At 69.7% G+C, this 55535-nt stretch carries 55 protein-coding genes, 1 tRNA gene and 4 pseudogenes (2 of these 60 cut by a window edge); 33 read left to right on the top strand and 27 right to left on the bottom strand.

Features of this window, described 5'->3' with window-relative positions:
* From SALPAC3_RS0116655 to SALPAC3_RS0116640, 4 genes are all read right to left on the bottom strand, one after another.
* A protein-coding gene (locus SALPAC3_RS0116655) for an alpha/beta hydrolase (protein ID WP_018222342.1) crosses the window boundary here: on the bottom strand, positions 1–484 show its start. It extends 515 nt beyond the left edge of the window; the window shows 484 of its 999 coding nt (coding positions 1–484); it begins with the start codon at positions 482–484; its stop codon lies off the left edge, out of view.
* Positions 485–547: 63 nt separating this feature from the next.
* On the bottom strand, positions 548–1567 hold the full coding sequence (locus SALPAC3_RS0116650) for an LGFP repeat-containing protein (protein ID WP_026185650.1): 1020 nt from the start codon (positions 1565–1567) through the stop codon (positions 548–550).
* Positions 1568–1706: 139 nt separating this feature from the next.
* Positions 1707–2786 carry an alpha/beta hydrolase gene (locus SALPAC3_RS0116645; RefSeq protein ID WP_018222340.1) on the bottom strand — a complete coding sequence of 360 codons (1080 nt, stop codon included), beginning with the start codon at positions 2784–2786 and terminating at the stop codon, positions 1707–1709.
* A 228-nt stretch (positions 2787–3014) separates the two neighbouring features.
* Positions 3015–4130, bottom strand: a complete 1116-nt coding sequence (locus tag SALPAC3_RS0116640) for a glycoside hydrolase family 183 protein (protein ID WP_026185649.1) — start codon at positions 4128–4130, stop codon at positions 3015–3017.
* Positions 4131–4313: 183 nt separating this feature from the next.
* Here SALPAC3_RS0116640 and SALPAC3_RS0116635 point away from each other — a divergent pair, with 183 nt between their 5' ends.
* The 5 genes from SALPAC3_RS0116635 to SALPAC3_RS0116615 all read left to right on the top strand — a co-directional run bounded on the left by SALPAC3_RS0116635 (position 4314) and on the right by SALPAC3_RS0116615 (position 9340).
* Positions 4314–5837, top strand: coding sequence for a peptidoglycan DD-metalloendopeptidase family protein (locus tag SALPAC3_RS0116635; protein WP_026185648.1), 1524 nt, complete (start codon positions 4314–4316; stop codon positions 5835–5837).
* A gap of 298 nt (positions 5838–6135) precedes the next feature.
* Entirely contained in the window at positions 6136–7020 is an 885-nt protein-coding gene (locus SALPAC3_RS0116630; protein ID WP_026185647.1) for a fructosamine kinase family protein, read from the top strand.
* Positions 7021–7151: 131 nt separating this feature from the next.
* Positions 7152–7691 (top strand): hypothetical protein, encoded by a 540-nt coding sequence (locus tag SALPAC3_RS0116625; protein ID WP_018222337.1) that lies wholly within the window; start codon positions 7152–7154, stop codon positions 7689–7691.
* A gap of 377 nt (positions 7692–8068) precedes the next feature.
* Complete coding sequence (locus SALPAC3_RS0116620; protein ID WP_018222336.1) at positions 8069–8824, top strand: VOC family protein; 756 nt, start codon at positions 8069–8071, stop codon at positions 8822–8824.
* Positions 8825–8956: 132 nt separating this feature from the next.
* Positions 8957–9340 carry a VOC family protein gene (locus tag SALPAC3_RS0116615; protein WP_018222335.1) on the top strand — a complete coding sequence of 128 codons (384 nt, stop codon included), beginning with the start codon at positions 8957–8959 and terminating at the stop codon, positions 9338–9340.
* A 255-nt stretch (positions 9341–9595) separates the two neighbouring features.
* Here the strand turns inward: SALPAC3_RS0116615 and rsgA are convergent, their stop codons facing one another.
* Both rsgA and SALPAC3_RS0116605 read right to left on the bottom strand, forming a co-directional pair.
* A complete protein-coding gene (rsgA, locus tag SALPAC3_RS0116610) occupies positions 9596–10588 on the bottom strand; it encodes a ribosome small subunit-dependent GTPase A (protein ID WP_018222334.1) in 993 nt (330 codons plus the stop codon).
* 245 nt (positions 10589–10833) lie between these two features.
* On the bottom strand, positions 10834–12099 hold the full coding sequence (locus SALPAC3_RS0116605; RefSeq protein WP_018222333.1) for a CobW family GTP-binding protein: 1266 nt from the start codon (positions 12097–12099) through the stop codon (positions 10834–10836).
* Between the two features lie 140 nt (positions 12100–12239).
* On the opposite strand from SALPAC3_RS0116605, the pseudogene SALPAC3_RS29230 reads away from it, so the two are divergent.
* A pseudogene (locus tag SALPAC3_RS29230) lies at positions 12240–12323 on the top strand (50S ribosomal protein L28); the annotation flags it as partial.
* Between the two features lie 112 nt (positions 12324–12435).
* Here the strand turns inward: SALPAC3_RS29230 and SALPAC3_RS25895 are convergent.
* Positions 12436–12631: pseudogene (locus SALPAC3_RS25895) on the bottom strand (GNAT family N-acetyltransferase); the annotation flags it as partial.
* A gap of 183 nt (positions 12632–12814) precedes the next feature.
* On the opposite strand from SALPAC3_RS25895, the gene SALPAC3_RS0116595 reads away from it, so the two are divergent.
* From SALPAC3_RS0116595 to SALPAC3_RS0116575, 5 genes are all read left to right on the top strand, one after another.
* Entirely contained in the window at positions 12815–13654 is an 840-nt protein-coding gene (locus tag SALPAC3_RS0116595) for an SAM-dependent methyltransferase (protein WP_026185646.1), read from the top strand.
* A 186-nt stretch (positions 13655–13840) separates the two neighbouring features.
* Entirely contained in the window at positions 13841–14335 is a 495-nt protein-coding gene (locus SALPAC3_RS0116590; protein WP_018222331.1) for a hypothetical protein, read from the top strand.
* Positions 14336–14550: 215 nt separating this feature from the next.
* Entirely contained in the window at positions 14551–14916 is a 366-nt protein-coding gene (locus tag SALPAC3_RS0116585; RefSeq protein WP_018810296.1) for a M48 family metalloprotease, read from the top strand.
* A gap of 6 nt (positions 14917–14922) precedes the next feature.
* On the top strand, positions 14923–16161 hold the full coding sequence (locus SALPAC3_RS0116580; RefSeq protein WP_018222329.1) for an MAB_1171c family putative transporter: 1239 nt from the start codon (positions 14923–14925) through the stop codon (positions 16159–16161).
* On the top strand, positions 16158–17045 hold the full coding sequence (locus SALPAC3_RS0116575; protein ID WP_018222328.1) for an oxygenase MpaB family protein: 888 nt from the start codon (positions 16158–16160) through the stop codon (positions 17043–17045). Before SALPAC3_RS0116580 ends, SALPAC3_RS0116575 begins: the two co-directional genes overlap by 4 nt.
* Before the next feature lie 57 nt (positions 17046–17102).
* Here the strand turns inward: SALPAC3_RS0116575 and SALPAC3_RS0116570 are convergent, their stop codons facing one another.
* On the bottom strand, positions 17103–18536 hold the full coding sequence (locus tag SALPAC3_RS0116570; RefSeq protein WP_026185644.1) for a DEAD/DEAH box helicase: 1434 nt from the start codon (positions 18534–18536) through the stop codon (positions 17103–17105).
* Positions 18537–18785: 249 nt separating this feature from the next.
* Here SALPAC3_RS0116570 and SALPAC3_RS0116565 point away from each other — a divergent pair, with 249 nt between their 5' ends.
* The 3 genes from SALPAC3_RS0116565 (at position 18786) to SALPAC3_RS0116555 (ending at position 21438) form a co-directional block, all read left to right on the top strand.
* Complete coding sequence (locus SALPAC3_RS0116565) at positions 18786–19634, top strand: hypothetical protein (protein ID WP_026185643.1); 849 nt, start codon at positions 18786–18788, stop codon at positions 19632–19634.
* Positions 19635–19951: 317 nt separating this feature from the next.
* Positions 19952–20785, top strand: coding sequence for a DUF4397 domain-containing protein (locus tag SALPAC3_RS0116560; RefSeq protein WP_018222325.1), 834 nt, complete (start codon positions 19952–19954; stop codon positions 20783–20785).
* Positions 20782–21438: a class F sortase gene (locus SALPAC3_RS0116555; protein WP_018222324.1), complete on the top strand. Its 657-nt coding sequence runs from the start codon at positions 20782–20784 to the stop codon at positions 21436–21438. The genes SALPAC3_RS0116560 and SALPAC3_RS0116555 overlap by 4 nt, the downstream gene beginning before the upstream one ends.
* Here the strand turns inward: SALPAC3_RS0116555 and SALPAC3_RS0116550 are convergent.
* From SALPAC3_RS0116550 to SALPAC3_RS0116540, 3 genes and pseudogenes are all read right to left on the bottom strand, one after another.
* Positions 21419–21976: a NifU family protein gene (locus tag SALPAC3_RS0116550; protein ID WP_018222323.1), complete on the bottom strand. Its 558-nt coding sequence runs from the start codon at positions 21974–21976 to the stop codon at positions 21419–21421. The two genes, SALPAC3_RS0116555 and SALPAC3_RS0116550, sit on opposite strands and share 20 nt — an antisense overlap.
* Positions 21977–21981: 5 nt before the next feature.
* A pseudogene (locus SALPAC3_RS25890) lies at positions 21982–22992 on the bottom strand (nucleoside recognition domain-containing protein); the annotation flags it as partial.
* Between the two features lie 177 nt (positions 22993–23169).
* Positions 23170–23769, bottom strand: coding sequence for a biotin transporter BioY (locus SALPAC3_RS0116540; RefSeq protein WP_018222321.1), 600 nt, complete (start codon positions 23767–23769; stop codon positions 23170–23172).
* A 373-nt stretch (positions 23770–24142) separates the two neighbouring features.
* Between SALPAC3_RS0116540 and SALPAC3_RS0116530 the strand changes: the two genes are divergently transcribed.
* Positions 24143–24682 carry a GNAT family N-acetyltransferase gene (locus SALPAC3_RS0116530; RefSeq protein WP_018222319.1) on the top strand — a complete coding sequence of 180 codons (540 nt, stop codon included), beginning with the start codon at positions 24143–24145 and terminating at the stop codon, positions 24680–24682.
* A gap of 36 nt (positions 24683–24718) precedes the next feature.
* Here SALPAC3_RS0116530 and SALPAC3_RS0116525 read toward each other — a convergent pair whose 3' ends face one another.
* Entirely contained in the window at positions 24719–24976 is a 258-nt protein-coding gene (locus SALPAC3_RS0116525) for a DUF5999 family protein (RefSeq protein ID WP_018222318.1), read from the bottom strand.
* A gap of 218 nt (positions 24977–25194) precedes the next feature.
* Positions 25195–26202, bottom strand: a complete 1008-nt coding sequence (locus tag SALPAC3_RS0116520) for an ADP-ribosylglycohydrolase family protein (protein WP_018222317.1) — start codon at positions 26200–26202, stop codon at positions 25195–25197.
* 85 nt (positions 26203–26287) lie between these two features.
* On the opposite strand from SALPAC3_RS0116520, the gene SALPAC3_RS0116515 reads away from it, so the two are divergent.
* The 3 genes and pseudogenes from SALPAC3_RS0116515 to SALPAC3_RS0116505 form a co-directional block, all read left to right on the top strand.
* Complete coding sequence (locus SALPAC3_RS0116515) at positions 26288–26695, top strand: nitroreductase family deazaflavin-dependent oxidoreductase (RefSeq protein ID WP_018222316.1); 408 nt, start codon at positions 26288–26290, stop codon at positions 26693–26695.
* Positions 26696–26748: 53 nt separating this feature from the next.
* Positions 26749–27405: an MOSC domain-containing protein gene (locus tag SALPAC3_RS0116510; RefSeq protein WP_018222315.1), complete on the top strand. Its 657-nt coding sequence runs from the start codon at positions 26749–26751 to the stop codon at positions 27403–27405.
* A 6-nt stretch (positions 27406–27411) separates the two neighbouring features.
* Positions 27412–28521 (top strand): annotated as a pseudogene (locus SALPAC3_RS0116505) (MFS transporter); the annotation flags it as partial.
* Here the strand turns inward: SALPAC3_RS0116505 and SALPAC3_RS0116500 are convergent.
* Both SALPAC3_RS0116500 and SALPAC3_RS0116495 read right to left on the bottom strand, forming a co-directional pair.
* Entirely contained in the window at positions 28425–29006 is a 582-nt protein-coding gene (locus tag SALPAC3_RS0116500) for a GNAT family N-acetyltransferase (protein ID WP_026185642.1), read from the bottom strand. The pseudogene SALPAC3_RS0116505 and the gene SALPAC3_RS0116500 sit on opposite strands and share 97 nt — an antisense overlap.
* 38 nt (positions 29007–29044) lie before the next feature.
* Positions 29045–29749: an HAD family hydrolase gene (locus SALPAC3_RS0116495; RefSeq protein ID WP_018222313.1), complete on the bottom strand. Its 705-nt coding sequence runs from the start codon at positions 29747–29749 to the stop codon at positions 29045–29047.
* Positions 29750–29982: 233 nt separating this feature from the next.
* On the opposite strand from SALPAC3_RS0116495, the gene SALPAC3_RS0116490 reads away from it, so the two are divergent.
* Entirely contained in the window at positions 29983–30963 is a 981-nt protein-coding gene (locus SALPAC3_RS0116490; RefSeq protein ID WP_018222312.1) for a calcium/sodium antiporter, read from the top strand.
* Between the two features lie 53 nt (positions 30964–31016).
* Here the strand turns inward: SALPAC3_RS0116490 and SALPAC3_RS0116485 are convergent, their stop codons facing one another.
* Complete coding sequence (locus SALPAC3_RS0116485; protein ID WP_018222311.1) at positions 31017–32183, bottom strand: RNA polymerase sigma factor; 1167 nt, start codon at positions 32181–32183, stop codon at positions 31017–31019.
* 83 nt (positions 32184–32266) lie between these two features.
* Entirely contained in the window at positions 32267–32623 is a 357-nt protein-coding gene (locus tag SALPAC3_RS0116480; RefSeq protein WP_018222310.1) for a YciI family protein, read from the bottom strand.
* A 470-nt stretch (positions 32624–33093) separates the two neighbouring features.
* Here SALPAC3_RS0116480 and SALPAC3_RS0116475 point away from each other — a divergent pair, with 470 nt between their 5' ends.
* Positions 33094–34722, top strand: coding sequence for an RCC1 domain-containing protein (locus SALPAC3_RS0116475; RefSeq protein ID WP_018222309.1), 1629 nt, complete (start codon positions 33094–33096; stop codon positions 34720–34722).
* A gap of 267 nt (positions 34723–34989) precedes the next feature.
* Here the strand turns inward: SALPAC3_RS0116475 and SALPAC3_RS0116465 are convergent.
* Positions 34990–35066 (bottom strand) — tRNA-Thr (locus SALPAC3_RS0116465).
* A gap of 308 nt (positions 35067–35374) precedes the next feature.
* On the opposite strand from SALPAC3_RS0116465, the gene SALPAC3_RS0116460 reads away from it, so the two are divergent.
* Complete coding sequence (locus tag SALPAC3_RS0116460; protein ID WP_018222308.1) at positions 35375–36472, top strand: ABC transporter ATP-binding protein; 1098 nt, start codon at positions 35375–35377, stop codon at positions 36470–36472.
* A gap of 72 nt (positions 36473–36544) precedes the next feature.
* On the opposite strand, the gene rlmB is transcribed toward SALPAC3_RS0116460, so the two are convergent.
* Together rlmB and cysS are read right to left on the bottom strand one after the other, a co-directional pair.
* Positions 36545–37690, bottom strand: a complete 1146-nt coding sequence (gene rlmB / locus SALPAC3_RS0116455) for a 23S rRNA (guanosine(2251)-2'-O)-methyltransferase RlmB (RefSeq protein WP_018222307.1) — start codon at positions 37688–37690, stop codon at positions 36545–36547.
* Complete coding sequence (gene cysS, locus SALPAC3_RS0116450; RefSeq protein ID WP_018222306.1) at positions 37690–39105, bottom strand: cysteine--tRNA ligase; 1416 nt, start codon at positions 39103–39105, stop codon at positions 37690–37692. Before cysS ends, rlmB begins: the two co-directional genes overlap by 1 nt.
* Positions 39106–39167: 62 nt before the next feature.
* On the opposite strand from cysS, the gene SALPAC3_RS0116445 reads away from it, so the two are divergent.
* Positions 39168–39839, top strand: coding sequence for an IclR family transcriptional regulator (locus tag SALPAC3_RS0116445; protein WP_018222305.1), 672 nt, complete (start codon positions 39168–39170; stop codon positions 39837–39839).
* Between the two features lie 123 nt (positions 39840–39962).
* On the opposite strand, the gene SALPAC3_RS0116440 is transcribed toward SALPAC3_RS0116445, so the two are convergent.
* From SALPAC3_RS0116440 to SALPAC3_RS0116430, 3 genes are read right to left on the bottom strand one after another with little or no spacing between them, the layout of a single operon-like run.
* Positions 39963–41666 carry a S8 family serine peptidase gene (locus SALPAC3_RS0116440; RefSeq protein ID WP_018222304.1) on the bottom strand — a complete coding sequence of 568 codons (1704 nt, stop codon included), beginning with the start codon at positions 41664–41666 and terminating at the stop codon, positions 39963–39965.
* Between the two features lie 53 nt (positions 41667–41719).
* Positions 41720–42439, bottom strand: a complete 720-nt coding sequence (locus SALPAC3_RS0116435) for an HAD family hydrolase (RefSeq protein WP_026185641.1) — start codon at positions 42437–42439, stop codon at positions 41720–41722.
* Positions 42440–42458: 19 nt separating this feature from the next.
* Positions 42459–43421 (bottom strand): EamA family transporter, encoded by a 963-nt coding sequence (locus SALPAC3_RS0116430; RefSeq protein ID WP_018222302.1) that lies wholly within the window; start codon positions 43419–43421, stop codon positions 42459–42461.
* A gap of 83 nt (positions 43422–43504) precedes the next feature.
* On the opposite strand from SALPAC3_RS0116430, the gene SALPAC3_RS0116425 reads away from it, so the two are divergent.
* From SALPAC3_RS0116425 to SALPAC3_RS0116390, 8 genes are all read left to right on the top strand, one after another.
* Entirely contained in the window at positions 43505–44050 is a 546-nt protein-coding gene (locus SALPAC3_RS0116425) for a CGNR zinc finger domain-containing protein (protein ID WP_026185640.1), read from the top strand.
* A 123-nt stretch (positions 44051–44173) separates the two neighbouring features.
* A complete protein-coding gene (locus tag SALPAC3_RS0116420) occupies positions 44174–45622 on the top strand; it encodes a dihydrolipoyl dehydrogenase family protein (RefSeq protein ID WP_018222300.1) in 1449 nt (482 codons plus the stop codon).
* Entirely contained in the window at positions 45619–46338 is a 720-nt protein-coding gene (locus tag SALPAC3_RS0116415) for a TVP38/TMEM64 family protein (protein WP_018222299.1), read from the top strand. Before SALPAC3_RS0116420 ends, SALPAC3_RS0116415 begins: the two co-directional genes overlap by 4 nt.
* Positions 46338–46961, top strand: coding sequence for a CDP-alcohol phosphatidyltransferase family protein (locus SALPAC3_RS0116410; RefSeq protein WP_018222298.1), 624 nt, complete (start codon positions 46338–46340; stop codon positions 46959–46961). Before SALPAC3_RS0116415 ends, SALPAC3_RS0116410 begins: the two co-directional genes overlap by 1 nt.
* 17 nt (positions 46962–46978) lie before the next feature.
* On the top strand, positions 46979–48190 hold the full coding sequence (locus SALPAC3_RS0116405; RefSeq protein ID WP_018222297.1) for an ABC transporter substrate-binding protein: 1212 nt from the start codon (positions 46979–46981) through the stop codon (positions 48188–48190).
* Positions 48187–49044, top strand: a complete 858-nt coding sequence (locus SALPAC3_RS0116400) for an ABC transporter permease (protein WP_018222296.1) — start codon at positions 48187–48189, stop codon at positions 49042–49044. Before SALPAC3_RS0116405 ends, SALPAC3_RS0116400 begins: the two co-directional genes overlap by 4 nt.
* Positions 49041–49877 carry an ABC transporter permease gene (locus tag SALPAC3_RS0116395; protein ID WP_018222295.1) on the top strand — a complete coding sequence of 279 codons (837 nt, stop codon included), beginning with the start codon at positions 49041–49043 and terminating at the stop codon, positions 49875–49877. Before SALPAC3_RS0116400 ends, SALPAC3_RS0116395 begins: the two co-directional genes overlap by 4 nt.
* Positions 49874–50911, top strand: a complete 1038-nt coding sequence (locus tag SALPAC3_RS0116390; protein WP_018222294.1) for an ABC transporter ATP-binding protein — start codon at positions 49874–49876, stop codon at positions 50909–50911. The genes SALPAC3_RS0116395 and SALPAC3_RS0116390 overlap by 4 nt, the downstream gene beginning before the upstream one ends.
* 24 nt (positions 50912–50935) lie before the next feature.
* Here the strand turns inward: SALPAC3_RS0116390 and SALPAC3_RS0116385 are convergent, their stop codons facing one another.
* From SALPAC3_RS0116385 to SALPAC3_RS0116370, 4 genes are all read right to left on the bottom strand, one after another.
* Positions 50936–51124 (bottom strand): DUF397 domain-containing protein, encoded by a 189-nt coding sequence (locus tag SALPAC3_RS0116385; RefSeq protein WP_018222293.1) that lies wholly within the window; start codon positions 51122–51124, stop codon positions 50936–50938.
* Between the two features lie 252 nt (positions 51125–51376).
* Positions 51377–52408: an NsdA family TPR-like regulatory protein gene (locus tag SALPAC3_RS0116380; protein ID WP_018222292.1), complete on the bottom strand. Its 1032-nt coding sequence runs from the start codon at positions 52406–52408 to the stop codon at positions 51377–51379.
* Positions 52409–52638: 230 nt separating this feature from the next.
* Positions 52639–52821 carry a DUF397 domain-containing protein gene (locus tag SALPAC3_RS0116375; RefSeq protein WP_026185639.1) on the bottom strand — a complete coding sequence of 61 codons (183 nt, stop codon included), beginning with the start codon at positions 52819–52821 and terminating at the stop codon, positions 52639–52641.
* Positions 52812–53624: a helix-turn-helix domain-containing protein gene (locus SALPAC3_RS0116370; RefSeq protein ID WP_026185638.1), complete on the bottom strand. Its 813-nt coding sequence runs from the start codon at positions 53622–53624 to the stop codon at positions 52812–52814. Before SALPAC3_RS0116370 ends, SALPAC3_RS0116375 begins: the two co-directional genes overlap by 10 nt.
* Positions 53625–54172: 548 nt before the next feature.
* Between SALPAC3_RS0116370 and SALPAC3_RS0116365 the strand changes: the two genes are divergently transcribed.
* The 3 genes from SALPAC3_RS0116365 to SALPAC3_RS0116355 form a co-directional block, all read left to right on the top strand.
* Entirely contained in the window at positions 54173–54472 is a 300-nt protein-coding gene (locus SALPAC3_RS0116365) for a hypothetical protein (protein ID WP_026185637.1), read from the top strand.
* Positions 54473–54648: 176 nt separating this feature from the next.
* Entirely contained in the window at positions 54649–55191 is a 543-nt protein-coding gene (locus SALPAC3_RS0116360; protein WP_269744924.1) for a dihydrofolate reductase family protein, read from the top strand.
* Positions 55192–55402: 211 nt separating this feature from the next.
* Positions 55403–55535: the start of a putative quinol monooxygenase gene (locus SALPAC3_RS0116355; RefSeq protein ID WP_018222288.1), read on the top strand. The gene runs 158 nt beyond the window's last position; 133 of the gene's 291 nt are visible here — the first part of the coding sequence; it begins with the start codon at positions 55403–55405; the stop codon falls past the right edge of the window.

Here is a 55535-nt window from a genome sequence, read left to right as displayed (position 1 = left end):
CATCGATCCACGGCACCAGCTGGTGAATATGAAAGTTTTCCCAGTTTCGCGGGCCCACGAAGGTGCTGACCGGGTTGCAGTACCAGCCAGCGGCGCCACCGTCGGGCATGACCACGATGATCTCCCGGCCGGCGGTCAGATTCATGATGTTCTCGTGCATGTGGAACTGACGGAAGTCCTGCTGGCCACCGTGCAGCAGGTACAGCACCGGGTAGCGTTTGCCGCTGGTGTGGTAGCCGTCGGGCAGCAGGACATTGACGGCAGGGTCCCATTCGATCTCATTGGTGGCGAAGCGGAAGTACTGCAGCCGTCCGGTGTGGTTGTTGGGCGGGCTGACGATACGGAGGCCGAACCCGTCACCGACGGCGTGCGCCGGATTCGGTATGAGGGCGGGGCCGCCGAACGCCCCGACGGCGGCTGCGGCTGCCGTGCCGGTGAGGAGGCGGCGGCGGCTCAGCGGGGTCGGCTGCGATTGCGGGGTCATGGTTGCTCCCTGCGGTAGGTGACTTACCTCTGGATTGGAGGACTGTGAGCTGGTGATGCCTGCTCAGGTAGGGGTGATCCAGGTGCCCTGGTCGGGGTGCCAGTGGATGGTGGCTTCTTGGAAGCGCTGGTACTTACCGTCACCTTCGTCGAGCTCATCGGTGCGGGGGTAGCCCAGCACGGCTTCGCTACCGGCGTCGTGGAATGCGTCGTAGATAGCGCCGTGAACGGTGTGGGTTCCGGTTTCTGGTGACCAGAGAAACAGGCCGTGCTCGAAGAACTGGAAACGTCCGCGAGTGCCGTCGGGCGCTTGGGCGGCGTCCGCCTCGTCCATGGTGGGGAAGCCCCAGCGTCGCTCGGCATCGGTGGCCCAGAAGGCGGTGAGGATGTCGCCGTAGATCGCATGGGCGATGTCCGGCCGCCACAGGATGATTCCGTTTTGGAACTGCTGGAACCGCCCACCCAGCGAGGCGTCCTCTTCGGCACGGATCGGCCAACCGAGCGGGCCGCCCGGCCCGCCCATGCTGTGATACTTCACCCCGATCGTGCCGTACGGCTGGAACGCCTCCTCCCGCAGCGCTCGGGCGATCTCCTCCGCCTCGTCGTACCGCGACGGGAACGCGGAACGCTGCACGGCCTGAGCGAGTTGACCGGCGGTGCTGCCCTCCATCCCAGGCTCCATCTGCTGGGCCACCTCGAAGAACTTGTTCGCCGTGTAGTCGACGTCGAGACACTGGGCGGGCTGGCACCAGCCCTGGGAGGGGCGCTGCTGGAACACCCCGAGCGAGTCCCGGTCCCCGCAGTTCAGGTTGTTCATCCGGGACTCGACCCAGCCCGCCTCGAAGCCCGCCAGCATGACCTTGTCCGACACACCTCGGCGTTGGCCCACCTCATAGACCTTGCGGGTGACCACGATGTCCCGCTCTGGGGGGATGAAACAGAATGTCGAGACCGGGTCCGGCTCCGAGCTCTCAGGCCTCTGGGCCTGGGCCGGGCTGCTCAGGGCAATGACGGCGGTCAGGGTCGTCACCGCCAGCAACACCATCGTTGCCGGTCTCCTCGGAGATGAGCCGGTGCCGCGCATGGGAACCTCCTCTGCTCGGGCAAGTCGAACGGACCGCATCTCTGCGGGTGGGGCTGGGTGCCACGCCGGCAACGGCCGACGTTTTGGTCGCACTGGCCGACGTTCTGGCCGCAATGGCCGACGTGCTGGCTGGCCAGTGTCAGCTGGCCGAGTCGAACGACGCTTCGAGCCGCGGAAGGTAGTCGGCGATCGCCGGGGCCCAGCAGCCATAGTTGTGACCGCCGTTGCACGTGGGGGCCAAGGTGGAGCCGTCTTCGTAGTTGACGGTGTGGTGGGGGATACCGAGGTCGTTGAGGCGGTCCCGGACTGTCGCGGTGGCGATGGCGGTGAAAAAGTCCACGGCGCCCTGGTCGCCGGTGTAGAGCGCGATGGTGGTGTCAGCCAACTTGGCGAGGTTGGTCGGTGCGGCCGGGTCGACTTCGTTCCAGATCCGGTCGGCGTTGAAGATGGGGTAGGGGGAGCCGAAAATAGCGTCGCTGTCGACGTACGGGCCGTAGTCGGGGCATGGGCCGGCCGGAATAGAGCTGCATGGCAGGCCGGGAAGGTTTAGCTCCGTGGCCAGGACGACCGCGCGGATCTCCGCCATGCCGAAGTCGATCCCGCCGGACAACGAGGCGACGTGACCGAACAGGTCGGGGCGGGCCTGCGCGTAGTGCAGCGATCCGAAGCCGCCCATCGACAGACCGATGACGGCCCGGTGGTTCCGGTCGGTGCGGGTACGCAGGTTGGCGTCGATGAAAGGCACGACCTGTTCGGTGTGGAAGGTCTCCCAGTTGGCCGTGCCGAGGGCGGTGTCCTGCATGACCCAGTCGGCGTACCAACCCTTGAGCCCGCCGTTCGGAGCCACCGTGATCATCGAGTTTGAGCGCAGGGCCGGGACGGCCGCCACGTCGTGCGGGCCGCCGGCCCCACCGTGCAGGAAGTACCCGACCGGCCAGCGCTTGTCGGGTTCGGTGGCGTAGTCGGCGGGAAGGAACACGCGGATCTGGTGTTGGCCGGACAACTGCGCGGTGGTCACGGTGAGAGTGAGGTCGGTGCTGGAGTGGGCCTCGGTGTCGACGAGGGTCAGACCGTGGCCGTCGGTAAAGCTCGGGATCTCGACGGGTTGGGCCTGCGCCGCCGATCCGACGACCGCGACCGCCGCCACCACCGCGGCCACGGTGGCGGCGGCGGGAAGCCGCAGGAACGACCGGGTCCGGTCGGAGAACCGGGTTCTCATCGGGTGTGGTCCCTTCCTCGAGACGGTCACCGGCCTCGGTTGCTGGCAGTCGGCCACCAGCAACGCCGAGCGGTCGGTGGACGCGTCGATTCCTCGTTCGGGCACCCCTGATGGTGGTATTCGGGCAGGTGCGGAGGACAGGCCACAACACCGGCCATCCGTGACCGGTCATCCGTGACCGGCTGGAACCACGACAACACCCGCCCTCGCCGACGAACCCGGTGCGGTTCAGACCGTGCCGACGAACTGGCTGACGTGGTAGGCGGTGGTCCTGCGGTCGGGTGTCCTGGTCCAGGTCGAGACCAGTAGGTGCAGGCCGTTGACGTGCCGGCTGGACCACGGGTGGATGAACCCGCCGTAGAGCCCGGGCTCCTGCCACGGGAAGATCTGCACCTTCTCCGCCGTCCAGGCTTGGTCCGGACCGGCAGCCGTACGGGTGACGATGCAACCGGTGACGCAGTTGAGGTACGACATCACCCAGGTGCCGTCGGCGAGCCGCCGGACCGATGGCTCCCCGAACGAGCCGGTCAGGATCGGCGTGCAGGGCCTGCCCCAGCCCCAGTCGCTGCCGTTCCAACCCCACCCCTCGTATGACTCGGGGTAGAAGAGCTGGTCCCAGAAGACCCGACGAAGCATCATCGGGCCGTCCTGGCGCCCCGGGCGCACGGAGAAGACGTACACCCAGTCGCCGTCGCGCTGCATCGTCCACATCTGGTACGGGTCGGTGTTGGTGCCGTCGTTCCACCACTTCAGCGGGGTACGGACGAACTCGTTGCCGTTGTCGCTGAAGGCCAGTCCGGCGTAGCGCGATCGCCAGTGGGGTCCGGGTTGCCCGGGTTCCTTCCAGTACTCGATGCTCATGTACGAGATCACCTGCCGGCCGGTCTCCGGGAAGCTGATGCCGTCGTTGGGGATGACGGTCACCTCCCAGAGGCCATCGATGCCAATTCCCCGGTGGCCGTTGTGCATCAGCTCTGGGGCCCGTCCGTCGCCGGCGACTCCAGCCGCGCTGTCGAAGATCACACCATCGGGAGCACCCGGGTGGGCGTTGGAGCGCAGCATCACCGGCGAGCGCCAGTCGTTCGACAGCGGCGGGCCCTCCGGCCACGGGGTGTTGAAGGTGTCTCCGAAGAGGTATCCGATGGAACCGTTCTCCAACACGTAGGGGATGCCGAGGTCAGTCCCGGCGACCTGCCACCGGTGGTTGGTGTCCAGGTCGGCGCCGGTGAGGCGTTTCTTCCAGGAGGCGGCCCGGGCCGAGTCGGGGGCGAGCAGCCCACCGGCCGCGACAGCGGTGCCGACCAGGGCGACCCGACCAAGCAGGGTGCGACGATTGATAGTCATCATGGTATGGAAAACGGCAGCCACGACAGTGGTCAAGCGGGCATCGGGTGACCCGGAATCCTCCCGGTTACACAACAGCGAAATACTCACATCACTATTGACAGGCGTCATGACAGGTCGTCAAAATCACGACGCCGAAGCGCAACACCAGCATCACCGGTAGTCCGGCAGGAGCGTCGCATCATGACCAGAACTGCACCTCGGGCAGGACTCGCCGCGATTCTCGCGGTATGCCTGGTGGCCGCGGGCCTTGCCGTGAACGCGTCGCCCGCACAGGCCGCCCCCGTCTTCAAGGCCCCGTTTCCATGTGGTCAGCAGTGGACCTACAGCCACCACAGCAGTGAGGTCCGCCAGGCACTGGACTTCATCCGCGCCGACGGCGGCGCCACCGACGGCGCCCCCGTGCTCGCCTCCGCCGCCGGCACCGCCTACCGGCACTCGCAGTCGGGTGGCGCCGGCAACTACATCGTCATCGATCACGGTGGCGGGTGGCAGACCTACTACTTTCATCTCTCCGCGTTCTCGGTGGCAGACGGAACGGGCGTCACCCAGGGGCAGCAGATCGGGCTGACCGGCAACACCGGCAACTCCTTCGGCGCGCACATCCACTACGAGCAGCTCCACAACGGGGTGGGGCAGACCATCGCCATCAACGGCGGTTCGCTCGCCCCGTATCCCGGCTCATACCACCAGCGCTACCTCACCAGCGACAACTGCGGTCGTCCCACCGAACCGGTCGCGGGGCGGGCGTTCGGGTTCGGGGGCGGTCAGCACCATGTGGCCGTCGGATCGACCGGGACTCTGCAGCACCTGTCCTGGTCGCCGGAGTCGGGGGTGGTGCAGGCGGACTGGGGCGGCGGATCGTTGACCGGAAAGGCGGTGGGGTACGCGCACGCCAACCAGCAGCACGTGTTCGCCCGGGGAAGCGACAACACGTTGCGACACTGGTGGTTCGCGCCGGGAATGGACGCCCCGGGGATGGATAGCTGGGACACGGAGGGACGGGTCCGTTCGAATCCCACCGGGTTCGCGTACGGCAATCAGCAGCATGTCTTCTACCGGAACCCGGACGGGCAGTTGGAGCATCGGTTCTACGACCTCGACACGGGTCAGGTCACGGGCGGGGTGTGGCCCGGTGGATCCTTCGTCGGGAACCCGTACGCGTTCGTGCACCGCGACCAGCAGCACATCTTCGGCCGCACCGCCTCCGGCGGACTGATCCACTGGTACTGGTGGCCGGGGATCAGCCCCAGTACCGACGACTGGGGTGTCACCTCGGGTGTGGCCTCAGACCCGACGGGGTTCTCCTACGGCGGAAACCAGCACCACGTGTTCTTCCGCAACAGTGACGGCGACCTCGCCCACCGGTTCTTCGACGATCCGTCGGGCACCTTCGGGGGCGATGTCTGGCCGGGCGGAGCCTTCGTCGGCAACCCGCACGCCTTCGTGCACCGCGACCAGCAGCACATCTTCGGCCGCACCGCGTCGGGAGACCTGGTGCACTGGTACTGGTGGCCCGGAATCGACCCCGGCGTGGACAACTGGGGTGCGCGTGGAGTCGTGACCGGTGACCCGGCCGGCCTGTCCGCTCCCGGACAGCACCACGTGTTCTACCGGCTCGGCAACGGCACCCTCGAACATCGCTTCGTGAACGACGCCACCGGCCAGCTCGTCACCGACAACTGGGGCGGTTCACTCGCCCCGTAGCCCGCCAGAAGGCGCCAAGACAAGCCCGACGCCGCTCCTGGAACGCCTGAACAAGGAGATCCGCGGACGCACCGACGCCCACCGACGCTCACGGCCGGGTATCCGGAGCCACCCCACTTGGCGGAGTCGGCGAGGACGAGGATCGTATCGACGCCAGGGGCCTGGTCGGCGTACCGCACGGCCGTCTGGGATAGTACCGAGCCACGCGCTGTGACGCCGTCCGCTTGCCCTACCACCGACCGACAGCGAACAGGCTGGATGCTGCAATCTGCGGGTAGGTGTGCGGGAGGAGTTGACCGTGAGTTCAGACGAGGTGAGTGCGGCCGACCCGCGTACCGGGACGGTCGCATCGATACTGGACGGTGCCACCGGCTGGGAACCCCTCGCCGGCGGGCTCGCCCACCACGTGCGGCGAGTCCGGCTCGCCGATGGCCGGCCAGCCGTGGTCAAGCGGACCCCGGCGTCCTCGCAGATCCCGCCCGGCATGTTCGCCCTGGAAGCCGCGGGGCTGCGCACCCTCCGCGATCTCGGTGGCGTCCAGACCCCCGAGGTCTACGAGGTGACCGAGCACCACCTCGTCCTCGCCGCACTGGCTCCCCGCACCGACACCGACCGATACTGGGAAGAAGCCGGCCGTGCGATCGCCCGGCTGCACTCCGTCCAGGGCAGCGCCTTCGGCTGGCCCGAGGACGGCTGGCTCGGCCTACTCCCCCAGCACAACCAGCAGACCAGCGACGGCCACGAGTTCTTCGCCACCCACCGGCTACTGCGCTACGCGACCGAGCCGAAGGTCCAACAGGTCCTGGACCAGACCGACCTGACCCGGCTGGAACGCATCTGCGAACGGCTACCCGAACTGCTCCCACCCGCTCCCGCCGTGCTCACCCACGGCGACCTCTGGCGCAACAACCTCATCGCCACCGACCAGGGCACTCCCGTGCTCATCGACCCCGCGGTGCACTGGAACTGGGCCGAGGCCGACCTCAGCATGATCTACAGCGTCGACCGCCCGCCCGAGCCCTTCTTCGCCGCCTACGAGGAAGCCGCCGCTCCCCAACCGGGCTGGCGCGACCGCATGGACCTGCTCAACCTCCGCGAACAGCTGAGCGTCCTCGCCCACTTCGGCTCCGACCTCCCGGACTGGATCCGCGACACCAAAACCGTGCTGCGCAAATACAGCTGAGCGGTGGGCTGCGGCCGGCACCGGGCGCCGCGGCGGAAGCCAGAAGAAGCTAGCCGGCCCCCGGTCCGACACCGGAGGCTGGAGGAGTGCCGCGAACTGCCGTAGCTTGTCCTCATCGGGCAGGAGGCGCCATGTTTGCCGAGCACGTGCGGGACTTTGCAGCAACTGCCGTGATCTTCGGCTTCTTCGCTTCGAGCTGGTTCGGCTGGGCGCAGGAGGCGCCTCCGGGTAGGTGGCGCGGGCTCCTCGCCGCCGGCTCGGTGACCGGCCTCCTCACCGCGATCGCCGGTGCTCTGCTGACCTGGCGGCTCTGGCACAACGACACCGCCTTCGACGAGGCCACCAGCCGCGCGTTCGGGGTCGTGGTCGCCATCGAGTTCGGGGCCGCCGCTCTCGGGGCGGTCCTGCTCGCGCTCCGCGGCCGACGGGACCTGATCTCGATGTGGGTCGCCTTCGTCGTCGGTGTCCACCTCTTCCCGGTCGCCACACTGATCGGCTATCCGATGATCCACCTGGTCGCCGCTCTCATCACGGTCGTCTCGGTCGCCGCGATCCCGGTCGCCCGGGCCCGGGAGCTGTCGGTGAGCGCAGTCGTCGGTGCACCGACCGGGCTGGTCCTGCTCGCCGCCGCTCTCTTCTCCGCGGTCTCCGCGGCCATCCTCGGTTTCTGAATCCCAGCACCGCTGGACGGGCCCAATCTCGCTTGCCGCGGTCATGCGGTTGTCCGCTACGTTGCCCAGGTGACTGTCGAGGTCCCCTACCGCCCGCTCCCCCCTCAACCAGTCGAACGTCCGGTACGCCCACGGCCCGGACTCGAGCGCGCAGCAGGGTGTACCCGCCGGCGAAACCATCGAGTTCGACTGGCGTGAAAGCCACGCCTGCCCTGGAACATCTCGCAGGTTCTGACAGCCCATGAGCGATGCTTTCCTTTGCCGGACGGCAACGGGGTTGTCCGCTGACTGCACCACGAGTGTTGCGGCCCCCCGCGCAGGCGCGATTCTCGTAGAGTGCCCGATGGAGAACCGAATCCAGGGAACGGGGAGATCCCATGAGTGACGTGGATGGCGCGTACGCCTCCGGCACGCCGTGCTGGTTCGACATGACAGTGCCCAGCCGGGACACCGCAATGGACTTCTACGGACCGGTGCTGGGCTGGACCTTCAAGGGCGACTTCTACACGATGTGCGAGGTTCGCGGAAAGCCGGTGGCGGCGATCGCCGAACCGCATCCGGGCGAGCCGGCGCCCGTCCAGTCGAACTGGACGATCTACCTCGCGACGGCGGACTGCGCGGCGGCGCTGCGACGGGTCACCGATGCCGGCGGCAAGGTGGTGAAGCCGCGGCAGGACGCCATGGTCGGCTGGCTGGCGATCGCCCAGGACACCACCGGTGGCGTCTTCGCCCTGTGGCAGGGCCGTGAGCTGAGCGGGTCGCAGGTGGTTGACGAGGACGGAGCGCCCTGTTGGAGTGAGGTGACCAGCGCCGACCTGCCCGCCACCGTCGAGTTCTACCGGCGGGTCTTCGGCTACGACACCGAGCCCATCGAGGACGTGCCATACGTAACGCTCAACTCCGGTGGTCGCCCGGTTGCGGGAGTCTTCGCCGGCGCGGAGCAGCGCCCACACGAAGGGCACGCGGCATGGCTGGCGTATTTTCAGGTCCCCGACGCGGAGCGAGCCGCGGAGCAGGCGGTGTCGCAGGGTGGTCGGGTGGTCACGGCTCCGCAGGATTCGCCGTACGGCCGTAACGTCGTCCTGGCCGATCCGTTCGGCGCCACCTTCGTGGCCATCGAACGCCGCGGGTAGCGACCGGGCCCGCAAAGAATTGGTCCGCTCGGCCGATAGGTCCTGACGGATCCCCGTTAGGATGCGATTACAGACTTCGTCGTCCTTCAATCAGCACGGTAGGGACTTAAAGGCGAAAGGAACGGACACCTGGTGAGTCAACCCAAGGTAGGCACGATCGCGGGCTTCGACCTGACCGTCCAGAACGCGGACGGCATACGCGACTTCTACGCGGACGTGGCCGGCTGGAAGCCGGAGCCGCTCAGTATGGGCGACTACGACGACTACATGATGCTCGCACAGGACGGTAACCCGGTCGCTGGCATCTGCCATGCCAGGAACGGCAACGCCGACCTGCCGCCGCAGTGGATCACCTATATCGCGGTCAGCGACCTTTCCGCGAGCTTGGCGCGGGTGACCGAAAAGGGTGGCGAGGTGGTGCGGCAGCCCAACGGCACCGGTCCGGGCGGATTCGCGCTGATCAAGGACCCCGCCGGCGCGGTCGTCGCACTGATGCAGAACCCCCACCCAAGCTGAGCCACCCGGCCTCAGCTACCCGGCCACCCCGCCAAAGGGCGCGCATCAGCCCACCGCCGGTTGGATTCAGGGGCGCACCGACTGCCGCATGTTCGCCGGTGGGCGGGCCGAGCAGGACGCAACGGGTTAGCCGGACGGTCCACCGGTTCGTCGGTGGACCGTCCGGCGCGACCCAGCACCTGGGCCTACAGCCTCGGTGTCGGGATGATCAAGGATCCCCACGATCAACCCGAGAACTGCTCGACCAGGGCGCGGTTAACGCCGCTTCGCCCGCTGGGCGTCTTTGATGACCCGGGCTAGTCTCCGACCTGCGCGGCGCTGGGCCGCCGGATCCGCGCGGAGTTCTGCCCACGCGGCCTCCCGGCACAGCTGATTCCAGGCCCGCAGTCGTTGCTCGCTCAGCCTCCCGTCGGCGACGGCCGCGAGCACCTCGCAGCCGGGCTCGTTGGCATGACCGCAGTCGCCGAATCGACAGCCGAGCGCCAACTCCGCAAGGTCGTCGAATCCCGCGTCAACGGTGGCGACGTCGGCATGAACGCCGACCTCACGCATGCCCGGGGTGTCAATCAGGCAGCAACCGCCCTCCAGCGGGAAGAGCTGCCGGGCAGTGGTGGTGTGCCGGCCCTTCGCGTCCGAGCTGCGGACCTTTCCGGTGGCGCCCAGTTCCCGGCCGGCAAGGGCGTTGAGGAGGGTCGATTTTCCGGCCCCGGACTCGCCGACGAGCACCAGCGTACGCTCCGCACACCGGCCGAGAAGGTCGGATATCCCGGTGGCTGTCGCCGCCGCGACAGAGATGATGTCGACACCGGGATGCTGCTGGAGCAGACCGTCTTCGATGGCTGCGGTGGAGCTCACGAGGTCGGCCTTGGCGAGGATCACCAGGGGTACCGCTCCGGCGTCCCAGGCGAGCGAGGTGAAACGTTGCAGTCGGCCGTGGACTACCGGCCGGTCCAAGCCGCAGACGATGCCCACCACGTCCACGTTTGCGGCGATCAGCTGGCTCCCTCCGGTGGAGGGGTCGCGACGGCGGAGTAGCGAAGCCCGTGGCAGCAGGTCGAGGATGCGATCGTCATCGACGACGACCCAGTCACCGACCGCGAGCGCGGGTGCCGAGGACCGTACGGGGAAGTGGCGGGTGCCGCCCTCGGTGCTGATCCGGACGGCCGCACCGTCATGGCGGACGACGCGCCCCGGACGACCAGCACCGTGTGCGGCAAGCGCCGCCTGCCATCGGTGCGACCAGCCCAAGGCGGTGAGAGACGAGGATGATTCTGGGGTCGCCGATGGACCCCGGTGGGGAGAAGACAACTGAGGAACCCTCTGCGTGAAGGAGTGAGATCCGATCGGGTGAACCGACCGTCACCTGATGTCGCTCAGGCGCACGAAGCGTGGCGGTCTTCAGCAGTCACATGCATGAAAACGCCACCTCCTCCTTCAGCTCCCGCAGCCTCGCGGTGAGGCCCCGGACATTCTACGCCATCTGGTCCCCCGCGTCACGGCCGAAGGACGTCGGCGACGGGGAAGCACCCGGCCAACGGGTCGTCGTAGTGCCGCCAGGTGTCGCTGCCGTCGGCGAGTTCGTCATCGGTGAGCAGGCAACTGGTGAGGGTGTGGCACAGCGAGACGGGGTCGAGACCCAGGCCGACGAAGACCAGGTGTTGGTGGCGGTCGCCGTAGTAGGGGTCCCAGTCGAGTGCGGCGGCGAGCCGGCGGTGGTCGGACACGTCGTCCCAGCAGGAGTCGGGAAGAGCGACCAGCCAGTGGCCGAGGGAGCCGAGGCGGAGTCCACCCCCGGCGAAGTCCCAGGCGATCACCGTGTCGGGTTGACTGGCGAGCCAGAGGTGCCCGCGAGAGCGTACGACCTGGTCGTTGAGGTCCTCAAAAGCGTCGTGGATACGCCGCGGGTGGAACGGTCGACGGGCCCGAAAGACGACCGAGACGATGCCGCAGTCCGGGTGCGGTTCGTGCACCCCGAGGACGTACCCCTCTAGGCCCCGGGTGAGGATGCCGGGGGTCTCGGGCCGGTGCCGGAGGGTGCCGCGCAGCTGGCGGGTCAGCGCGGCGGCGTCGAGCTGATCACCGTTGACGGGGACCCGCGTCGCCCACGGCGCCATCCGCTCGAGCAGCACCGACAGGCGGCTGGTGCCGTAGGCGCCGGCTCGGGACCGACCCCAGAGGACGAGCGTGTCGGCGTACTCGATCTGTCGGACGATGACGTCGGCCAACGCCCGGTCGTCGTAGTCCGCCGCCGCAATGCCGAGGTGCTTCAGGTCGTCGGTGCTGACGAGCCCGTCGAGCAGATGTTCGGCATCGACGACGGTGACATAGGAATCGATCCGGATCAGGTCGGTGATCGGAGCGCCGTCAACGGGGCAGTGCGCGCAGGCGGCGGCGACCGCCTCGGGCTCGACCACCTCGGGCAGCATCAGCAGCAGATCCCGGTTGGGCTGCGCCCGGGCCAACCGGGCGAGGGTGGGCAGCACATCTTCCCGCAGCGTGCAGGGGACACATCCGTGTGCGAGCGTGATCCGCTCGTCCTCGAGTACGCCCGTGCTGTCGCGCACGATTCGTCGCACGGTGCCGACGCTCAGGTCGGCGAGGTCGTGCTGGACCAACAGCAGGGTCGGATCCGCCACCAGCAGCGCGCGGGCGACGGCGTACGTCGCGGACGGCCAGAAGCCGCTGAGCACGGTCAGGGACGGCCGGGTGCCGGCCACCGCGGCGCCGGGGTCGGTGGGCGCGAGTGGAGACGTTGCCATCACAGTCCTCTCAACTCTTAATGAAAACGATTGTCAGTATAGGCCCACCGGACGCGCCGGGTGGCGGGGGTGCCAACATCCAGCCCACGAAGACCGATAACATGAAACTTGTTCTCGTTAGCACCCCCAGAGGATCGCGCTTGTCCCGACGCGGCGCTGCCGCCGGCGCGAAGCCCAGCTTCGGCGACACCGGGTCGCACTCACACCGACGCACCCGACACCGATGAGTCCCCGACGACCCGACCGTCTGGTGCCGCACGAGAACGACCTGACGGGCGCACCCTCCCCAGGAAAGCGCGCCCGCCCCTCAGGAAAGGCTGCGGACACCTACCGTCCCGGAATATTCAAGAAGGCCATAGCGAAGCTGACCAGCTTATCGCCGTCATAGATCAACCTTGGCCAGGCACAATCGGGCCAGACGTACGCCTCCGCGAGCCTCCGCCACGGACTCGACGAAGTGCTCCTGCTCGGGCCGCACCGAGAGCGCAAGAGCCGCCTCAAGGTTCTCTGGAGTGATCCGCTCCAACCGCATGCGGCGGAACCTGGCGGCCCGGAGGCAGAACCGGCGATCGGTTTCCCGGCAGCAGTGCGGCTTCGCCCGGGCGCGAGAGGCGCACCCTGAATTCGCCGACCACAAAGGACAAAACAGTCCGTTCCGTTGCCCCTGCTACGGTGTGGGAGAAGTCACCCGTCGCGAGTCGAGAAGAGTTTGCCAGTGACCAACACCCCTTCGGGAACCATGCCATCGGCCACCAGACCGAACGGGTCACTCTCCTCGAAGATCGACACTACGATCGCGCACCCGGCCCGGATCTGGAACTACTGGCTTGGCGGCAAGGACAACTTCGAGGTGGATCGCGAGGTCGGCGACCACACGATCGCGGCCTACCCACACATCATCGAACTGGCCCGCAATCAGCGATCCTTCCTGGTACGCGCGGTCACTCATCTGGCCAGGGAGACCGGCATCCGGCAGTTCCTGGACATCGGCACCGGCCTGCCGACAGCGAACAACACCCACGAGGTCGCCCAGTCGATCGCACCTGAGTCGCGCATCGTCTACGCCGACAACGACCCGCTGGTCCTGGTGCACGCGCGGGCGCTACTGACCAGCCACCCCAAAGGCGCCACCGACTACATCGACGCCGACCTGCGGGACCCAGACAAGATCCTCGCTGCCGCGGCCGAGACACTGGACTTCACCAAGCCGATCGCCATCACCATGCTCGGCATTGTGATCTTCTTGGCCGATGACGACGAGGCCTACGGAGTAGTCGACCGCCTGGTTGAGGCGCTTCCGTCGGGGAGTTACCTGGCGATGACACATACCACCAACGCCATCCACGGGGCCGCGACCGACGAGGCGGTCCGGATCTGGAACGAGGGCGGCTCAGATCCGATGGTGGTACGTAGTCTCGACGGCATCGACCGATTCTTCCGCGGCCTTGAGCTGATCGAGCCGGGTATCGTCTCACTGACCCGGTGGCGACCCGACGCCGACACCGCCACCGGGCCCGAGGTTGACGAGTTCTGCGGGGTGGGCCGCAAGCCGTGACCGGCAGGTAGGACACCACCGACGGCTGCCTCCGGCTCCCGGCGGCATGGCCGGCCGCACCGGCGGTTTGGCTCGTGGCGAGAGGGTCGTGGGCGTCATAGGTAACGGTCATGTGTCGACACCTGTCGTGCCGGGCTTTGGTGGTGTCACACTGCTCTGGATTGGTCACGGGGAGGGTGAGAAGCATTGGCTGCGGAGCACCAGGGCCGGCAGGGACTGCCGCCCCTCGACACCCTCGCCGACCGTCTGGAGTATCTGTTCGAGACCATCCGTCCCACACCGGAGGAGCTTGGAAGGCCCGAGGAGTCCGGGCGGAAGTATACAAACAAGGAGATAGCCGACAAGATCAACGGACACCAGGCGGAGACGGGGGTGTCGATCAGCGCCGCCTACATCGGAGAGCTACGCCGGGGGGTGGCGCAAGATCCGCGCACCTCGCATGTTCGCGCCCTAGCTCGCGCCTTCGGAATCCACTCCGGATATTTTGTGGATGACGACGCGGCGCAACGGGTTCAGGAACAGATCCGACTCCTCAGCGAGCTGCGACGGATGGGCGTCAAGCAGGTGGCGCTGCGGCAGGTTCTCGCTGACACCGGCTTGTCCTCGGCTGACTCTCAGCTGGTAGAACAGATGGTCGCCCGCCTGCAGGCCCTCGGTGGTAGCCACCAGAATGGCCACTGACCGCCGTGCTGGCCCTGCTGTGGAGGCGTGCGGACCACCTTGGGAAGTCTCACGTGACACTGCGCCAACTACGGAAGCGCTGCGAACGGATGCTCTCCGAGTCAGCGCTGCCAGCGGCGTTCGATATGCCGAGTCTGTGCCGGTTCTTGGGAGAGCGCCGGGGACGACCTATCCACCTGGCCCCGATCAGCCTGCCAGTGCACACCGTGTGCGGCATGTGGGTACCGACGGCCACCTTCGACGCGGTCTTCTATGAGCAGGACACCTCGCCGATACACCAAATGTTGATCATCGGGCATGAGCTGGGTCACCTGCTCGCCGGACACCGGACCGCCGCCGTCCTGGACCCTGATGCCGCCAAGCTGCTCCTGCCGGACCTCGACCCCCGGACCGTGCAGCGCTTCCTCGGCCGGAGCACCTACGCCGCCGAGGAGGAGCGGGAGGCGGAGATGATCGGCTCGCTCCTGCTACGCCGGACCCGCGACGGTTCGGACCCGGCCGGGCCGGAGCCCCCCCGAGACGATCCCGAGGCTGACCTGTGCGACCGGCTACGGCAATCGCTAGAACACCCTGGCCGGTAGCAGTCGGTGGCTACCCTGCTCTACGGCCTCTGCGCCGGCGCTGGCTGGGCGACCTTCGCCTACACGCTGTCGCTGCTGCGTAGATACCCCGCGCCGGCGCGCCGCGCGCTCTGTATCTCGATCGGCGCCTTCGCCGTCGGCACCACCCTGACCATCCCATCGCTCGCCGCTGGTATTGAGGCCGGCTTGGGGCTACCAAATCTGGCCAAGGTACTCGCCCACGGCTGCGCCATGACCATCGCCGCCTCCGCCGAGCGCATGCTGCTGCACCTCACGCTGCCCGCGGCGCAGGCGGCCGCCCGGGCCCGATGCTGGGTCTGGATCATGGCAGGCGCGTACCTCGTCATGGTCGCCCTGTATGCCCACACCCTCGACTACGAACAGCCGGTTCGGTTGACCGTTGAGCACGCCACCGACCCGGCGGTCTCGGCATATCTGCTGATACTCCTGGCGGCGGGCTTCTTCGCCTACTGCATCGCCATCGCCCGGCTGGGTTGGAAGTTCGCCCGCATCTACGGCCGGCCCTGGCTCCGACGTGGCCTGCGCATCACCGCTGCCGGCGCCGCGGTCGCCGTGCTCTACGGCACAAACAAGATCATCTACCTGGTCGCCCACTGGAGCGGGCTACAGCCAACCGGCGAACGCGAAATCGCCGCGGTCCTGGTCACGATCAGCGCGCTACTCATGATGACCGGCCTGACCATGCCCGCCTGGGGCCCACTGATCCCCCTCCCCCGGTGCTCGGACGACCTGCGCGCCTACCGACGTCTCGGGCCACTGTGGCACGACCTCACCACGGCGCTGCCCGAGCTTGAGCTGGACCCACAACTCCGCCGGCCGCTCGTCGCCCTACGTGACCTCGACTACGCGCTGACCCGTCGCGTGGCCGAGATCCGCGACGCACGACTGGCGCTGCGCCCCTTCCTGGACGCCCGAGTAACCCAGGCCGCCGGTGCCCTCGCCGAGCAGGCGGGCCTCGATGGCGACGACCGGCTCGCCGCCATCGAGGCCGCCCAGTTGGCCTTCGGCCTACGCGCGCACCGAGCCGGCGTCACCGCCACCCAGCCGCAGCCAGCCGCGGCCCCGACCCGACCGGCCGACGGCTACGCCGGCGAGATCACCTGGCTCAGCCGCGTCGCGACCGCGTACCACCAGTCCCCGGTGGTGGCCGCCACCCTCGACGCCACCGAGCACCTCACCGCCACCGACCCCCGGCCGCAGCCCGTTGGAGGCCCACGCCCGTGAGAGACCGCCTCGTTCACCTGCACCGGATCCGCTCGCTCGACCCCGACGACGACCACCTGACGATCTACCAGACCATGCTGCGGTACGAGTTCCCGTGGGACATGAAGCTCGGACTCAACCTCGCCTTCAACCGCTCGTTCTCGATCCCGGAGATCGCCGCGGTTCACACCGCCACCGGTGAACTCACCGAACGCACCCAGCAGCGGATCGACGACACCGGCCTGCTCATGTACGAGATCATGCTCAACGGTTTCGAGCAGCCCCGCGGGCGGGACGCTCTCCGCCGGATCAACCAGATCCACCGCTCCCACCGCATCAGCAACGACCACTACCGCTACGTCCTCGCCTGCCTGGTCGTGATCCCCACCCGCTGGCTGGAACGCTACGGTTGGCGCCGACCCTGCTGCCACGAGCGACGCGCGACCTGGCGGTTCTACCTCGAGTTGGGTCGCCGGATGGGAATCACCGAAATCCCCGACTCCTACCAGGCGGTCGAGGCCTGGTTCGACGAGTACGACCGGGCCCAACTGCGCCCCAACGACGACGCGGCCGCGATCGAGCGGGCCACCCGGATGCTGATGCTGAACCGGCTACCCGCTGCCCTCTCCCCGATGGGCAACGCACTGGTCAGCGCCATCTACGACCCAGCCCTACGCGCCGCAACCCGGGTGGCGAACCCACCCTGGCCGGCGCGGGTCGGACTACACCTGGCCCTCCGCGCCCGCGCGCACACGCAACGTTGGCTCGGGGGACCGCCGGCGGTCCCCCGGTTCGCCGACGGCATCAAGACCAAGTCCTACCCCCACGGGTACGACATCAGCCAGCTCGGACCCAGACCGCCCACCACCGCCGGCGACACGCCGGCTCCGAACTCGCACGACTGAGGTTTCCGGGCTCCCCGACGAGGCGTACGCCCCAGGGTGGCTCCGTGGACCCGCCGGTTAGCGTCCGCTGCGGCGAGTACCCGGACGGGACCGGCTGGAGAAGGCCGCCGCCCCGGACCGGGTCGCCCCGGACCTGGTCGGTGTGGAGCGGGTCGGTGCGGAGCGGGTCGGAGTCGACGCCGGTTTGCCGCCGCGCTGCCTCCGGCCACCGTGAGCGGGCCGCGCCTCCGGCTGTGGGCCACCAGGGGGCGGTACGGGCTGGGGGGTCAACCGGCGTTCGCCCGGGGCGATCTCGCGGAGCAGCGCGTCGCCCGGGCGCAGTCGCCTCGTGGTCGCGGTGATGCCAGCCTTGCGGGTCAACGCCCGCACCTCCGTCACCTGCGCGTCGGTCATCAGAGTCACGACGGTCCCGTCCGCACCAGCCCGAGCGGTACGGCCCGAGCGGTGCAGGTACGCCTTGTGCTCCACCGGCGGGTCGGCGTGTACGACCAGCGCCACGTCGTCGATGTGGATGCCCCGGGCGGCGATGTCGGTGGCGACCAGCGTGTGCGCCTCCCCGGTGGCGAATGCCCGCAAATTCCGGGTACGGGCGCCCTGGGCCAGGTTGCCATGTAGTTCGACCGCGCTGACCCCAGCAGCGGCCAGCCGTCGAGCCAGGGTTTTCGCACCCCGTTTGGTACGAGTGAACACGACGGTACGGTTCGACGTGGCGGTCAACTCGACCAACACGGCGAACCGGTCCTCGGCCTGAACGTGCAGCACGTGGTGGGTCATCGCGGCGACCGGCGACAGCGTTGAGTCGACGCTGTGCACGACTGGTTTGGTGAGGAACCGCCGCACCAGGACATCGACGCCGGAGTCCAGGGTTGCGGAGAACAGCAGCCGCTGCCCGCCGCGCGGGGTTCGTTCCAACAGCCGCCGTACGCTGGGCAGGAAGCCAAGATCCGCCATGTGGTCGGCCTCGTCCAAGACGGTGATCTCAATGGCGTCCAGGTGCGCGTGCCCGGCCTCGACGTGGTCGGTCAGCCGTCCCGGGCAGGCCACCAGGACATCGACCCCGGCCTGGAGCCCGGCGATCTGGGGCCGGGCGGCGACGCCGCCGAAGATGGCCATCGTACGAAGCGACAGTGCCTGGGCGAGCGGCGCCATCACGCGGTCGATCTGGGTGGCCAACTCGCGGGTCGGCGCGAGGATCAACGCCCGGGGGCGGCCAGGGCGACGGCGCGTGGTGTTCGCGGCCAGGCGGGTCAGCACCGCCAGCACGAAGGCGTAGGTCTTGCCCGAACCAGTACGGCCCCGGCCGAGCACGTCCCGTCCGGCGAGCGCGTCCGGCAGGGTCGCGGCCTGGATGGGGAACGGCCGTTCTACCCCGGCCGCGGCCAGTTGGCGGTTGAGCGGGTCGGGGACGCCGAGGTCGGTGAAGGTCAGCGAGTCAGGCAGGGTGCGCTGGGACTCAGGCGAGGTGTTCTGGCGCGGGCGGCTTGCCGCCATGGAGGCTCCGAAGGTTGAAGGGGGGCCGTCCCGCCCGGCGCTGACCGGTTCGGTCGCGGCGTCTGACGTGGGCATCGAACCCGATCGTCCTGCTGGAAGGGCCTCGCGCCAAGTCTAGCCGACGCTGTTTCCGGAGCGCGTTACCCACCAGGGGTTTGCCGTACATCGCCATCCGCACACTCCCAGCAGAGTGAATAGATCTCCCAACAGGTCTGTGGGGGTTCGATAGGCGCTGATATCGTGCCGCACGTGAATGATGGAGCGGCCCCCGGACGGGAATACTGGTCCGACGGTGAGCATACGCCTGACTCCGGCGGCCACGACCAGTACGGTCTGAGCACACAGCCGGTCTCGGGCGGTTTCGCCGCACCACCTCTTTCCGGTGACCTCGCCGCGCCAGCACCGCAGCGCCGAATCGTGCCGTCTCCACCCCCGCAGCGGGGGAAGCTGCTGCTCGGCGTGATCGTCGGGGTACTCGCTGGCGCGTTGGTGGCCGGGGCTGGCGCGTTCGTCCTCGGCCGAGCGACTGCCCCCGACAGCGCCCCGGCCGCCGCCCCGCAGTCGGACGCACCCGCCGGGGAACCGGCTGCGGCACCGCCCGAAGAGCCGGCCGAGGAACCCACCAACGTCTTCGCCGCCACCAACCGCGCGACGTTCCCGGATGACCTGATCCCGTTGGCGGAGCCGTGGCTCGCCGACATGAGTAGCTGCGTCGCGAACACCGACGATGGCGGTCCACCCCTCGGCCCCGGCGAGCGCGCCCACGTGCTGTGCCGGGACGGCGGCATGTATCTCCACTTTGTCGCGTATGACTCGGCCGAGGGGCGAGCTGCCGACCTGAGCTTCCGGCAGCGAATCGCCCGCAGTTCGGCGAGCGACCGCCCGGATGCGGAGGAGCCCGGCGACAAACTGGGGGGCGTCACCGGCACGCCGGGCTTGTACGTCGAGTACACCACCCCGACCGGCGAGATCCCGGCTCTCTGCGGCATCTGGTGGAACCCCGACGGCACCGATACCGCTGTCTTTGTGGACGTACTCTGCGACAGCCTCGGTGGCAACTGGGACTCGCTGCGGTCCGTCTGGCAACGACACAGTTAGTCGCAGCCCAGTTCACCGTCGACAACCGATGCAGCGGGGCCGCGGCACCCAGGTTGAGACGCGCCGAAGTTCTTCAGTCCAGGTGTTGCACCCTCCACCTCCTATCCGCGTTCAGGCACTGCACGCCGCGCCGGATGTGACTCTTTATCGTGCCGAATGGCTGCCCTTCGCCGGGTTACTCATCGACTGATACCCGCGTGAATGCGGCGACGTCGAAAAGCAAATTATTTTCTGGCCGCGTCCAGGTTGTGTGGAGCGAGCGTAACGCCCCATACCAGCTAACCTGACTAATCACGACTTATCATCAGGAGGCAGACATGCAGCTCTCGTACTCCCGCCGGGTGGCCGCAGGTGGCGTGCTCGCCGCGCTGACATTCGCCGGAGTCGGTGCGCTCAACGCGACCCCGGCGTACGCGGTGGCCACAGCCGAGGTCTCTGCGATCCATGGCATGCCGGGCACCCCGGTCGACGTGTACCTCAATGGGGAAAAGACGCTGGACAACTTCGCGCCCGGCGAGGTGGCGGGCCCACTGAGCCTGGCGGCGGGCGTGTACGACATCGCGCTGACCAAGCCGGGCGACCCGGTGGCCGACGCGTTTCTCACGGTTGCCGACGCGGAGGTGCTGGGCGGAACCAACATCAGCATGGCCGCCCACCTGGACGCGAGCGGCCAGCCGAAGCTCACCTCCTTCGTAAACGACACCTCGAAGGTGGACGCTGGCAAGTCCCGGCTGATCGCCCGGCACATCGCTGCCGCTCCGGCGATGGACGTACGGGCCGGCGGCACTTCGGTCTTCACCAACCTGACCAACTCGAACGAGGCCAAGGCCGATATGGAAGCCGGAACGATCCAGGCGGATGCGGTACTCGCCGGCACGGAGACCGTCACGATCGGCCCCGCCGACCTGGAATTGACCGAGGGTACCGCGACGATCCTCTACGCGTTCGGCTCGGCGGATGCCGGCACCCTCGAGGTCGTGGCGCAGACCATCACCGGCTTGCACTCCACCCCGGCCGGGGTCCCCAGCGGCGACGGCGGCCTGGCCGGCACCAAGGCAAACACCTGGTTGTACCTCCTGGCCGGTGCCGGCGCCCTCCTACTTGTCGGTGGAAGAGCTCGGATCGTCACCGCCCGGAGGAACAACCGGTGACGGTGCGCAATCGCGGAGGGCTGGCGGCGATGGCCGCCGGTGCCGCCGCCCTCACCGTCGCGGCTTTGGCCGCCGTTGCCGCTCGGCCGGCGGCGGATGTCGGCGCGGACGAGGTGGCCGCCCTCGCCAGCACCGCCCCCGCAGATGCCCGATCGTCGGTGCCGGTACCGGTACACAGGGGTGCACTGCCGACCGGCGCCGAGGTTGTTCCGCCGGTCGGCCTGCGGATCCCGACAATCGGGGTGACCGCCACGGTGAACGCCGTCGGCATCAACCCACAGACCAGTGAGTTCGAGGTACCGCCCAGCGTGGACGAGGTCGGCTGGTACCGCTACGGCCCGGGGCTGGCGGCCCCAGCGGGGTCAGTGGTGATCGCCGGCCATGTGGACAGCTCCACCCAGGGCAAGGGCGCGTTCTTCCGGCTCCGGGAGTTGGACCAGGGGGACACCCTGACCGTGACCGGCAGCGACGGCCAAGACCGCGCCTACCGGGTGATCGCCCGGGAGGAGTACCAGAAGACCAGAATTCCGCTGGACCGGTACTTCGCCCGCGACGGCGACCAGCGCTTGACCCTCATCACCTGCGGCGGGCCTTTTGACGCCGACGCCCGCCGATACCGCGACAACCTCGTGGTCACCGCGGTGCCGGCCTGATCGACCGGGTCGGTTCGTCGACGACCGCGCGCAGCGCCGGATAGCGCTGACGGAGGCGACGTTCCAGTTGGCCGTGCAGGGTGCTGCGGGCGGCCGGGCAGCCGTTGCACGCACCGGCGAGCCGGACGGTGACCACGTCGTCCCGCGCCTCCACCAGGTCGATCCGACCGCCGTGCGCGGCGGCGAACTGTCCGACCGGCCCATCGAGGAGCTGCTGGGCCAGCGTACGCAGCACCGCGTCCCCGGCCCACGCACCGGAATCGGGTACGACGTGCCAGCCGTCGGGTTCCCCGAGCGCGGCGTGTAGCGCGCCGCGTACCCGTGGCCCCTGGTCTATCCAGCTGCGCCGCGGGCCGAGGCGGGTGACCACGGCGGCGGGTTCCAGCCGGAGCTCGGCGAGGGTCCCGTCGGCCAGCAGCCCCGCCAGCGGTGGCGGGGCCGCGGCGACAACGCCGACCGAGTCGAGCAGGTCGGCGGGGATGACCCAGCGCAGCAGGTCCGGTTCGTCGGCGCAGCGCTGCGGGTGCAGGGGAACCATCCGAGTCACCCCACGAAGACGGCGGTGACGGTCCGGGCAAGGAAGGCCAGCAGCCAGGCTGTCACGGTGAGGTAGCCAAAGGCCACCAGCGGCCACCGCCAGGTGCCGGTCTCCCGCCGGATGACCCCGACGGTCGCCATACACTGGAGGGCGAAGGCGAAGTACACCAGCAGCGCGGCGATCGTCGGTGCGGTGAAGATCGGCTGACCGGCGCGCGGGCCGTCCGAGTAGGTCATGGCCCGCAGCGCGTCGCCCGGGTCTTCGGGGTCTTCGGCCGCCGCGACCTGGCCGAGGGTGGCGACGAAGGTCTCCCGGGCCGACTGGGCGGACAGCACACCGACATTGATCCGCCAGTCGAAGCCCAGGGGGGCGAAGACCGGCGCCACCAGCCGGCCGACCTCGGCGGCGTAGCTGTGGTCAACGACATGGGCCGACACCGCAGCCGAATCAGCGGTGTCGACGCCCGCCGCCTGCAGCTGCTCGGTCGAGTGCAGCGGTAGATTCAGCAGCAACCACAGCACCATCGTGGTGGCCACAATGATGGTCGAGCACTTGCGGAGGAACGAACTCGCCGCACCCCACACCGCCAGCAGAACCGCCCGGGGCGCGGGCAGCCGGTACGGCGGCATCTCCAGATAGAACGGTGTCGGCTGGCCACGACGGTCACCGAACTTCTTGAACGCCCACGCGGCCAGCATCGCCGAGACGGCACCGAGCAGGTACAGCCCGAACATGACCAGACCCTGCAGACCAAACGGACCGAACGTGGCGGTGGGGTCGACCAGCAGCCCGATCAGGACCACGTAGACGGGAAGCCGCGCGGCGCAGGTCATCAGTGGCGCCGCCATCATCGTGGCGATCCGGTCCCGAGCCGAGGGCAGGGTGCGGGTGGCCATGATGCCGGGGATCGCGCAGGCGAACGAGGACAGCAGCGCCACGAAGGCGCGTCCCTCCAACCCGGCGCGGCCCATCACGCGGTCCATCAGAAACGCCGCGCGGGACATGTAGCCGACGCCCCGCTGTTTCTGCTGATCTCCCTCCTCGGCCCCTGTTCGCGGGACAACCATGGGCCAGCAACCCGCACCCAAATCGATGGTCACGGTTGGTGCAATCACAGCCCCGCCCGGGACCGACCGGCGGGCTCCCCGCCAAAGTTCCAGGCCGAGGAGCGCCACCCCGGTCCACGAACTCGCTCACGCGCTCCCGGACAACCGGCGCACCAGGCGCCACGAGCCCGGTAGCAGGCCCGCAGCGAGCAGTGCCTTGAGCAGGTCCCCCGGCAGGAACGCAACGAGGCCCAGCAGGAGCGCGGTCCGCACGTCCATCCCGGCGGCGACCGTCAACCAGGGAACACCAACCGCATAGATCACCACGTTCCCGAACACCATCAGCCCGAACATGCGCCACGGCCGCCGGTCCGCCCCGGCCGAGGCCAGCCGGCCGACAACCGCCGCGGCCAACACGAAGCCCAGCAGGTAGCCCGCGGTCGCGGACGGCCAGCCGTGCGCCCCGTCGGCAAACCACGGCACCCCCAACACCCCCGCCACCAGGTAGAGCAGCATGCTCGCCACCCCACGGGCCGACCCAAGCGCGGTCCCGGCCAGGAGCACCGCGAAGGTCTGCCCGGTGACGGGGACCGGCGACCCGGGAATCGCCACCGACACCTGCGCAGCGGCACCGACGACAGCGGCCCCGCCAACAACCAGGGCGACCTCCCGCGCCACGGAACCACCCCACGCGTCCGCCAACACGCCGACGCGTGGGCCGGCGGCCAGCACCAAACCGTCTGCCATTCCATCCTCCTGTTGTCCCTACCGACACCGGTGGCGTCCCTACAGATCGTGTGGATCCTCCCAGCACTGCCGCCGGCCCGGGCGTCCGCCCACGGGCGCGAGACCACATCGGAGCGCACCGGTGGTCAGGCTCCGACCGAAGGTGACCGGATCGACCAGTAAGCCGACCGCGACGGTGCGCCGGGATGCCGGTCAGGTCAGCGACGCGCTCCTCAACCCGTCATGCGGCACGGTCAGGCTGATCACTCACGCCCGGGACGGTAGGCGACGAAAACACCGTCGACCCGGGCCATCCGGCCTGCTCGACCCCCACCCCACACCACGCCCCGAAATACGGGTGCGGCCAACCGGCAGAGTCGATACTGATATCGCCATGCCCAAGTTGAGCCGGCCCACCGTGGGGGTACATCAATCGTTCGTTGCCGCCATGGCCGAGTTCCGCGCCGAGGGACGCGGCAGCGCGGAAGACCGCAGCATGATCGGGTCCGAGCTGCGCGAATTCTCGCGTCACTGGTCAACTCCCGCCGGGTTCGCGAGCTACGTCGACTGGTTACGGAATCAGAGTCTTGAGGACTCCCCGCGCCCGGACGGGCACGTACCGTCGACCACGTTGTGGTGGACCCAGGACGACGCCTATCTCGGCCGCCTCGCGATCCGGCATCGCCTGACCCCGTACCTGCGGGACTTCGGCGGGCACATCGGCTATGACGTGCGACCAACCGCACGGCGACAGGGCCACGCGACCGCGATGCTGGCCGCCGCGCTATCCGTGGCGTACCACCTGGACATCACGTCCGCCCTGGTGACATGCGACGTGGACAACGTCGCCTCCCGTAGGGTGATCGAGCGCAACGGCGGGATCTTCGCCGATCAACGCAGCGAGAAGCTTCGGTTTTGGGTTCCGACCGGCTGACCCGGCCGTACGGACGGCGGATCAGCGGCATCCGGGTCACTCTCCGCGGTAGCTCTCCCAGTGCGGAGCCGGGCCACGGTGCGGGGCGACCGGGCTGTTGTCGGGCATCAACTCACCAGTGTCATCGAACACGATCACGCCGTTACAGCGCAGACTCCAGCCCTGCTCCGGGTGAGACGCGATGATGCGGGCCGCCTCGTGGTCGACCGCGCTCGCGGCGGGACACGTCGGCTGGTGATTGCACGGGGTGTTGGCGTTGGGCCGGGCTCGGAGGGCGAGGTCGACGGTGTGCATGCCGGTTCTCCTCTCAACTGGGCGACTCAGCCGCGCTGGCACTCGGAACGGACGGGGTGGCCGCCTCCTACCAATTCGCTACGTCATCGCTGAACAGATGAGGCGGCCCACCCCCGGACTGATACACGCACGGCAGAATTCTGACGCACATATTGATAGATCATAAAAAATAGGGTACGTGGGGTAAGGCAGAATAAGCCTGATCACGAACTGAAGGATCAGTCCCAGGCTTCGCCCATCGCGGCGAGTTCGCCCGCGTACTCGATTCGATCACGCCAGGATTCCGGCCACGCGGCCATACCGAAGGCGGCACCGAGGAACGCGCCGGTCAGACAGGCGATGGAGTCGGAGTCGCCGGAGGTGGCGGCGGCGCGGGCAAGGGCGGACACCGGATCGTCGGCATGCCGGATCGCGCAGAACAGTGCCGTGGCCAGGGCTTCCTCGGCGATCCAGCCGGCGCCGGTGATCCGGCAGGCGTCCGCGCCGTCGTCGGCCGAGGCGAGCGCGAGATCGAGCCGATCCAGTACGTGCTGGCACTCGTCCCAGCCACGGGCGAGGTAGTCGGCGGGACTGGCGACGGCGGGCTGCTGCCACAGCGCACCCAACCACTCGGCCCGGTAGACGGTGCGCTGGTCGTGGGCGCGGGCTCGCAGCAGCGTGGGCAGGGATAGCAGCTCCGCGCCGTCGCGCAGTAGCCGCACGGCGTACGCGGTCAGCTCGCTGGCGGCGAGCGCGGTGGGGTGCCCATGGGTCATCGCGGCCTGCAACTGCGCCACCCCGGCGAGGGTGTCCAGGTCGTAGCCGGCGACGAGCCCGACCGGCGCGACCCGCATGTTCGCGCCGCAGCCCTTCGAGCCGCTCATCGTGGCTTGGGTCCACGGCTGGCCGAGGGCGAGGTTCCCGCAGGCACGCAGGCAGGTCATTCCCGGTGCACGGTTGTTGTCGGGGCTGGCCGCCCACCGCACGAACCGCTCCCGAAACAACGGTTCCAACACCTCGGCCGTCGGCGTGGACGCACTCAACAGCGCCATCCCGACCGCCAGGGTCAGTTGGGTGTCATCGGTGACCAGCGCGGGGTCGCCCGCCAACTCGCGCGGGCCGTCGGGCCCATAGCGGGCATGGATGTCCGGGACCGTCATGAACTCGGCCGGTCCGCCCAAGGCGTCGCCGTAGGCCAACCCGAACAGACACCCGGACGCCGCATTCGGCGTGGTCGGCTCTCGCATATCGGGGGGATGGTAGCCCAACGGATGGCACTGCGGAGGTGCCAGACTGACGATAATCGGACCGGTACGCCAGCGAGGAGAGATCATGGACGACTGGAACGAAAAGATCATCAAAGAGTTCCGCGAAAACAACGGCCAGGTCGGCGGCCAGTTCGCGGGCTCGCCCCTCCTGCTCCTGCACACGGTGGGCGCCAGGAGCGGTCAGCCGCGCCTGAACCCGGTGATGTACCAGAAGTTAGATCATGGCTACGCCGTGTTCGCCTCCAAGGCCGGCGCCCCCAGCCACCCCGACTGGTACCACAACCTGCGGGCCCATCCGCAGGTCAAGGCGGAGATCGGCACGGACACGTTCGACCTGGTGGCCAGGGTCGCCGCGGGGGACGAGCGGGAGCGCATCTGGAGCGCCCAGAAGGAGGCCTTCCCGGGCTTCGCGGAGTACGAAGCCAAGACCGACCGGAAGATTCCCGTCGTGGTGCTGGAAGCCGCCTCGTAAACCGCGCCCGGGCTCCTTTGCTCCACGTCAGACCGACGGATAGGTTGCTGCCCATGGGCAGCATCCTCTCGGTCAACCTGGCGGTCCCGGAGCGCAGCACCGCGAAGCGGGTCGGGGTCACCGGCATCAACAAGCAGCCCGTCGACGGACCCGTGGCGGTCCGGGCTCCCGGGCCGAAAACCACCGGCCTGCACAGCGGCCTGGTCGGCGACCAGATCTTCGACATCGAGCACCACGGCGGCGACGACCAGGCCGTGTACGCGTACGCCCGGGAGGACTACGACTGGTGGGAGGCCCAACTTGGCCGGGTGCTGCCGGGCGGGATCTTCGGCGAGAACCTGACCACGGCCGGCGTTGACGTCAACGGTGCGGTGATCGGCGAGACCTGGCGCATCGGCGAGCAGCTCGAACTTCAGCCGACCTTTGGCCGCATGCCGTGCGCGACTTTCCAGGCCAAGATGGCGGAGCCGCAGTGGGTGAAGCGGTTCACCCGGGAAAATCGGCCGGGCGCCTACCTTCGGGTCGTCACGCCGGGAGAAGTGCAAGCCGGAGATCCGGTTTCGGTGCTCCACCGACCGGCCCATGGCGTAACAATCGCGGTGGCCTTCCACGCGTACCTGACCGAGCCGGAGTTGCTGCCCGCGCTGGCGGAGGTCGAGGGCCTCCCCGACGATCTCCGGCAAACGCTACGGGAACGTGCGCGGCGGTGACGAGGTGACCTGATTCGGTTCGGGACAGTCGGCCTGATCGCGGTGGCCCTGCCGCCCTTTCCGGTGCTCCTCGCCCTGATCCTGCTCACCAGCACGCTGACCACCTGCTTCCTGCCGGCCGGCAAGAGCTGTGTTCCCCGGCTGGTGGAACGGTCCGGCCTGGTGCAGGCCAACTCACTGCTCGGGCTCTCGCACAATGTGGCGCTGGCCGTCGGGCCGGTTGTCGGTGCGGTGCTCATCCAGGCCGCCGGAGCGCGCGCCGCCTTCGCCCTGGACGCGGCCTCCTACCTACTCTCCGCCCTGGTGCTGTTCTTCCTGCCGCCGGTCGGCGGCGGTCCCGGTGCTGCCGGCCGTACCACGCGGTTCGTCGCGGACCTCACGGCCGGCCTGCGTTACGTGGCCGGGCACGCCGTTGCCCGGGCGGTGGCGCTCTCCCTCTTTCTCGGTGTCTTCTTCGCGGCTTGGGACAGCGTGGGACTGGTCTTCCTGATCAAGGATGACCACGGCGGCACCGATACCTGGGTCGGGGTGGCGACCGGCGGTTACGGACTGGCAATGGTGCTCGTGCCGTTGCTGCTCGCGCTGACCCGTTGGCAGCCGCCCGGTCCGCGGCTGCTGCTCATCGGCCTGTGCTGCTCGGCCCTGGGCCTCATCGCCGTGGGCGTCGCCGGCCAGCTGATCCTGATCGTGCTGCTCTACACGATCGCCGGTGCCGGCAACGGCCTGGAGAACATCGCCACCGACACCGCCATCGGCCAGAACGTGGACAGCGACAAGCTGGGCCGGGTCTTCGGCGCGATCTACGGCCCAGTCTTCCTCGCGGAGACCGCGGCCTACCTGATCAGCGGCCCCCTACTCGAGGCGACCTCGCCGGCCGGTGTGTTCCTCATCGCCGGCATCGGACTGCTTGGGGTGGCCGCTGTCGCCTGGTGGCTGCTCCGCCGGGCCGAAGGGCCGCCACCGTACCCGCGGCCCAGGGCGCCACGGCGCATCGACTCTCCGGCCGGAGTCGGCACTGCTCAATCCGGAGGGCCCAGCTCACCTCCGCCGCCGACGCCGCCCGAGACGGCGATACCCGCACGCTCACCGGACCAGTCTTCAACCCCGATCCGGTAGCGAACGTGGGGCGACCCGCCCCGGTCCTGGCCCGGCCCGGCCAGGACCCCGCCGAGCTTCTCCACCGCCCGCCGAGAACGAAGATTTTCCGTACCGACAAGAAAGACAACAGTATCGACGAACTGGAAAGCATGATCCAGCATGAGCTGCTTGAGTTCCTTGTTGTAAAACCCGCCCCAATGGGAACGCGCAAGGAAGGTCCAGCCTATTTCGACCTCGCGACGATCCACATCGTAGCCGTGATACCGCGATGAACCGATCAGGCGAGACGCCCTCTTGTCGATCACCGCAAACGCGCCGCCGGAGGCGAGCGCATCCGAGAAGAAGACGCGAAACACCTCCTCTCGGCACCGTTCCGGCTGCGGATGCTGTTCCCACAGCAGCGGGTCAGCGGCGACAGCGAACAGCTCATCGAAATCCGCCGGCCGGAGGGGCCTTACGGTGAGCAGTTCGCCGGTCAGGACAGGCTGGAGTTCAAACGACATCGCAAGGGCTCCAATCATGGACGGGACAACCCGTGGCCTCATTCACCCGGTGCGGCGAGTAGCCGGGGAAGGTCGGCGAGGCTCGGAATCCGGTGCACACCGACCGGCACCGGTACGGTCGACCTCGACGTTGCCGCGGCTGTTGATCGTGCACGATCAAGCCAGATTCCGACAAGTCCCGCGTCCCGAGCCGCCACCGCATCCGTGTCCAACTGGTCGCCCACGTAGGCGACAGCGTCCGGAGGCAACCCAAGTGCCTCGCAGCCGGCCAGGAACGCCGAGGGATCCGGCTTCGCCCGGGCAAGCCGGTCCGCACAGAGCAGCACTTCGAAGTGGTGACGCAGCCCCAGGGCGGTCAGTCTGCGCTCCTGATGCGCGGTGCTGGAGTTGGAGAGGATCCCGTGCCGGTACGGCAGCGCCGCGAGGGCGGCCGTGACGTCCGGGAACGCCGTCCACGCACGCTCGAACAGCGCGGTGTAGCGCCGGAGCCACGCATCCGCCTCCACGTCGTTCAGCGTCCGCCCCAGGAACCCGTTAACCCGCTGCCGCTGACACTCCTCGTACGTGAGCTCCCCAGCAGCCAACCGACCGTAGGCGACCTCGGTCACCTGCTGCCAACGCTCAACCGACGCCGCTGACCCGGGTAGGCCCTCCGCCTGGAAGTGCCGCGACAGCGCCCGCCGATCCGAGCCAGTGAAGTCGAAAAGGGTGTCGTCAACGTCCCACAACACCGCCTCGATCACGGCTTGAGGCTAGTCCCCTCCGCCACCCACCGGAGCGGGTCACGTCGCCGCCGTCGTACCCGGTAGCGGAGCCCGCAGCCGCGAACATCCCGCTCCCGCGATCGATCGCCGGGGCACACGTGGTTCCGGTACCGTCCGGGCCCACAAGGGTCGACCAGGGCAGTAGGTTGGGCTCCGGTACACCAGGCGCCGGTCAACGGAATAGCGAGGACAACGCCGCACATGAGCCCGTCATGATGTTCCGAATTCTCCTCGCCGTCGCCGGTCTGCTGCTACTCACCGTGGCCGCCGACCATCTCGTGCTCGGCGCGTCCCGGCTCGCCCACCGGCTACGGATCAGACCCGTCGTCGTCGGCGTCGTGGTGATCGGTCTGGGCACCTCGGCACCGGAGCTGTTGGTCTCCGGAGTAGCTGCGGCCCGCGGCGACACAAGCATCGCCCTGGGCAACATCGCGGGTTCCAACATTCTCAACCTGACCATGGTCCTCGGCGTCGCCGCACTGGTCGCCAAGGTCACCGTGAAGTCAACGGTGATCTACCGCGAGGCACGGCTCGCGGTCGGCGCTGTGCTGCTCTTCGGCCTCCTGGCCTGGACCGGACTGACAGCTGTGACCGGTGTGGTGCTGCTGGTCGCCGCCGCCGGTGCGCTGTGGCTGCTGATCCGGTGGGCGGGCGAGGACGAAGCCACCCCGCTGGCCCGGGACGTGGTGGAGCACGTGGAGGGCGAGGACGTCACCACGGTCGACCCGACGCCGGCGCAGCGGCAACCGCTGGCCCGGTGGGAGCCGGTCCGCACCGTACTCGGCCTCGTCGGGGTCCTGGCCGGGGCACAGCTGCTGGTCGTCAACGCCGCCGCCATCGCCACCGACCTGGGGGTTCCCCAGTTGATCATCGGGATGACCCTGGTCGCGGTGGGCACCTCGCTGCCGGAGCTGGTCACCACGATTCAAGCCCAACGACAGGGTGAGTCAGACCTGCTTGTGGGCAACCTCTTCGGCTCCAACCTGTTCAACAGCCTCGTCGGCGGCGCCGTGATCGCCCTGGCCGCGCCGAGCAGTGTCCCCGGCACCAGTGTCGCGCTCGTCCTGGTGATGGGCCTGGCCGCGGTGGCGGCCTGGATACTGCTCCGCCGGAGCTATACACTCACCCGCCCGGAAGGCTCGGTGCTGCTCGCGGCGTATGTGCTGACGATACCGCTGTTGTTGTCCACGTAGCCGGCGAGACCGCCACGCGCAGAAGCCCGGCTACCCAGCCGGCGTTGGACCGACTACGAGGTGGGTGCCGACACCTCGCGCAGGCGTCGGCGTAGGTACCGGTGCTCGGCGTCGGTCCCGCACAGCTCAAGCGCCCGATGGTAGGCGGCGGCCGCCTCGGCGTGTCGCCCCAGCCGGCGCAGCAGGTCAGCCCGGGTCGCCGGCAGCAGGTAGTAGTCGTTGAGCTCTCCGGTGGCGGCCAGGCGATCCACCAACGCCAGCCCAGCTCCGGGCCCGTCGGCCATCGCCACCGCCACCGCCCGGTTGAGCTCGACGACCGGGCTGGGCGCCAGGCGGGCGAGTTGCGCGTACAGGCCGGCGATCTGCGGCCAGTCGGTAGCCGCCGCCGCGGGCGCCTCGGCGTGGACCGCGGCGATCGCCGCCTGCACCTGGTAGGCGCCGGGGCGGCGCCGCGCCAGTGCCTGCTCGAGCAGGACGACTGCTTCGGTGATCTGGGCCCGATCCCAGGCCGAACGGTCCTGGTCGGCCAGGGTGACCAGGTCGCCGTGCTGGTCAACCCGGGACGAACGGCGGGCGTCGTGCAGCAACATGAGCGCGAGAAGCCCGCGGGCTTCGGGCTCAGCCGGCATCAGGGTGGTCAGGAGGCGGGCCAGCCGGATCGCCTCGCCGGAGAGCGCAGCGGTCACGAGGTTCGTGCCGGCGGTCGCCGCGTAGCCCTCGTTGAACAGCAGGTAGAGCGCCGCGAGTACGGCCGACAGTCGCTCCGGTAGCAGCCGAGCCGGCGGGACCCGGAACGGGATCTCCGCATGGCGAATCTTGTTTTTCGCGCGGAACAACCGTTGCCCCATGGTGTGCTCCGACACCAGGAAAGCTCGGGCGATCTCCGCTGTCCGGAGCCCGGCGAGGTAGCGCAACATGAGTGCGACCTGCGCCGCACCGGTAAGCGCCGGGTGCGCGCAGGTGAACATCAGCTCAAGGCGTTCGTCGGGGAAGTAGCCGACCGGGGCCGGCTCTCCCAGCCGGGACACGTCGCGCAGCTTCCCGGCCTCCACGGCAGAGCGACGCAGCCGGTCCACCGCGCGATTACGGGCCGTGGTGGCGAGCCATCCCCCGGGGCGATCCGGTATCCCCTCCGTCGGCCAGCGGGTGAGCGCCGCGGCGAACGCGTCCTGGGCGCACTCCTCCGCCAGTTCCCAGTCTCCGGCGAGCCGGATCAGCATGCCGACGATCCGCCCCCAGTCGTCGGCGTAGGCGGCGGCGACCGCCGCGCTGACCCGGCCCGCCTCGATGTCGGTGCTCAGTCCTACTCCCAGAACGGCCGCAGTTCGACCACATTGCTACGCGCCATCGGGTGCTTTGACGCAACCTCCACCGCCTGGTCGAGGTCGGTGCAGTCGAGTACGTCGAAACCGGCGATCACATCCTTCGTCTCGGCGTACGGCCCATCGGTGAGCAGAACCTTGCCATCGCGGACGCGAACCGTCGTCGAGTCGCTTCCCGGACGGATCGCCTCGCCCAGCAGCCGTACGCCTCGGCCGTCCATCTCCTCGACCCAGGTGTCAACGTCCATCTCGTCCGGTGCGGCACCGACGGGACGGCCGAGGTCGCCCGCTCCCCCGTCGGCCGGCCGGTTGACACACACCAGCATCAGGTACTTCATCTGCCCACCTTCTTCGCCTCGTCAGCCAGCCGCGTCGGGTGGCTGACCCTACGACGAACGGCCCGCCCTGATTTCTACCGTGCGCCGCGACTTATTTCAGCCCGGGCAGTCGGGAGAGTTGCCACCGGCGTTCGGCCGGTCTCGCTCACCAGCGCCCCCGATGTACGCCGGCACGACCTGCTGCACTCCGGTTGTATCGGTGTTGATGAAAGTAGAGTCCCGGAACGACGGTGGCCGAGTGAGGCATGGAGGTCGTCCCACCTGGGGACGGCTGAAAGGCCCCTCACCTGTCGTTTCTTGTCGGTTTTCGACCGGCGGCACGGTTGGATGTCGTTTTGAGGGCGTTTCTCCGCATCTATGTGGGATAGCTGGTTGACACTAGCGTCTGTCCGATTGGCGATGCCTGCCGGGAGGTAAGAGTGATGCGGAGATTTTGCCAGCGGCCAGGCCGGAGCGCCGGCGCGGGTCGGGTGGGCCGGGCCATCGTCGGCTTGTTCTTTCTGGTGTTGGCGGTGACAGCCACGCAGGCCTTCACCGGCGCGTGGCCGGCGGCCGCACGGAACACTCCAGCACCGTCCGGCACCGCGTCGGACACCCTCCTGGCCTGGGGGGAAAATGATGACGGCGAGGTGGGCGACGGAACCACCACCAACCGCAGCACACCCGTCACCGTCAACCTGCCGCCGGGCACTGAGGTCACCGCCATCGCCGCCAGCGGCGACCACAGTCTGGCGCTGACCTCCACCGGCACCGTCCTCGCCTGGGGAGACAACTTCGACGGTCAGTTGGGCGACGGAACCACCACCAGCCGCAGCACACCCGTCACCGTCAACCTGCCCCCGGGAACCACCATCACGGCCATCGCCGCCGGCGACGAACACAGCCTGGCGCTGACCTCCACCGGCACCGTCCTCGCCTGGGGAGACAACTCCGAGGGTCAGTTGGGCGACGGAACCACCACCAATCGCAGCACACCCGTCACCGTCAACCTGCCGCCGGGCACCGAGGTCACCGCCATCGCCGGCGGCGACGACCACAGCCTGGCGCTGACCTCCGCCGACACCGTCCTCGCCTGGGGCGAAAACAACGACGGCGAGTTGGGCGACGGAACCACCACCGACAGAAGCACACCCATCACCGTCAACCTGCCCGTGGGCGTCGCAGTCACCGCTATCGCCGCCCACGGCGACCACAACCTGGCGCTGACGTCCACCGATACCATGCTCGCCTGGGGTGCCAATTTCGGGGGGCAGTTGGGCGATGGGACCACCACCAGCAAGAGCACACCCGTCAACGTCAACCTGCCCGCCGGCGTCACCATCACGGCGATCGCCGCCGGCGACGAACACAGCCTGGCGCTGACCTCCACCGGCACCGTCCTCGCCTGGGGAGACAACTTCGACGGTCAGTTGGGCGACGGCACCAACACCAACCGCAGCACACCCGTCACCGTCAACCTGCCCACCGGCGTCACCATCACCGCCATCACCGGCGGCAACCTCCACAGTCTGGCGGTCACCTCCACCGGCACCGTCCTCGCCTGGGGCGAAAACTCGAGTGGTCAGCTGGGCGACGGCACCACCACCAACAGCAGCACACCCGTCAACGTCGACCTACCGCCAGCGACCACCATCACCACTGTCGCCGCCGGCGATGCCCACAGCCTGGCCCTGACCGCACCACCGACATCCACCACCACCCTGCAGGTCACCCCAGCCAACCCGACAGCGGATCAGGACACCACCCTCACCGCCACCGTCACCTGCAACATCGACACCCCCACCGGAACCATCACCTTCCGCACCAACACCACCACCCTCACCACCACACCCCTGACCACCACCGCCACCGCCACCCACACCACCACCCTCCCACCCGGCACCCACACCCTCACCGCCCACTACACCAGCACCAACACCTGCCCCAACAGCCAATCCACACCGGTAAACCTCACCATCACCCCACCACCCGACGAACCCGACCTACCCATCACCGGCCCCAACATCACCACCACCACCGGCGCCGCCGCCCTCTCCATCCTGGCCGGCGTCATCCTCAGCTACGCCGCACGCCGACGCCCACCACACCGGACCACGTAGAACCAAGGTGCCACCAGCCCACATCGCCACCCGTCCGCCCCTGCCGGAGCCGATCGAGGCGTACGCCCGGGCGACCACCCCGTTGCTCTGGTGGTCTGGGGGCCGGGCCGCGTGGCACCTGCGACAACAGGCAACCGATTGACGACGCCCCGCCGTTGGCCTCACGGCCGGGCAGGGCGTCGTTGCCTGGGACAGGTCAGTATCCGTCGGCGGTGCAGGTCGCCATCCCGAGCTTGCCGGTGGAGCGAGCTGGCCGGTGGAGCAAGGTGGAGCCCCCGGCCGGGATCGAACCGGCGACATCTCGCTTACAAGGCGAGTGCTCTGTCCAGCTGAGCTACAGGGGCGTGTTGCCGACGCCAGCATAGCGACTGACGTCCAGTTTTCCCGCGCGGCGGGCCCGGTCAGCACGACCTCCGTCGGGCAGCAGGCCCGGACCGCCGTCGTTTCATGCCCGGCACTGCCCGCCTGACCGTTATGCGCATGGTCCCGGTCCCACCAGCTACTCCCGTTCTTGGCACGCGGAGAAAACCGATCTACCGTTCAGGAACGCGGTCGACGCCCGTCGCCCGTGGGCCGGGTCGCAGCTGCGGGCCGGTCCGCTCTTTCACTCGGATCGTCCGGCACGTTCCTGCCGGTGAAAGGAAGCACCCCCATGGCCACGGTTACCTATGCCAAGGCGTCCCGGATCTACCCGGGCACCGAGCGGCCCGCCGTCAACCAGCTCGACCTGGAGATCGGCGACGGCGAATTCCTGGTCCTGGTCGGCCCCTCCGGTTGTGGTAAGTCCACCAGCCTGCGCATGCTCGCCGGCCTCGAGGACGTTGACCAGGGTTCGATCTCCATCGACGGCCGGGACGTGACCCACCTGCCGCCGAAGTCCCGCGACATCGCGATGGTCTTCCAGAACTACGCCCTCTACCCGCACATGTCGGTGTACGAGAACATGGCGTTCGCCCTCAAGCTGCGCAAGACCCCGAAGGCGGAGATCGACCGGCGGGTCAAGGAGGCGGCGACGCTGCTCCAGCTGGAGGAGTACCTCGGCCGTAAGCCGAAGGCGCTCTCCGGCGGCCAGCGCCAGCGGGTGGCGATGGGGCGGGCGATCGTCCGTGAGCCGCAGGTCTTCCTGATGGACGAGCCCCTGTCGAACCTCGACGCCAAGCTTCGGGTGCAGACCCGTACGCAGATCGCGTCGCTGCAGTCCAAGCTCGGTGTGACCACGGTCTACGTCACCCACGACCAGGTCGAGGCGATGACGATGGGGCACCGGGTGGCGGTCCTGCTCGACGGCGAGCTCCAGCAGGTCGACACGCCGCGGGCGCTCTACGACACCCCGGCCAACGTCTTCGTCGCCGGCTTCATGGGCTCGCCGGCGATGAACATCAAGACCGTGCCGCTGACCGACAAGGGCGCCGAGTTCGCCGAGATGCACATCCCGCTGACCCGCGAGCAGGTCGAGGCGGCCCGCGCCGAGGGGGCCGGCGACCAGGTCGTGGTGGGCTTCCGTCCGGAGGACTGCGAGCTGGTCAGCCCGACCGAGGGCGGCCTGCCGGTCACCGTTGAGCTGGTCGAGGACCTCGGGTCGGACGCGAACATCTACGGTCACGCCGCGATGGAGGGCACCAACGAGCGGTTCGTGGTCCGCACCGACCGGCGCACCATGCCGAACATGGGCGGCACCGTGTTCGTCCGGCCGCAGCCCGGACGCAGCCACATCTTCAACTCGAAGACCGGCCTCCGGATCCCGTCCTGAGCTACGAATCCTGAGCTACGAGAAAAGGGGGCGGTCCGCTGATGCGGACCGCCCCCTTTTCGGGTGCGGAGTTCAGCCCTCGGCGGCCCGGCGGCGAGCCACCTCGGCCAGCGTCACCGCCGCCGCGACGCTGGCGTTCAGCGACTCGACGTCGGAGACCATCGGGATCTGGACGGTCAGGTCACAGGTCTGGCCGACCAGCCGAGACAGGCCGCGCCCCTCGGAGCCCACCACCACCACGAGCGGGCCAACGGCGGCTTCCAGGTGGTACAGGTCGGTCTCCCCGTCGGCGTCCAGGCCGACCACGAGGAAGCCGGCGTCCTTGCACGCCTTCAGCGCCCGGGTCAGGTTGGTGACCTGGGCGACCGGAACCCGCGCGGCGGCACCGGCGCTGGTCCGCCAGGCGGTCGCGGTGATCCCAGCGGCCCGCCGTTCGGGGACGAAGACCCCCTGCGCGCCGAACGCGGCGGCCGACCGGATCACCGCACCCAGGTTCCGCGGGTCGGTAACGCCGTCGAGCGCCACCAGCAGCGGGGCGGGCTGTTCCAGCGCCGCCGCCGTCAGCTCCTCGAACGGCTCGTACCGGAACGGCGGCACCTGCAGGCCCACGCCCTGGTGCAGCACGCCGCCGGTCATCCGGTCCAGCTCGGCGCGGCTGACCTCCAGCATCGCGATGCCCCGGTCCGCCGCGGTCCGGACGATCTCGCTGATCCGGTCGTCGGTGTTGAGTCCCTGCGCCACGTAGAGGGCGGTGGCCGGCACGTTCGCACGCAGTGACTCAAGGACGGGATTGCGGCCGACCAACAGCTCGGGAGCGTCCTTCGCCGGGTTCGTCCGACGACCGGGGGCGACCCGCGGGCCACCGCTGCGGCTCTCCGGCCGACCCCGGCCGCCGCTGGTGGGGACGCCCCGGCCGCTCTTGTTGGTGGGGACGCCCCGACCGCCACCCTTACCCCAGGTGGTGTCCTTCGTGCCGGGTTTACCGATCTTCGGGGCGCGCCCCTCCTCGGCCGCGCTCCGCCGCTCCTTCTCCTGCTTCCAGGCGGTGCGCTGGGGCAGCTTCTCGGTGCCCGAGTACGCCTTGTGCCACGGCCGCTCGTCGGCGGGCAGGGTTCGGCCCCGGCCGGCGAGGGCGTCCCGCCCCTTGCCGCCGGAGCCCTTCGGGGCGCCTGCCTTCGGGGTCAGCCGTCGGCTACGGCGCTGCGAGTTGCCGGCCATCAGTCCTGCTCTCCAATAGTCCAACGGGGGCCCTGGGGGGTGTCCTCGACCACCACACCGGCCTGCTTGAGCTGGTCGCGGATCGCGTCGGCGGCGGACCAGTCCTTGCGGCTGCGTGCCTGCGCCCGCTGTTCCAGGGCCAGCTGCACCAGCGAGTCGACCACGGCGCAGAGGTCGTCGGTGCCGCCGCCGGCACTCCAGGCAGGGTCGAGTGGGTCGACCCCGAGGATATCCAGCATCGCCCGCACCTGGCCGAGCGCGGTGCGGACGGTCACATCGTCGCCGCCGGTCAGCGCGGTGTTGCCATCCCGAACCGTCTCGTGCAGCACGGCGAGCGCCGCGGAGGTGTTCAGGTCGTCGTCCATGGCGGCGGCGAACGCCGCGGGCACCACCGCGGGTTGGCCGGCGCCGACCCGCTCGGCGGAGCGCTGCACGAAGCCCTCGATCCGCCGGTACGCGACGGCTGCCTCCCGCAGCGCGTCCTCCGAGTAGTCGATCATCGACCGGTAGTGGGCGGCGGCGTAGTAGTAGCGCAGCTCCACCGGACGTACCCCAAGCGAGTCCACGTACGTCAGGTCGAGCGAGTTGCCGCAGGACTTGCCCATCTTCGCGCCGCCGATGTTGAGCAGGCCGTGATGCACCCAGTAGCGGGCGAACGGCAGGCCGGCGGCCTGTGACTGGGCGAGTTCGTTCTCGTGGTGCGGGAAGGTCAGGTCCAGCCCGCCGCCGTGGATGTCGAACTCGCTGCCGAGGTAGCGCCAGCACATCGCCGAGCACTCGATGTGCCAGCCGGGCCGGCCCCGACCCCACGGCGACGGCCAGTACGCGTCGGCGGGCTCGCCGGGCTTGGCGCCCTTCCAGAGGGCGAAGTCGCGCGGGTCATGTTTGCACCGGTCGGGGGCGTCGCCGGCGGGCTGCATGTCGCTCGGGGACTGGTTGGACAGCGCCCCGTACGCGGGCCAGGAGTGCACGTCGAAGTAGACGTCGCCGGAGCCGTCGGGGGCCGGGTAGGCGTGGCCGGCGTCGATCAGTTTCGTGATCAGCTGCTGCATCTCCGGGATGTGCCCGGTGGCCCGGGGCTCGTAGGTCGGGGGCAGCACGTTCAACGCTCGGTACGCGGCGGTCAGCTTCAGCTCGTTGGCGTAGGCGATCGACCAGTACGGTCGGTCCTGCTCCACCGCCTTGACCAGGATCTTGTCGTCGATATCGGTAAGATTGCGAATGAAGCGGACCTCGAACCCGCGCGCCAGCAGCCACCGCCGGAGCACGTCGTAGTTGACGCCGGAGCGAAGGTGCCCGATGTGCGGCGGCGCCTGGAGGGTGAGACCACACAGGTAGATCCCCACCTTGCCGGCTTCCCGCGGGACGAAGTCCCGCACCGAACGGGTGGCGGTGTCATACAGGCGTAGGGTCACCGGACAAGGGTATCCGTCCCCGCTTCCCCAGGCCGCCGGGAGCCGGGTCGTACGCTGCTGGCGTGGACACGACCCCCCGACGCAGCGACCCGCCGGCCCCACGGGGTGGCGAGAGCGCACAGACGCTGGACCGGGGGTTGCGTTTGCTGCACCTGGTCGCCGACGCGCCCGGCGGGTTGACCGTCACCGAGCTGGCGGGCCAGCTGCGGATCGGGCGCGCCGCCGTGTACCGGTTGGTCGCGCCGTTGAGCGCGCACGCGCTGCTGCGCCGGGACGCCGATGGCCGGCTCCGCCTCGGCGTGGGGGTGCTGAATCTGGCCCGGCGGGCCCAGCCGCTGCTGGCCGAGGGGGCGCTGCCGGCGCTGCGGCAACTCGCCGAGCAGACCGGCGCGACCGCGCACCTGACCGTGGTCGAGGGCGGTGAGGGCGTCGCGCTGGCGGTGGTCGAGCCGAGTTGGACCGCCCTGCACGTGGCGTACCGGACGGGGGCGCGGCATCCGCTGGAGCGCGGGGCGGCGGGGCGGGCGATTCTCGCCGGCCGAGCCGGCGTGGCCGAGCCGGTAAACACGGCTGGGGAGTTGCAGTCCGGGGCGCACGGGGTGGCCGCGGCCGTGTTGGGCGTGCCCGGACTGGAGGCGAGCGTCGGGGTGGTCTCCCTGACGCCGCTGGACACCGAGGTGGTCGGCGGCCAGGTCCGCACGGCCGCCGGCACCGTCGCCGACGCGCTGCGCTGAAACCGACGGGCCACCGACGGATGCGGCCGACGGGCCGCGCTGACAGTTGGCGCCGACGAGCGGTGCTGAAGCGGAAGGCCCGGCCGACCTGTCGGGTCGGCCGGGCCTTGTGCTCGGTCCGCCCTACGGCCGGCCGTGCGACTTGAGCGGGGTGGTTACCGCCGTGTACGCGTCGATGATGCCGTGCCCGTAGAAGCCGTTGAAGCTACGTCCACCGGCGCAGTACGCGTCGTAGGTCTCGTCGCGGCCCTCGTCGCGGTACTGCTGCAGCCGCGGGTTCGGGCACGCCTTCTCGGTGGCGGTGCGGTAGAGGTGCTGCTCGACCAGGTCCGGGGCCAGGCCGTAGCCGCCGCGGCCCTGCTTCTTCCCGTGCTTGCTGACGATCAGCGCGGCCACGCCCGAGGCGTGCGGCGACGCCATCGAGGTGCCCTGGAGGTAGCGGTAGTAGCCGCACTCACCGTTGCTCTTGCAGTCCTTGAAGACGAGCCCTTCGACGCTCGGATCGATGTTGCCGTCCGCGTCCACCAGGCCGTCTTCCTTGAGCACCTTCTCCGGGTAGGTGGAGAGGATCAGGTTGGGGTAGGTGCTGAAGGTGTCGGTGCCGAAACCGTCGCGGTACCAGCCGCCGGGCGCGGCGATGCCGATCCGCTCGGTGCCGTAGTTGGAGTAGGCGGCCTTCTTGCCGGACGGGCCGACGGCGGAGACGCCGATCACGTGCGGCCCTTCGACCGGAAGGTCCCAGCAGCTGTCGTTGTCGATCTCACGCGGGTACGGCGGGGTGTCACCGAAGTCCGGGCTGGAGGTGTCGATCCGCGGGTCGCCCAGGTCCTCGTGGTTGTTGCCGAGGGAGCCGACCAGGGTGACGCCCTGTCGGTGGGCGAAGTTCAGCGCCCGCTTCATCGCCTTGATGATGGCCCGCTGCTCGGCCTGGTGTTCGGGCGAGTCGGCCGGGTTGGCGGTGCAGTTGTAGAGCCACGGGTCGACGTAGAAGGACATGTTCACCACGTCGAGCCCGGCCCGCCCGGCGTGCAGCAACGACTGCACCACCGGCTCCAGGAAGAAGTAGCCGGAGTCCTGGCCGCCCTTCAGCTCCACCAGCGAGACGTTCGGCGCGACACCGGAGAGGCCGAAGCCGTTGGCAGCGGCGCCGATGGTGCCCGCCACGTGGGTGCCGTGGCCGCCGTCATCGGTGCCGACCGGGTCGAGGCAGCTCGCCACCTCGCACTCGCCGTCGACCTCGGGCAGGTCCGGCGCGAAGTTGCGGGACAACGCCCAGTTGAAGTTCGGCGCGATGTCGGGGTGGCTGGCGTCGACGCCGGTGTCCAGCACGCCGACGGTGACGCGCTGGTCGCCGGGCTCCTTCTTCCGGGCCTTGTCGGCGCGGATCATGTCCAGGCCCCACAGCTTGTCGTCCAGCGGGTCCATCTTCTTGCCCTTGCCGCCGGACCCCTTGCCCTTGCCGGAGCCCTTTCCGTTGATGGCGGTCAGCAGCGCCTCCTGCTCAACCGGGTCCAGCTTCGGTTTACGGCCGATGGCTTTCTGCTCGACGGCACCGATCAGGGTGTCGGCCTCGGCGATCCGATCGGTGAAGTCCACCTGGTCGCTGGTCACCTGGAACACGCCGACATCGTCGATCCGGGTTACGACGGCGCCCCCGGCTGCCTTGATCTCCGCCAGGGCCGCCTCGGCGCTGACGCCGTCCTCTGCGACCACAGTGAAGGTTTCGCTGCTGCTCGGTGCGGCGCCAGCGGGGACGCTGAGCCCCGTGACCGTCAACGCCAGGCCCGTCACGGTAGCGACGGCGCCAGCGGTGAAGCGTCTGCTCACATCGGATCCTCTCGTTGCGGGACGTGGCAGTCATCGAACAGCACCATCGGCATTTACACCAGGGGTCGTTCCGATTGCGCCCGAAGATCGCCTTCGTCCGCAAGAGCAGCCAGAACGGCAGGAAGATCCGTCAAAGTGGACAGCTCCGCGTCTGGCCGCACCCCCGGCGGGCAGGTTCGGCCATCGCGGTTGAGCCAGACTCCACGCAGCCCGGCGGTCTGCGCCCCGACCACGTCGTGGGCAATCGAATCGCCGACGTACACCACCTGCTCGGCCGGCACCCCGGCCGCCTGGACCACCGCCGCGTAGAACTCCGGTGCCGGCTTCTTCGGCAGCCCGTTGTCGTGCGCGTACACCTCGAAGGCGAACCTCCCGGCGAGCCCGCACCGCTCCGCGCGGCTGTTGCCGTTGGTGGCATAACCCACCGCCCACCTCTCCGCCAGGGCTGCGAGCGCCGGCAGCACATCCGGGAAGGGGCGGGTCAGCGCGAACCGCCGGGCGAAGTAGTGCGCCAGCAGGTCATCCAGGTGCGCGTTGAGCCCGACCCGGGACAGCGAACGGGAGAGCGCCGTCCGTCGCAGCTCCGGCGTCGGCCAAGCAGGGTTCGCGGCGAAGGTTACGGACCAGTCGTGCTCCAGGTCAGCGAGCGAGACCGCAGCCGCCGCCGGGTCAAACCGGCGCATCTCGTCGAGGACGGCCAGCAGCCCGCCGGTCATCGCTGGGCGCAGGTCGAGCAGGGTTTCGTCCGCGTCGAACACCACCGTCCTCAGCATGGCGTCGAGCTTGCCAGGGTCAACCGCGGGTGGCGAGTGCCGGTTTCTGGTCCTGCTCCACCGTTGGGGTCTCGCGTGGCTCGTCGAGGCGGACCAGGGCCACCCCGGCGACGATCAGGGCCCCACCGGCGAGTTGGACCACGGTGGGCAGCTCGGCCAGCACCAGCCAGGCGATGAGCACGGCGAACATCACCTCGGTCAGGCCGACGAAGGAGGCCAGCCGGGCACCGAGGAGACGGGTCGAGACGACCCCGGTGAGGTATGCGAGCACGGCCGCCACCAGCACCAGCCCCGCCACCGGCACCAGCCAGCTGGTGCGCTGCCCGGCGAAGTCGACCGGGCCGGTGTACGCCCGCAGCGGCAACAGCCCGACCAGCCCGAGAAGGAGCAGCACGCCGGCGCCGACCGCCATTCCACCGGAGGCCAGCACCACCGACGGGAGGTTCGCGTCCATCCGGCCGGCGAGCACGAAGTACCCGGCCAGCCCGACGGCCGCGCCGAGCCCCCAGAGCACCCCCACCGGGTCGAGCCGCCCGGCCCCGGCGAGGTCGAGCACGAGGCCGAGCCCGGCCAGGGCGACGATCGACCCGGCGACGGTGAGCCGGCGGGGTCGTTGCCCGTGGGCCAGCCACATCCAGCCGACCACCACCACGACGGCCAGGTACTCCAGCATCAGCGCGACGCCGACCGGCAGATAGCGCACCGCGTTGAAGAAGCACACCTGGGCGAGGGCGACGCCGAGCAGCCCGAACGCGGTGATCGAGGCGGCGTTGCGCCGGAGCAGCGACCAGCGACCACGCAGCGCCAGCACCGCGGGCGCCAGCAACACCAGGGCGGCGAGGCCGACCCGGACGACCACCGCCGCCTCGGCGGACCAGCCGGCGTCGATCAACGAGCGGGCGAACGTCCCGGAGGTCGCGAAGGTCAGTGCCGAGAGCACCGCCAGCAGGAGGCCGGCGCTGCCGCGCGGGGGTTGACGCATGGGTTCTCCTTGGCAACAACACCATGTAATGGGCAAGATGCGCTTACGTCGATGACGGTAGCGTTACCAGGATAGGAGTCAAATTGCTTTTTGCCCATGACACCGAGCATTCATTGATCGCCGCCGCAGCCCTGGTGAACACCGACGGCAGCGCCGGCGACGGTCTGCCCGACACGACCGCGCTGGACAACTTCTTCATCGCCCACGCGTACAGCGGACGGCACGAGCACACCGACAGCGAGCTCCGGGCGGTACGCGAGCTGCGCCCCCGGCTGCGCCGCCTCTGGCACGGCGACACCGACGAGATCGTGTCCATCGTCAACGGGCTGCTCCGGGAGAACGCCGCCCTGCCCCAGCTCATCACGCACGACGACGAGCCGTACCACCTGCACGCGGTGCCCCGGGACGCGCCGCTGGCGACCCGGATGGCGGTGGAGGCCGCGATGGCGATGGCCGACCTCGTCCGCAGCGGCGAGCTGGGCCGGCTACGAAGCTGCGACCACCCCGGGTGCGGCAACGTTCTGGTCGACCTGTCGCGGAACCGATCCCGCCGCTTCTGCGACGCCGGCTGCGGCAACCGGGCCGCCGTCACCGCCTACCGCGCGCGCAAGACCGCCAGCCGGCCCTGACCGGCCGTGGTGCCGCGACCCCAGTTCTGACCGTTGCATTACGGAGCTCGGTAACCCCGGCCCCGACCGGGCATCCTGGACAGGCGCGGTCGCACGGGCGGCGCAGCGAGGAAGGCTGGTGGGGTGGAAGAGTGGGATCTGGTGGTCCTCGGTGGCGGCACCGCGGGGCTCGTGGCGGCCAAGACCGCCGGCCGGTTCGGTGCCCGGGTGCTGCTGGTCGAATCCGCCCGCACCGGTGGTGACTGCCTCTGGACCGGCTGCGTGCCCAGCAAGTCGCTGATCGCCGCCGCGCACGCCGCGCACGCCGTCCGCACCGCCGACCGGTATGGGGTGCAGGCCGGCCCGCCGAAGATCGACGACGCCGCCGTGCTCGCCCACGTACGGTCGGCGATCAGCCGGATCGAACCGGTGGACTCCCCCGCCGCGATCAGCGCGACGGGGGCGACGGTGGTGGCCGGCCGGGCGGAGTTCACCGGCCCGGCGACGCTGCGGATCACCGACGACGCGGGCACCCGACCGGCGCGGTTCCGCTGGGCACTGATCGCCACCGGTGCCGCACCGGCCCTACCCACCGTGCCCGGCCTGGCCGAGGCCGACCCGCTGACCACCGACACGCTCTGGGACCTCACCGAGCTACCGCGGCGACTGGCGATCCTCGGTGGCGGCCCGATCGGCTGCGAGCTGGGCCAGGCCCTCGCCCGGCTCGGCGTCGAGGTCACCGTCGTGGAGGTGGCCGACCGGCTGCTGGGCAAGGAGGAGCCGGAGGGCGGCGCGCTGATCGCCGAGCGGCTGCGGGCCGAGGGGGTGACCGTGGTGACCGGGACCGCCGTCAACCGGGTCACCGCCGGCACGCTCCACCTCAGCAGCGGCGAGACGGTCGAGGTCGACCAGATCCTGGTCGCCACCGGACGCCGACCGCGCAGCACCGACCTGGGCCTGGCCGCCGCCGGCGTGCGCTGCGCCGAACCGGGGCACGTCGTGATCGACGGCCTGATGCGGACCAGCAACCGGCGGATCTACGCCGCCGGTGACGTCACCGGCACCCTCCCGTTCACCCACGTCGCCGGGGTGCAGGGCGGGTACGCCGCCACCAACGCGCTGCTCGGGCTGCGCCGCCGCATCGACTACGCCGCCGTACCGTGGGTGACCTTCACCGACCCGGAGGTGGCGCGTGTCGGGGCGACCCTCGCCCAGGCCCGCCAGCGGCACGGCACCCGCGCCCGCGCGGAGCGGCTCTCCCACGACCACGTCGACCGGGCGATCACCGACGGTCGTACCGACGGATTCACCCAACTGGTGAGCGGGCCGGGCGGCCGGCTCCTCGGCGCCACCGTCGTCTCGCCCCGGGCCGGCGAGTCGATCGCCGAGCTCGCCGCCGCGATCCGGCGTGGCGCGAAGGTACGCGACGTCGCCAGCACCGTGCACCCCTACCCGACGTACGCGGACGGGCCGTGGAACGCCAGTCTCGCCCAGCTTCGCGCCGACCTGACCGCGCCGCTGCCGGCCCGGGCGATGACCGCGCTCCGCACCCTGCGCCGCGCCCTGCACCCGATCCGGGGTGGGAACCGATGACCGACGAATCGGTCCAGCCCGCGGCGGCGTCCCGGCTCGTCCGGATCGTCGGCTCACCGTGGCCGAGGCTGGCTTTCCTGGTGGTGCTACTGGCCGGTGCGGCGACCCTGCTGGCCACCCAGGGCACCCCGGACGTGACAGTGTTGCGGGATCGGGTCGCCGCCACCGGGCCGTGGGCGCCGCTGCTGTACATCGCCGGGTATGCGCTGGGCACCGTGCTGCTGGTCCCCGGGGTGCTGCTCACCGCGGCCGCCGGGGCGCTGTTCGGAGTGGTCGGCGGGTCAGTGGTGGTGCTGGTGGGGGCGACCACCGGGGCGGTGGCGTCCTTCCTGCTCGGTCGGCTGCTGGGCCGCCCGGCCGTGGAGCGGCTCGTCGGCGGCCGGCTGCACCGCCTGGACCGGTTCCTGGCCCGCCGCGGGCTGATCGCGGTGATCGGGCTGCGACTCGTGCCGCTGGTCCCGTTCGCGCTACTCAACTACGGCTCCGGGGTGACCGCCGTGCGGCTGCGCGAATACGCCCTCGGCTCGGCGATCGGCATGACGCCGGGAATCGTCGCCTACACCGCGGTCGGTGGCTCGCTGACCGACCCCACCTCGCCGCAGTTCCTCGCCGCCGTGGCCGGTCTGGCCGCGCTGACCCTGGCCGGTGCGGCAGCGGCCCGCCGGGCTCGCCGCCGGGACTCCCGCCCGGCGCCGACCGCCGAGGGCACCACCTGATGATCGACGCACGTCTGCGGCCGGTCCTCGCCAAGACCCTGGACCGGGTCGCCGCCGCCGTGGACCGGCCGTGGGTGACGCCCGGCCGGTTGACCGCCGCCGGCCTGACCCTGGGCCTGGCCGCGAGCACCGCCGCGGCGGCCGGCTGGTGGTGGCCGGCGCTGGTCGCGTGGCTGGTGTCCCGGCTCGCCGACGGCCTCGACGGCCCCCTCGCCCGCCGCCGCGGCACCGCCTCCCCGTTGGGCGGCTTCCTCGACATCGTCGCGGACTTCACCGTGTACGGGGCGTTCGTCGCCGGGGTCGCCGTCGGCGTCGACGGGCCCGCCACCCCGTTCCTAGTCCTGCTGGTGACCTACTACGTCAACGGGGCGACGCTGCTGGCGTACTCGTCGATCGCCGAACGCGTCGGCCGGGAACGCGGTGACGAGCGGTCGCTGCACTTCCTCGGTGGACTGGCCGAGGGCGCCGAGACCATCGCCGTACACGCCCTGTTCTGCCTGCTGCCCGGTCTCGCCGGGCAGCTCGCCTGGGGGTGGGCCGCCGTGGTGGCCATCACCGCCGGGCAACGCGTCGTGCACGCTGTCCGTACCCTGTCCGAGCCCGCCGGGAGGCCCACCCGATGAACCGACGATGGCGCGCGGTGGCGGCGCTGACCGCGGCCGGCCTACTCGCCGCCGGCTGCACCGCCGGCACCGGCGACGCCGACCCCGCCCCCCGCGACTTCGCCCAGGTGCTGCGGGAGGCCCGCGGGCAGACGGTCAACCTCTTCATGTACGGCGGCGACGACGGCGCCAACCGCTACCTCGACGAGGTCGTCGCCCCGGCCGCCCGCGAGCGCCTCGACGTCCGGATCAACCGGGTACCGATCACCGACACCGCCCTGGCGGTCAACAAGGTCCTCGGCGAGAAACAGGCCGGCCGCGGCTCGGGCGGGTCGGTGGATCTGGTGTGGATCAATGGGGAGAACTTCCGCACCGGCAAGCAGGCCGGGCTGTGGCAGTGCGGGCTGGTCGAGCTGTTGCCGAACATGCGCTACGTCGACTGGTCCGAGCCGACCGTCGCCAACGACTTCGGCACCCCGGTCGAGGGGTGCGAGGTGCCGTGGAGTCGCGCCCAGTTCGCGTTCAGCTACGACTCCGCCCGGGTCAGCGACCCGCCGACCAGCCTCGCCGGGCTACTGGACTGGATCCGCGCCCACCCGGGCCGGTTCACCTACCCGGCCCCGCCGGACTTCACCGGCTCGGTCTTCGTCCGGCACGCCCTCTACACCCAGGCCGGCGGGGTCGGCCAGATCCCGGACGACTTCGACCAGGCCGCCTACGACCGGCTCACCCCGCCACTGTGGCAGACCCTGCGCGAGCTGCGGCCCGCCCTGTGGCGCGCGGGTGAGACGTACCCGGCCAACGAGAAGGAGCTCAACGACCTGTACGCCAACGGGCAGGTCGACTTCACCATGACGTACGGACCGGCGCAGGTGACCAGCCTGGTCGAACGGGGACAGTTCCCGGCAACCACCCGTACCCTGCTGCTGGACGAGGGCACCATCGGCAACACCAACTACCTCGCCGTACCGGCCAACGCCGCCAACCGCTCCGCCGCCCTCGCCCTGGCCGACCTGATGCTCTCCCCCGAGTTGCAGTACGAGAAGGCCCGCCCCGACGGGTGGGGCCAGTATCCGGCCGTGGACCTCGACACGCTCGACGTCGAGTGGCGGGACCGCTTCGCCGCCCTGCCCGCCTCGGCCCAGGTGCCGAGCTACGACCAGCTGTCGCGCAACAGTCAACCGGAGCTGCGGGCGGAGTGGCTGCCGCCGTTGGAGGAGGGCTGGCGGCGCGAGGTACTGCAACAGTGAACCACCGCCGCACCGGCCTCCTGCTGATCCTGCCGGCGCTGGCCACCGTGGTGCTGCTCTTCGGCGGCGGGCTCGGCTACGGGTTCGCACAGAGCCTCGGCCTGGCCGGGTTCACCGACACACCGGTCGGCCTGGCCGCCTACCAGCGGGTGACCGAGGGTCCGGCGTTCACCGACGGGCTGCTGCTGAGCCTCTGGATCTCCACGGTCGCCACCGGGCTCGCCGTCGCCATCGGGGTCGCCGCCGCCCTGGCCCTGCGCCGCACCGCCGCGGGCCGACGCACGGCCACCTTCCTGGCTCAGCTCGGGCTGCCGGTGCCGCACCTGATCGGCGCGGTCGCGATCGGGCTGCTGCTGGCCGACTCCGGCCTGCTGGCCCGCGTCGCCCGTACCGTCGGCGTCGCGCTGCCCGCCCTGGTCGCCGACCCGCACGCGGTCGCCGTGATCGCCGAGTACGTGTGGAAGGAGGCGCCGTTCGTGCTGATCGTCGTCCTCGCCGCGCTCGGCGGGCCGGTCGCCGAGCACGAACGGGTCGCCGCCACCCTCGGTGCCCGCCCCCGGCAGGTGCTGCGGCATGTGACCCTGCCCCTGCTCGCCCCGTCGATCCTGGCCGTGGCGGTGCTGATCTTCGCCTTCACCCTCGGCGCGTACGAGGTGCCCGCACTGCTCGGCCGGGCCTACCCGCAGCCGCTACCGGTCCTCGCCTACCAGCGGTTCACCGCCGCCGAACTCTCCGGCCGGGCCGAGGGCGTCGCCATCGCCCTGCTGATCGCGGTCATCGCCGTCGCGGCGGCACTCGCGTACACCGGGGCCAGCCGGCGTGCCGTCGGCCGGGTGACGGGAGCGCGGCGATGACGGAAGCGCGGCGACCCCGCCGGCCGCTCGGCGCGGCGCTGACCCGCCCCACGGTGCTGATCCTCACCGGGCTCTGGGTGGCGGGGCCGCTGCTGCCGCTGGCCGTGCAGGCCTTCACCGACCAGTGGTTCTACCCCGACCTGTGGCCGAACCGCTGGTCGCTGGCCGGCTGGGAGCAGGCCCTCGGCCCGCAGTCCCGCCTCGCCGAGGCCGTCGCCACCTCCATCGGCATCGGCGCCGCCGTCGCCGTCCTCGCCACCGCCCTCGGAGCCGCCGCCGGACGCGCGCTGGCCTGGTACCGGCTGCCGGGAAGACGGCTGATCGAGCTGGTCCTGCTCGCCCCGGTACTGGTGCCCCCGTTCGCCGTCGCCATGGGCGCGCAGATCGTCTACCTGCGTGCCGGGCTCGCCGACTCGCTCACCGGCGTGATCCTGGCCCAGCTACCGGCGGCCACCGCGTACGCCACGCTGCTGATGTCCGGGGTGTGGGCCGGGGTCGACCCCGGCCTGGAGCGGCAGGCCCGCACCCTCGGCGCCGGGGCGTGGCGGGCGTTCCGCGAGGTCAGCCTCCCCCAGCTGCGCGGCGGCCTGCTCGTCGCCGCCATGTTCGCCTTCCTCATCTCCTGGAGCGACTATTTGTTGACCCTGCTCATCGGGGGCGGCGTCGTCACCACCGTGCCGCTGCTGCTCTTCGCCACCGCCGCCGGCAGTGGCAATCAGGCCGCCACCGCAGCCATCGCGCTGGTCGCCGTCGCCCCGCCCCTGCTGCTGACCGCCCTCGCCGCCCGGCGACTCGCCGGCCGAGACACCGCCCTACTCGGAGTCGGCCGATGACCACCGACATCACCATCGCCGACCTGGACCACACCTACCCGGGTGCCATCACGCCGACGCTGCGCCGGGTCACCCTGGAGGTGCCGGCGGGCACTCGTACCGCCGTCCTCGGGCCCTCCGGCAGCGGCAAGTCCACCCTCCTGTCGATCGTCGCCGGGCTGAGCACCCCCACCGGCGGCGACGTCCGGCTCGCCGGCCACAGTGTCCTGCGCCAGCCCCCGCACCGGCGCGACCTCGGCGTCGTCTTCCAACGCCCGCTGCTCTTCCCGCACCTCACCGTGGCCGAGAACGTCGCCTTCGGCCTGCGGATGCGCGGCACCGACCGCGCTGCCATCCAACGGCGGGTCGCCGAGCTGCTCGACGCCGTCGCGCTCCCGGGCTACGGCGAGCGGCGCAGCGGCGAACTCTCCGGCGGCCAGCAGCAGCGCGTCGCCCTCGCTCGCGCCCTGGCCGCCCGCCCCGGTGTCCTGCTACTCGACGAGCCGTTCAGCGCCCTCGACCCACAGCTACGCGGCGACATGCGGGCGCTCCTCACCGAGCTGCACCGGCGGGAGGGCAGCACCACCCTCTTCGTCACCCACGACCGCGACGAGGCCACCGACGTGGCCGACACGGTCACCGTGCTCCTCGGCGGCCGGGTCGCGCAGCACGCCCCGCCCGCCGACCTGTTTCGCCGGCCCGCGACCCTGGCCGTCGCCCGATTCCTGGGCGGCGCCGGCAACGCCATCCCCGGCACCGCTTCCGCCGGCCACTTCGACTGCCCCCTCGGCCGGCTCCGCCTCGACACCGACCACCGAGGAGCGGGCCTGCTCCTCATCCGCCCGGCAGCCATCGTGGTCGGCGACCAGCAGGGGGAGAACGTGGTGTCGGCGACCATCACCGCCGTCACCGACCGGGGCACCCACCTCGACATCCAGGCCACCAGCGCGGGAGTCACCCTGCAGCTCACCACCGGGCCGGCAGCACCGCTGCGCCCCGGCGACGACACCCCCCTCTGGCTGCCCCCGGCCCACCTCAGCGTGGTCACCCCGTAGCCAGGACAGGCCGCGCCGCGCTGGCTACTCGCCGACGCGTAGCGCAGCCAGGAAAGACCGCCAGGAACCCCGGTCGATCGTCAGCGCCGGCCCCGCCGGATCCTTACTGTCCCGCACCCCCACCACACCCGGCAGGTTCGTCGCCACCTCAACACATTGGTCGTTGGAACCACTGCGACTGCTCTTCCACCAGGTAGCACCCGTCAAGTCCATGACTCTGTAACTCTCCTCACCAGTTCGCTCACCGGGCTGGCCTACGACAGATCCAGCTCCTCTGCAGCCAGGTCCACACTCACTCGGCGTACGTCACAGATTTATCATTCCTCGAACGTGATAAATCACCAAGATCAACACCATAAGTCAACTGCCGATGTCAGCAGACCTACCGCAAGCGCCAGGGCGCGGAATCCACCTTGGGCTGGCCGCGTACCAGCATTGAATGGTGACAGACGGCAGCCACGGGACCTATCCGGTACGTTGCGTGGCGACGAACTCGGCAATGGCAGGCGCTTTGCGGGTGTGGGGCTGCATCTGGCGGGTGAGGCCAGCGATGCGTAGCGACAGCCGACCGGAGTTGATGTCGCCGACAGCATCGGTAACCGCCGACGCAACCCGCCCCGCTTCGTCAAACTCCTCCGCGTACAGCAACGCTTCGGCCAGGCTGAGTTGGTCTAGGGTGCGGTTCCGGGCTAACGACACGCCGCGCAGGTCCAGGGCCCGGTGAAGACGATTGATGGCGGCTACGGCATGCCGGGGGTTGGTGCGAGCTAGGTCCGTGTACGCAGCGCCGGTGAGGCTGTAGAGCTCCGCCTCGGTGACGTGTTGGGCGGCCCAGCCGGGGGCACCGGCCGCGTCTACCTGGGTGAAGGCGTCCTCGGCGTCTCCCACAGCACGACGGACCAAGTCCGCGTGACCTGCCTGGGCGTGTGCCCACGCCCGGATACAGGTCTGGTTGGCACGGTCGCCTGCGGTGAAGAGGTCGCTGGCGCGCTGCGCGGCCGCGTCGAGGAGTGCCAGCGTCTTGTCGGGGCGACGCAGCTCAATGTTGTGCCCCGCCATCCGCACGACGGTGTGACCGCCAAGGGCGGTATCACCGGCGGTGGTGGCCGCAGACAAAGCAAGCCAGGCGTGTTCGTCCGCGCTGCGATGGTCTCCAATGTCGCGAGCGATGTACGCGCCGAGGCCGGCAAGTTCGGCGACCGCGACAAGTAACGCCGTACGAACCTTCGGTTCGTGGGCAGTGCCGTACAGGGTGGCGGCCCGCTCCAGTAACTGCGCAGCCGGTTGCTGCACGGCCACTCCACCATGTCGAGATACCCACCCCCGGTAGATGGCGGTGGTGTCGACGAGGTCAGCAACGTGATCCATGCCGACCTTGCGAGGTGTGGTTGCGGAGGTCAGCGGCCAACCCGCCACCGCCATTCCGGCCGTGCTGAGGGCTTGCAGTACCGCGCGCCGCCGCACGTTCTCACCGCCTTCCTCGTCATCGCCCGCCAAGAGGAAGAGTGCACCCTGGCACCGAGGGCGTGGGCCTAACTCCCGGCTCACCACTGACCGCAGCACGGGGACTCAACCTCGCCGACCCGGCAGTGAGCAGGTCGCGCATCTCGGCGAGTCCGGGTCGCATGCCTGCCTGCTACCCGGTGACAAGCATGCTTCCCAGGTGGCGCGTCTCGACCGGGCGTTACCTGCGACGCACGACGTTCGTGACGATGAAGGCGCTCGCCCTAACGGCGTAGCGCGGCGGTGAAGGACTGCCAGGAGCCCGGGTCGATGGAGAGCGCCGGACCCATCGGATCCTTACTGTCCCGCACCCCCACCACACCCGGCAGGTTCGTCGCCACCTCAACACACTGGTCACTAGAACCACTGCGACTGCTCTTACGCCACTTTGCCCCAATCAGGCCCATGACTCCGCGACCTCTCCCAACAGCTTGATCGACTCCTGCGGCGGTAGTGCCGCACCGAGCGTAGCCTCCCAAACGCGATGCAGCATCGATAGATCTACTGGGCCATCCAACTCTCGACCACCGATCTGCCCACCGAGATACGCCACCTCCGCCCCGTCCCGCATCGTCGCAAGGATGAAGGGACCGTTCAGACCCGGGTACTCACCGGCCGAACATGGCACTACCTGCAGCCGAAGCGACGGATGGTCCATCACCATCTGCATCAGGTGCCGAGTCTGCTCGACCATCACCTTGCTACCGCCGACCTGCCGACGGAGCGTCGATTCATCAATCACCATAACTACCCATGGCCGATTTGGCTCGCATAGGATTCCTTGGCTTGCCATCCGGTCCACCAGGCGCTCCTCGCGCTCTTGCCGGGACAGCGAATCATCAGCCGCGAAGACTCCACGGGCATAAGCTTCAGTTTGCAGCAAACCCGGCACATGCAGCGGATCGAACCACCGTAGCTCCTCGGCATCGTCGAGAATCGCACGCCAGCCGCGTAGCCAGGGTTGGGCACGATCCAGACTGACCAGGTTCGTCAGCATGCGGGTGAAGAGGCCGCCGGTGTCGACAACCTTGTCGAACTGCTCGAGATACTTGCTGGTCGGCGGTGCCTGGCCCAACTCGACCGCACTGACCATCGACGGCGAATAGTTGATGGCCCTGGCCAACTCCTCCTGACTCCAGCCCCGCCGAACCCGCGCCCGCCGCAACTCCGCCACCAAAAACGCCGCAGCGGTCATCTCTCCAGTCGCCATCTCCAACCGCCCTCCACGAACCGGTTGATCGACTCCAGTACCGCGCCACCCGCAACCCCAGCCCCACCCAAAGGCCCTCGCACAACACGGCCAAACCCTTCCGACCGTAGCCGCGCCATCAGCACACTGTGAAGCACGACGCCCGCTTCCATTTCCGAACGCAGCGTCGCGGTGGGTCGCCCGCTCCCCCGGCCGGGCGACCTCCACCGCCGGGGGCGTGACACTCACAGTGGATTCAAGAAGGGCAGCGCTATGTCTCGATCTATCCGAAGCTGGCTTCTCCACCCGATCCGGTGGCCCCACAACCAACGCCCCATCCCGCTCGCACCCCGACACCGCCGGGTCTGGCACGGGCCCCGCCCCGTCTGCTCCTGCGGCCTACGCTGGCGAACCTGCCCGGACCGCCACACCACCGTGCCAACCGAACCCACCACCGCCGCGCCCCCACCGAACCGCCCCGCGTGGAACGCCCCCACCGTCGCCAACCCCCAGGTTGGCCGCGTCGGCTGGCTCACCCCCGCCCAAACCTGGCGCGCCAACGGCGGCAAATGGTGACCCCTCCCGCCGCCCGACCACACCTGCCGCTACGCCCACTCTGGATCTGCCGCACCTGCGCCGCACCCTGGCCCTGCGCCACCGCCCGACTCACCCTGCGCCACGAGTACGCCAACGACCTCGTCGCGCTCCGGATCTACCTCTGCGCCCAACTCCACGACGCCGCAGCCGATTTGCACAAACTCCACCCACAGAAGGACCCAGATCCAAAGACCCTCTTCGACCGCTTCCTTGCCTGGACACCCCGAAGCAGCCCGACAGCGAATCCAGATCAGGATGACGGGGTTGGATAGCACCGCCACACGGCGGGCACCCGGTGAGTCGGCGGGACACCGGAATGTCGGTGGGTGATGGTGGCATCGGTGGAAGCGAGCTTCTCGTGATCATGACACCTCAACGACCCGGAGAGGTGGTCAGGAGCGCGGTTCCCGGCTCGCGAAACAGGATGCCAGCAACCGGTGGAGGTTTCATGGGAAAAGTAGTCTTGGATATGACGATGTCGGTAGATGGCTGCATCGCCGCCGCGGACGGCGGGCCCGCCGAGCTGCATGACTGGTTTTTCGCACCCTCGCCAGAGAGCCAGGCGATCGTCGAGGAGCTACAGCGCAACATGGGCGCGATGGTCATGGGGCGACGCACCTACGACCAGGGCGCCAGCCAGGACGGGTTCGTGGACAACCCGTTCCCGGTCGAGCACTTCGTCGTCTCGCACAGCACGCCGGAGCAGGTGGCCAAAGGGGATACCGTCTTCCATTTCATCCCGGACGTGGCCGAGGCCGTACGCCGTGCGCAGGCCGTTGCGGGGGAGCGTGAGGTCATCATCGGCGGCGGCGCCCAGCTCGCCCAGCAGTGCCTGGCCGCCGGGCTCGTTGACGAGATCCGGCTGGCGGTACGGCCCCTGGTGATCGGTGACGGGATAAAGCTGTTCGACGATACCGCCCTGCGGTTGGAGAACGTGGGCGTGATCGATACACCCCAGGCGACCCATCTGCGGTTCCAGATTCTGCGCTGAGCTGGTGCTCCCTGCGGCGCGGGGGCCGCGTCCCAGGGAGCACCAGGCGGCCAGGATGACGCCCGACTGCGCCACCGCCCGTGCCCCTGCCCTCGCCACCTCAGCCCCGACCCCTCGGTGCTTCAGTTGATGGCTTGCCGGGACTCCGCGTGATCTCAGCCGCTAGTTTGAGGAGGTTAAGCGCATCTGACGAGGAACCCTGGAGCGCCGAATGCCACACCTGACCATTGTTGTCGACGTTCGCGCCAAGCCGGACCAGGTGGAACCGCTCAAGGCCGAGCTCAGGAGGGTTGTCCCGATCATCCGACAGGAGAACGGGTGTATTAACTACTACCTCCACCAGG

Source organism: Salinispora pacifica DSM 45544 (genome assembly GCF_000378845.1).
Taxonomy (GTDB): Bacteria; Actinomycetota; Actinomycetes; order Mycobacteriales; family Micromonosporaceae; genus Micromonospora; species Micromonospora pacifica.
This window is presented reverse-complemented; position numbering and strand designations above follow the sequence as displayed.

Excerpts from the sequence above, each read along its gene's own strand:
- SALPAC3_RS0116370 (WP_026185638.1), bottom strand. The coding sequence starts at position 53,624 with ATGGCGACTGGAGAGATGACCGCTGCGGCGTTTTTGGTGGCGGAGTTG.
- SALPAC3_RS0116605 (WP_018222333.1), bottom strand. The coding sequence starts at position 12,099 with ATGGCAACGTCTCCACTCGCGCCCACCGACCCCGGCGCCGCGGTGGCC.
- SALPAC3_RS0116435 (WP_026185641.1), bottom strand. The coding sequence starts at position 42,439 with ATGCTGAGGACGGTGGTGTTCGACGCGGACGAAACCCTGCTCGACCTG.
- SALPAC3_RS0116360 (WP_269744924.1), top strand. The coding sequence starts at position 54,649 with ATGGGAAAAGTAGTCTTGGATATGACGATGTCGGTAGATGGCTGCATC.
- SALPAC3_RS0116390 (WP_018222294.1), top strand. The coding sequence starts at position 49,874 with ATGACCACCGACATCACCATCGCCGACCTGGACCACACCTACCCGGGT.
- SALPAC3_RS0116490 (WP_018222312.1), top strand. The coding sequence starts at position 29,983 with ATGATGTTCCGAATTCTCCTCGCCGTCGCCGGTCTGCTGCTACTCACC.
- SALPAC3_RS0116570 (WP_026185644.1), bottom strand. The coding sequence starts at position 18,536 with ATGGCGGCAAGCCGCCCGCGCCAGAACACCTCGCCTGAGTCCCAGCGC.
- SALPAC3_RS0116625 (WP_018222337.1), top strand. The coding sequence starts at position 7,152 with ATGTTTGCCGAGCACGTGCGGGACTTTGCAGCAACTGCCGTGATCTTC.
- SALPAC3_RS0116530 (WP_018222319.1), top strand. The coding sequence starts at position 24,143 with ATGCCCAAGTTGAGCCGGCCCACCGTGGGGGTACATCAATCGTTCGTT.
- SALPAC3_RS0116650 (WP_026185650.1), bottom strand. The coding sequence starts at position 1,567 with ATGCGCGGCACCGGCTCATCTCCGAGGAGACCGGCAACGATGGTGTTG.
- SALPAC3_RS0116640 (WP_026185649.1), bottom strand. The coding sequence starts at position 4,130 with ATGACTATCAATCGTCGCACCCTGCTTGGTCGGGTCGCCCTGGTCGGC.
- SALPAC3_RS0116375 (WP_026185639.1), bottom strand. The coding sequence starts at position 52,821 with ATGGGCCTGATTGGGGCAAAGTGGCGTAAGAGCAGTCGCAGTGGTTCT.
- SALPAC3_RS0116485 (WP_018222311.1), bottom strand. The coding sequence starts at position 32,183 with ATGCTGATCCGGCTCGCCGGAGACTGGGAACTGGCGGAGGAGTGCGCC.
- SALPAC3_RS0116395 (WP_018222295.1), top strand. The coding sequence starts at position 49,041 with ATGACGGAAGCGCGGCGACCCCGCCGGCCGCTCGGCGCGGCGCTGACC.
- SALPAC3_RS0116415 (WP_018222299.1), top strand. The coding sequence starts at position 45,619 with ATGACCGACGAATCGGTCCAGCCCGCGGCGGCGTCCCGGCTCGTCCGG.
- SALPAC3_RS0116430 (WP_018222302.1), bottom strand. The coding sequence starts at position 43,421 with ATGCGTCAACCCCCGCGCGGCAGCGCCGGCCTCCTGCTGGCGGTGCTC.
- SALPAC3_RS0116635 (WP_026185648.1), top strand. The coding sequence starts at position 4,314 with ATGACCAGAACTGCACCTCGGGCAGGACTCGCCGCGATTCTCGCGGTA.
- SALPAC3_RS0116645 (WP_018222340.1), bottom strand. The coding sequence starts at position 2,786 with ATGAGAACCCGGTTCTCCGACCGGACCCGGTCGTTCCTGCGGCTTCCC.
- SALPAC3_RS0116500 (WP_026185642.1), bottom strand. The coding sequence starts at position 29,006 with ATGTCGTTTGAACTCCAGCCTGTCCTGACCGGCGAACTGCTCACCGTA.
- SALPAC3_RS0116460 (WP_018222308.1), top strand. The coding sequence starts at position 35,375 with ATGGCCACGGTTACCTATGCCAAGGCGTCCCGGATCTACCCGGGCACC.
- SALPAC3_RS0116525 (WP_018222318.1), bottom strand. The coding sequence starts at position 24,976 with ATGCACACCGTCGACCTCGCCCTCCGAGCCCGGCCCAACGCCAACACC.
- SALPAC3_RS0116515 (WP_018222316.1), top strand. The coding sequence starts at position 26,288 with ATGGACGACTGGAACGAAAAGATCATCAAAGAGTTCCGCGAAAACAAC.
- SALPAC3_RS0116540 (WP_018222321.1), bottom strand. The coding sequence starts at position 23,769 with ATGGCAGACGGTTTGGTGCTGGCCGCCGGCCCACGCGTCGGCGTGTTG.
- SALPAC3_RS0116365 (WP_026185637.1), top strand. The coding sequence starts at position 54,173 with ATGGTGACCCCTCCCGCCGCCCGACCACACCTGCCGCTACGCCCACTC.
- rlmB (WP_018222307.1), bottom strand. The coding sequence starts at position 37,690 with ATGGCCGGCAACTCGCAGCGCCGTAGCCGACGGCTGACCCCGAAGGCA.
- SALPAC3_RS0116410 (WP_018222298.1), top strand. The coding sequence starts at position 46,338 with ATGATCGACGCACGTCTGCGGCCGGTCCTCGCCAAGACCCTGGACCGG.
- SALPAC3_RS0116510 (WP_018222315.1), top strand. The coding sequence starts at position 26,749 with ATGGGCAGCATCCTCTCGGTCAACCTGGCGGTCCCGGAGCGCAGCACC.
- SALPAC3_RS0116385 (WP_018222293.1), bottom strand. The coding sequence starts at position 51,124 with ATGGACTTGACGGGTGCTACCTGGTGGAAGAGCAGTCGCAGTGGTTCC.
- SALPAC3_RS0116585 (WP_018810296.1), top strand. The coding sequence starts at position 14,551 with ATGTGGGTACCGACGGCCACCTTCGACGCGGTCTTCTATGAGCAGGAC.
- SALPAC3_RS0116520 (WP_018222317.1), bottom strand. The coding sequence starts at position 26,202 with ATGCGAGAGCCGACCACGCCGAATGCGGCGTCCGGGTGTCTGTTCGGG.
- SALPAC3_RS0116560 (WP_018222325.1), top strand. The coding sequence starts at position 19,952 with ATGCAGCTCTCGTACTCCCGCCGGGTGGCCGCAGGTGGCGTGCTCGCC.
- SALPAC3_RS0116480 (WP_018222310.1), bottom strand. The coding sequence starts at position 32,623 with ATGAAGTACCTGATGCTGGTGTGTGTCAACCGGCCGGCCGACGGGGGA.
- SALPAC3_RS0116550 (WP_018222323.1), bottom strand. The coding sequence starts at position 21,976 with ATGGTTCCCCTGCACCCGCAGCGCTGCGCCGACGAACCGGACCTGCTG.
- SALPAC3_RS0116620 (WP_018222336.1), top strand. The coding sequence starts at position 8,069 with ATGAGTGACGTGGATGGCGCGTACGCCTCCGGCACGCCGTGCTGGTTC.